We start from the raw sequence: 48,243 nt of genomic DNA on the forward strand, positions 1-48,243 counted from the left end.
TAGGCCACGTAAAAACTCAACGTTACCTGGCTATTATTTGCCACCCTGTCCAACCAACTACGCAGCACAGCTTTATCTCTCAAACCATTGGCGGCCTCCGTGGCGCTGATCAGTTCGCCCTCCATCACCAGTAGATCTTCTATACCGTCGCTGCTGAGTATCATCCACCCTAGTTGGTCTTTGTCGCTCAAAGGCCACTTATCCACTGATGCCTTGGCGTCGCCGGTAAAACTACCCAGGTTCAGCGTGCCTCCATCAATAATACTGTTGATGAGTGGCTGCGGTAAGTCCGTGGCCGGAATCGTATTGACTTTCACCGTCTGCACCTGCGACGGGCGTGGGTCAGCCACGCCCGTGCTCACCACCGAATACTTCAAGCACACGGTACTGTTCACACTATGGTGCAAGACCTTGGCCGAGGTCAGGTTGAACACTACCGTGCCTCCATCCAGCCCATTCTGGCTGGTTGAATAAGAGGTGCCGTCGGCAAAAAACCAGTAAAGCGTGATGAAATCTTGGCTACTCATACCGTCATAGCGAACCGTTGCCGTCGTATTGTGTTGAATGGGCAGCGGGTCCACTGTCACATTCGGCCCTGTATCGGTGGTGCCATTGATAAACGGGTGGGGAAGATCTCCTGATAATGCCTGAATGGTGTACGTGCGCCGACGGAAGTGCACTGCATTGGCTTTGTTGGTGCTACGATCGAAACTGGCCCAGAAATCGATGAACAGCGGCATTCCATCCTTGAGTCTGCGCAGATCCGGCGGCGTCGGTGGCATGATGCCCTGACTCTCGCCCTCAGGCGTTACCAGGTTCTCGCTGTAGGTATCCTCAATGTAATCCGCGCCATCGTCGTAGATACCTTCATATCGCATCCACATCCGCTGAAACCGGTGAATGAACGGCCAGATATTGATCAGGGTGCGCTCCCGGCCAGTAAGCTGGGAAATTACCAATACCGGGTTATCATGCCCTTCGATGGTGGGGATCGGTAGCGTGGTCAGGGGCAGTAACAGCAGATCCAGTATGGGCGACGGTATTCTCCGCGTGCCGCGCAGCACAAAGTACTGCACGGGAATCTGGCGGCCTTCGGAAAGAATGTTGGCGCCTACTACTTCGCTCGGTACGTCAAAGTGCACTGTTCTTGAGGTGTTGCCATTCTTGGTTTCTTCATAAGTGCCAATGCCCGGTACGCCGCTGAACACTGCCAGGATCCGGTCGCTGGGTGACATGTTCAGAAACGATACTTCAATCGTCGCTCCGGTCGTTGCGGACTCCGGCCTTAGTTGGTCTGGGTCTCGTGAGGCTTCAAGCACTTCCGGCCTCAACAGCTCACCTATTGCTTTACCGACCGTCACGTCAAGCGTCTCAGAGCGCAGTGTTGTGTTGCCGCGTATGAGGGAATAGCTCAAGCGAATGGAGCCGTTGTTATTCACGTCGACATAATTTCGATCTACCGGAAACGAAATCTCTCCTCCTACCACGACGTTAATCGTGTCGCCTGTGCTGCCACCCACCCCAGAGCCTACCCAGCGCCACACGACGGTGTCACCTCGTTGGAAGGTATAGGGGAGAGTGACATTGACCTGGAAGATCACATCGGCCGGATCGAGGTTGCCATTTTCATCTACGCCCTCAATGTGCGGCGCAGGCAGGTCGGCGCGACGTTCGCCTATTTCTACTATCAGGTGCTCGGATTCGCGCACCGTCAGCACATCGGCTTCCTGTATCGTGTTCACACCGTCATTGACGCGATAAAAGACGTCGATCGGCCCGAGCCCGACGAACTGTGCGAAATTTGCCGGCGTCACAATCCGAAAGCGTGTGGGTGGTGGTGGGTCGCCGGCCTGCTGGGTTTGTTCATAAAACACTAGGCCGCCGCCGGGTCGGTGCGCCTCAAAGCGCAAGGTGACGGGATAGTTCGGACTGTATGGCACGAAGGCCGGGAAGTTGACTTTGAGGTAGGGGACGGTCGGATCGATCAAGCCGCCTTCGTTTTCCTCGATTTCAACTGCAGGCATGTTGGAAACAGTACCAAAAACTGTGACAGACAGACTTTGGGAATAGCCAATCTCAGTGCCTAGCGGGAATTGCAGCGTATAGGAGATTTGCATCGAGCCGTTGATCAGGTCTTCGAGGATGCTGTTCTCGACGGTGGTATATGCCGAACGCCCGGGCCGGGCAGCAAACGCTGGCAATGGGATGGTGACTTTCGTTTTATCTTCGCGTGTACCCACGATGGTAGCTACGATCTGAGTGCCTGCTGGCGTTGGGGAGCCATTCGGGAGCCGTGTGGGCGCAACCACTTCGAGTTCGAAGTGACTCTCTGCGTACTGGTCGAAATCGACGTTATTATTGTCTGTTCCATCCACCAAAAAGTGGGGGCGCATGAGTGCGTCTGGATCCAGGTTACTGTTCAGGTTTACGACCTGAGACCACTGCTGCACTTCCCCTGAGAAGTTCAGCACCAAGTCGTAGATCCGGAACCGGATAGTCAACAGACCGCTACCGCCCAATTCGATGACCTCCCACGGGACGAACACCTCGATAGGCGTCAGTCCCTCGGCCTGATCCGCGTCCAACTGCAGCTCTACCAAACGGCCGTTCCAATACAACTCGATGGTGTCCCCTACAAATGCATCTGGGTAGTGATCAATGGTAATGAGCACACCATCACGTGCGCGCTCGGGGTCGAGTACGGCATCTGAGCCACTCAAGTCCTCTGGCAGGTGAAGGACCAGCGCCGAATGGTAGGGGAGTCCTGGGTCCTGATCCACGCCCCCTGGCCGGGTATCTTTCAGGAACCAGGTTTCTTCCTCCGATGTACTTTCAGTGCCAGACCCGTTACGCCTGACCAGGCCATAGCAGGGGTACACAATACCTAGCGGTACATGCTCGCGTAGTACCGAGAGTTGGTAGCGTCTTTGCGTTTCCTCGCCAGCAACAATTTCCCCCCAGGCGACCGGAAAACGCCGATCTCCCATATACCATTCGTAAGAATCGCCGACGTTCTTCGTGGTCCAGCTCTCGAAGGTAATCAGCAAACGGTTTTCGAGGCTGCGTATGCCAACCCCTACATCAGCCAGAAGTTCGGGAAGGGGACGTACAGTGTTGTCGTTGTAGGGCGGCGGCTCCAGGTCTGCGATGCGTGGTGGGTGCAGGATGGGTGGACTGTCTGTGCGTTTATCGGACATGGTGGTGACCCTTCAGGCTGATTTGAGAAACGTGTCAAACAGGGTCAGCAAATATGAGAGAGTGGTCACCGTCTAGCTGTGAGAAATGACAGTGGCGACGAACGGTCAGCTACTGAATAATGAGTGTCAGCGCGCTATAACGCACGCCCTTGGCCAGGGTTACCAGCAGCAAAAAACGCCACAACGGCTCTCGCATCACCCCGGCCACCAAGGTCAGCGGGTCGCCGATGATAGGTACCCAACTGAGCAACAGCGTCCAATGCCCCCAACGCAGGTAATGCCCGCGGGCTCTATCCAGCTGTTTGGCACTCACCGGAAACCAGCGCCGTTCCTTGAAGCGCTCTACCGAACGCCCCAGCAGCCAATTGACCACCGACCCCAGCACGTTGCCCAACGTGGCGATACCCAGCAGCAGCCACAGGTTGTAATGCCCGCTGATCAGCAGGCCGACCAGCACGGCTTCAGATTGCAGGGGCAATAACGTTGCGGCGCCAAACGCCGCGCCGAACAGCCCCAGGTAACCCATCAGCACCGGTCAGTGGGCCGGGTAGTCGGCCACCACCACATCCTTGCCTTCACGGGTCAGACCGATGACTTGATACGCCTCGCTACGCCCTTCCACTTCCATACCCGGCGAGCCCAAAGGCATGCCCGGTGCGGCAAGACCCAGCAGGTCATGACGCTGGCGCAAGGCCAACACCTGCTCGGCGGGTACATGGCCTTCGACGAACTTGCCGTCGATCACAGCGGTATGGCACGAACCGAGGCGCGGGGCGACGCCCAGGCGTTGCTTGACCGCGCTCATGTCTGCTTCAACGTGGTCGTTGACCTTGAAACCGTTGTTTTCCAGATGGCTGATCCATTTTTTGCAGCAACCGCAATTGGCATCGCGGTGTACATCGATGGGAATCAGCTCGGCGGCCTGGGCCAGGGGGGTGGCAAGCAGGGTGCAGAGCAAGGCCAGTCGCAATGGGTTTTTCATCAGGGGTCTCACTGAAAGCGCAGCAATAAACCGCGCATTCTCCCTGCTTTTTACACTGAGACGCGCTGGTAATGTTTCTAAATTATACGAAGCCTGGGCTTTCCAACCGCTGCTTGAGCTGGTCCAGGGCAATGGCGGAAAGTTTGATCATGCGTTTGTGCAAGGTAGCGAGTTGCAGTTCGGTTTCATACGTCAATACGCGCTTGAACCGAGTGCCACCCTGATGGGCTTGCAAAAAATAATGGATACAACCGTCCACCGCCAGTGAGGTGAACACGGTCCTGAACTCATCGGGGCAGCGGGCAATTTGCACGCGGTAGCTCATGGATACGCGAATGCCCAGCAGGTCGATGTCTTCAGTAAAGCGCGAGCCGACCGGTAATGAGCCGCGGGTGCCGGTGTCGGCGCTGAGGGAGGTGGGGTGCCATTCGTGCCAGCGGTCGGGCTGGGTAACATAGTCGTAGACAATTTCGATTGGGGCCTGGATGAAGCGTTCCTGACTGATCTGCTCCAAGCGGATCGGCTGCTCAGTCGCGTGCATGGCACACCTCCTGTGTGGCGGGTTTTTACACTGGGAGCTGTCAGAATAGTCTGGCTCCCGCGCTTCGCACGGGAGTATTCAGGCCGTTGATCAGCACGCTGAAAATTAGATATCCAACAGGGCCATCACTTCCTTGGGGTAGCGCAAACCGGCGGTTGCATCGGCCGGGAAGATTGCATCCAGCCCAGCCAGTTCGTCCTTGCTGAGGGTGATCGATACCGCCGCGACATTCTCTTGCAAGTAGGTACGCCGCTTGGTCCCGGGGATTGGGATGATGTAGTCACCTTGGGCCAATACCCAGGCCAGTGCCAGTTGCTCGGCCGTCACGGATTGGTTGGTGCACTTGCGTGCTCGGCCCGGCACGGGTTTACAAGGTTAGGCTTGTGCCCTGCGATAGGCGCCAGGTTGCTGCCCGGTGACTTTATGAAAGGCCCGGGTAAATGCGGCCACCGACTGATACCCGGCTGCCAGCGAGACCTCGGCCACGGTCTGGTCCGCCTTGAGCAGCCCACAGGCATGGCGCATACGTATCACCAGCAATACCTGCCCCGGCGACTGCCCGCATAACTCCCTGAAACGCTTGAAAAACGCCGAACGGGATAACCCCGTGCACGCCGCCATGCTTTCCAGGCTCCAGGGCTCGGCCGGGCGCGCAATCAGCTGCTCCAGCAGGCCGGCAAATGCCGGTTGCCGGCCCAGCGCTGCCAGGCCGCCCAGCTCGGTGTTGTCGATGACTTGCTGGCGCAGTACATATAAAAACAACAAGTGGCAAAGACGTTCGAGCAAGGCCGAGGAGGGCGCGGGTAGGCGCTCGCACTCCTGCAGGATCAATTCGAACAGATTGCGCGCAGCGGTCAACGATGGATCACCGGCACGCAGGATGATCCAGGCGGGCAGGCTGTCGACAATCATCGCCGACAAGCCGGATTGGAAATGGAAGAAGCCGCAAACCAGGCCCACGCCATCCATGGCACTGCTATCGAGGGGCAGCATCGGCCGGCGAGGGCACTCTTGGGCGCTTGCCGCGATACTTTCCCCGGACAACCGATAGGCCAGGTCACGCAGTAGAAACACGGCGTCACCATTGTTCAGGTGCCGGGACGTTGGATCACCGTCGATATGCAGCCAGCAATCGCCCTGCACGATCAAATGGAAGCTTGCCTGGGCCAGGCTGTGCGTGCTGGCGTGCCAGTCACCGCAGTAGCGGCCGACGTGAAACAAATTGGTATTGAGTTCAAGGCTATCTAATAACCAATCGACAAGAGTGCTGGACGAATTCATCTAATGGAAAGACTCAAGAGCAAGTAATCGCTACTTTAGCCTATTGAGCGATTTTTTTAGAACCAACAGACTGGCGCACTCGAACCCAACAGGAGACCACTCCATGTCCCGTGTACCGTTGCTCACCCCTGACACCGCCCCGGAAGCGGCGAAACCTTTCCTGGAAAATGCGCAGAAGGCCTCGGGTTTCATTCCTAATCTGCTGGCGGTGTTGGCCAATGCACCGGCGGCGCTGGAAACCTATATCACTGTCTCCGGCTTGAATGCCAAGGCCGAACTGAGCCTGGCCGACCGCGAAGTGGTGCAGTTGATTGCTGCTACTACCCACGGGTGCGATTTCTGTGTGGCCGGCCACACCGCCGTTGCGCGCAACAAGGCCAAGCTGCCCGAGAACGTGATCGAGGCCCTGCGCCGGCTGGGTGAGCTGCCTGACACTCGCTATGAGACACTCGCCGCCTTTACCCGTGAAGTGATCGCCACTCGGGGTGATGTCAGCGATGCCGGCTTTGAGGCGTTTCTCGCGGCCGGCTATACCAAGGGCCACGCGCTGGAGGTCATCCTGGGCGTAAGCCTGGCAACCCTGTGCAACTTCGCTAACGTGTTTGCCCGTACCCCGCTGAACCCGGAACTGGCGCAGTACCGCTGGGAAAAACCGGCAAGCTGAATCGGCGTTGGTCCACCTGCTGTAAAAGGAGAGACATGAATGCTTGACCCAATCTTGAGCCGTTGGCTCGATGTTCAAGCGCAGGCCCTGGACGTGGGCAGTTGCGATCCACAGGAAGTGCTGCCACGCCTGGCAGAAGCCAATATTCTGAAAATCGGTGTGCCCACCCAACTGGGCGGGCTGGGCGGTGATGTGGCGGGTGCGGTCGAGGCCATCGCCAATGTGGCCAGCCATTCCCTGGCGGCGGCATTTGTGTGCTGGGGCCAGCGCTCGTTTATCGAGTACTTGTTGCAGAGCCCCAATCAGCGCCTGCGCGAACACCTGATGCCGGACCTGCTCAGCGGCAAGTTGGCCGGAGCCACCGGGCTGTCGAATGCGATGAAGTTCATATCGGGTATCGAGTCGTTGCAGATCAGCGCCGAGCCCAACGAGCATGGCTGGACGCTCAACGGTCGTCTGCATTGGGTGACCAACCTGCGCAAGAATGGTTTTGTCGCCGCAGCTGCTATCGAACATGCGGGCGGTGGTACGCCGTTTATCCTGGCGATCCCGGATTCAGTGGCGGGCTTGCAGCGCTCCCGCGATCTGGAGCTGCTTGGGTTGCAATCGAGCAACACCGCTGCCCTTGGCCTGGAAGGCGTGGAGCTGAGCCGTGACTGGTTGCTGCACGAGGACGCGCGCAAGTTCCTGCCGGCAGTGCGCCCGGCGTTCCTTGGTTTGCAGTGCGGCATGTCGATTGGCCTGGCCCGCCGCTCCCTGGCCGAGGTGGCCAATCATCTGGGGGCCAGCCGTACGGTGTTGCGCGAAGAGCTGGAAGCCTTGCGGGCGACGCTGGACCATCTGGTCAGCGAGCTCAAGAGCGGGTTGCTGGCTGGGCGTTTTGCTGCCGAGCCGATCCCCTTGTTCAAGCTGCGCATTGCCCTGGCAGAAACCGCCGCCAGCGCCGTGCAGCTTGAACTGCAGGCCAGTGGCGGCAAAGCCTACCTCACCGCCCACGGTAGTGGCTTTGCGCGGCGCTGGCGCGAGTCGGCATTTGTGCCGATTGTGACGCCCAGCCTGGTGCAACTGCGCACTGAGTTGCAGCGCCAGGCCAACCTATGAGCCAGGCGGTCATGACGGCCCAGGGGATTTGCCTGGGGTATGCTAGCGGCCCGGTACTGCAAGGGTTTGACTTGCAGTTGCAGGCGGGCGAAGTGGTGTCGATCCTGGGGCCCAGCGGCGTGGGCAAATCCAGCCTGCTGCGTGTGCTTGCCGGCTTGCAGCTACCCCAGGCCGGTCGTGTGCACGTGTTGGGCGAACCCTTGAGCGGTCCGCACCCACGGGTGGCGGTGGCCTTTCAAGACCCCAGCCTGTTGCCCTGGTTGAACCTGGAAAAAAACGTCGCCTTCGGCCTGGACTTCGCCCGCCAGCCGCACCTGAGTGTTGAAGAGCGCCGCCGTCGTGTCGACCACGCCATCGCGGCGGTAGGCCTGGAACATGCGCGCCAGCAGTTCCCGGCGCAACTGTCCGGCGGCATGGCCCAGCGCACCGCGCTGGCCCGCTGCCTGGCCCGCCAGCCTCAAGTGCTGCTGCTGGATGAGCCCTTCGGCGCGCTGGACGAAGTGACCCGCGCCGACATGCAGCACCTGCTGCTCAAGGTCAACCGTGAGCAAGGTTCGGCGGCGGTATTGATCACCCATGACATTGACGAAGCGCTACTGCTGTCCGACCGCATCCTGCTACTGGGTAACCGCCCGGCGCGGACGTTGGGTGAATGGCATATCGACTTGCCGCAACCTCGGGACGAACAGGTCGAGGCCATCGGCGCGCTGCGTATCGATATTCTGAAAACCTTACGGCAGGCGAGCCGCCCTCAACCCAACCCCCTTGAACAACAGGAGCTTAGCCATGTGTCTGGATGACCTGACCCACTCGCGCCGTGACTTTCTCAAACTCTCGGCGGTGCTCAGTGCCGCCGGCGCCTTGCCGCTGTTGAGCAGCCTGCAGGCGCGCGCCGCCAATGAGCCCGACGCGCCGGTGCGTATCGGTTATCTGCCGATCACCGACGCTACGCCGTTGCTGGTTGCCCACAACAACGGCCTGTTCGAAGCCGAAGGCATCAAGGCCGAACGTCCGGTGCTGTTGCGCAGTTGGGCTCAGGTGATCGAGGCGTTCATCTCAGGGCAGGTCAACGTGATTCATCTGCTGTCACCGATGACCGTGTGGGCGCGCTACGGCAGCAAGGTGCCGGCCAAAGTCGTGGCCTGGAACCATGTGGGTGGCTCGGGCCTGACCGTATCGCCAGGCATAACCGATGTGAAGCAACTGGGCGGCAAGTCGGTGGCGATTCCGTTCTGGTACTCGATCCATAACGTGGTGGTGCAGCAACTGTTCCGCGACAACGGCCTCACGCCGGTGACGCGTGCGACCGGCAGTTCGATTGCCGCCAATGAAGTCAACCTGATCGTATTACCGCCGTCGGACATGCCGCCCGCACTGGCCAGCAAGCGCATCGACGGCTATATCGTCGCCGAGCCGTTCAACGCGCTGGCCGAGAACCTCAAGGTCGGCCGCGTGCAGCGCTTTACCGGTGATGTGTGGCGCAACCACGCGTGCTGCGTGGTGTTCATGCACGAGCACGACCTGACCAACCGCCCGGAGTGGTCGCAGAAGGTGGTGAACGCCATCGTCAAGGCCCAGGTGTGGACCCGCGACAACCGCGAAGAGGCGGTGAAACTCTTGTCCAAGGATGGCCCGAACCGTTACACGCCACACGCCGAGCCGGTGTTGAGCAAAGTCCTGGCCCCGGCTGCCAGCGACCGCGCCGCCTATTTGGCGGACGGGGCGATCCAGCATGCCAATTGGGACGAGCACCGCATCGATTTCCAGCCTTATCCATTTCCGAGCTATACCGAGGAACTGGTGCGGCGCTTGAAGGACACTCTGATCGAAGGCGACAAGAAATTCCTCGCTGACCTCGATCCGGCGTTTGTCGCGAAGGACCTGGTGGATGATCGCTTTGTGCGTCAGGCGATCGAAGCGGTGGGCGGCATGAAAACCTTCGGCTTGCCGGACGGCTATGAGCGGCATGAGGAGATTGGCGTTTGAACAACGGTAGAATCCTGGGCTGGTCGCTGGGGTTGAGCGGCTTGGCAGGTTTGATGTTGCTGTGGTGGCTGGGTGTGAAAGTGTTCGGCGAGGCCGATGGCCTGTCGGCGCGCTTTTCGCTGGCGGCCACCGCAAGCAGCCTGTGGGAATTGCTTGGCCGCAGTGAGCTGTACCTGCACATCGCCGTGAGCCTCAAGCGTATCTTTGTCGGGCTGTTTCTTGCGCTGTTGATCGGGGTGCCACTGGGTCTGCTGGTGGGCAGTTCGCGCAATCTGGAGGCGGCGACTACGCCGGCCTTCCAGTTTCTGCGGATGATTTCGCCGTTGTCCTGGATGCCGATCGTGGTGATGCTCATGGGGGTAGGCGACCAGCCGATCTATTTCCTGCTGGCGTTTGCCGCGGTATGGCCGATCGTGCTCAACACCGCAGCCGGCGTGCGTCAACTCGACCCGCGGTGGTTGCAGTTGAGCAAGAGCCTGAGTGCCACGCGCTGGGAGACGTTGCGTCGAGTCATCATTCCTGGTGTGGTCGGGCATGTGCTGACCGGCGTACGCCTGGCCATCGGTATCCTATGGATCGTGCTGGTGCCGTGCGAGATGCTCGGGGTCAGTGCAGGGCTGGGCTATTACATCCTCGATACCCGTGATCGCCTGGCGTATTCGGAGTTGATGGCGATGGTGGTGGTGATCGGGCTGTTGGGGTTTGCGCTGGATGCGCTGGCACGTGGGCTGCACCAGCGCTGGGTGCAGCGGGGATAAACACGCACATTCGAGCGACACACTGTCGCTCGAAGCGCAGGGCAGGGTTAAACCTGAATAACCAGGTCACCTGGCAAGTCTGTGGGGGAGAGAGGGTTTCGTACGTTGGGCGAAGGTTTGTCGAAGACCCCGATACTGATGCTGCCTGTCATCTCGGCCAAGCCCGGAACACCCTCAGTGGTATTCATGTGTGATTGACCGACCAAGGCAAGCCACTTTTCCGTTCCAGAGTTGGCCTGGATCACTTCTGACGCATAGTAATTGAACTCTTCGAGGCGTTGCCTGGAGCCGAACCCTGTCTCGGTGCGGCCTAGTTTTGCGTCTTTATGCCGGGTTAAATAATAGTGATCAAGCGGCAACACTTCGATGCCATGCAATTCGAATTTGGCTTTGAGCTCGTCAAATGTCGGTTGGGTGCGAGGGAGGTCGGGATTGGCAAGGTTGCCGATGCCGTCATCGACAATGCCCTTGGAAGGTAAGTCGATGACGCCCTCGAAATAGATCTTCTTCACCCCCTCCTGTTTGAATTTCTCAACGTTGTCGAAGAGCAACTTAAAGCTGGCCATCTCTTTATGGGACTCTCCGAACACGATGCCATTGGAAACTTTCAGTGCCTCTGTGATCACTTCGGCTGCGGGCGCGGTCTTGGAGATTTGCGGCGCCACTATGCGTGGTGGCAGGGCGCCCTCTTTGAGGGCGTCATAGGTCTCGTACATTTCCTCGATGAATTTTTTCAGGGTTTCATCTTTGCCGTCACCGCGCAGGAAGTGCCCTGGCTCCAGTTTCCCTTTCATGCTTTCTACATAGCTGCCTTTGGGCAGCTCCTTTCTTGTGACTTTGCTGCTGATCCTGGGACGTGTAGGTCGACCTATCGGGTCGAATCGATGCGCTTGCGAATGACTCGGGGCGTATGCCACAGGCATGTAAGTATGCGTCGGAACGAACGCATCGAGAGGCGGGCCGTAAGGCTCCCGGGTGCCCGCATCTACGGCGTACCATTTGCCCTCATGTAGAACGGCAGAGGCTTCCAGGTTTTTGTCACCACGCTTGAACAGGCCGATAGCGACATCATCGAAGGGCGCGCCTGCCTCGATCAGGTCGCTGCCCCTGGCCATGCCTCGCAGACGCTGTATGCCGTCACCGGCGGCGCCGGCACCTGCCAGAGCCAGCTTGCCGGCGCCCACCGCTGCATCGCCTAAACCACCCAGCGGGTTGAAAGCGCTCAAGACGTCGGCGCCGATTATTCGTGTGGCGCGCGCCAGTTTGCTGATGGCGTTGCTGGTTTTATGCGCGCCCTTCAGCAGTTTTGACGCGGTGCCCACGCCGGCAGTGAGAAAACCGAAGACGTCAAATGCCAGATCGACAGCCGCATCTTTATAGTTGCCGTTACGCCAATTGACGATGGCCGTTCTCAGCGGAATCAGGTCGAGGATAAATTCGCCGATGGTATTGAGGGTGTCACGGTTCCTCTCCGTAGACGTCCTACCTTCTGCTTGCCGCCTGACGGCGTCACTGTCGATGCCCTGCGCGTTGACTATCATCTGGGCGATGTCGTGGATGCGTGGGTTTTTGAATGTATTGACAGGGGGGCCTTCTCGGGTCTTTTCGACACCCAGATTATTCAGGTTCTTGCTGAGTGGGAGCGCTTCGATCTTGGTGACTTCATTGGCTATGTATTCATCCGCTGCGATGCGTCCCGAAGAAGCTTTTTTGATAGTCGCGGTGACCGGGTCGAATTCGTAGACGTGTTTCTCGCCCTTGAGCTCTGCTTGCATCAAAACTCTTGGGCTGGTGTGGAACAGTTTGTTTGGCCAAAACGGAATAGGCGAGCTGCGGTAGGTGTTCTCTTGATAAAAACTAAGCTTTGCGTTGTTTAAAATCTCTCGATCTGCGACAGGCAACTGGGTAATGGCATTCATCCACGTGTAATGGTGGATTTTTTTACAATGGGTCGTTACTTCGGCGAATTGTTTATCAAATTCCTGGGGGACGTTGAAGTGTGGGCTGTGGGTGAAAAGAGCGACGGCACCCAGGTTGACGCCCTTGGTGTTATTGCGGATCACCCAGTCGTTGGTGTTGATTTTCAGCCCTTGCATGGTGAGCTCGCGCAGCGAGTAGAGAGGGCCGAAGCGTTGGCCCTTGAGCCCCATCTTGTGATAATTCAGACAAAAGAGTTTGTCATCCAGAGGAAAGTCATCACCCAAGTGCTGCTGGATTCGTTCTTGTGCCATTCTTTCTCGATTCGGCAAGGGCTTGTCGAGCAAAGCGGACGCCTCTTTCAACGCTTCATGTTGAGCATTGAAAGCTGTGCGGGCGTACTCGAAATCCTCCGCGGTGTAGTGTGCGTCGTCGAAGCGGTAAATCACGTCGTTGGCCACACACCAGTCAATCAGTGCATTTTTCTTTGCCGCTTCACTGGCTGGGTATTGCGACGGGTCTGCGCACATCACTTCGGCGAAGTTCATGTTCATCGTCCTCCCGGGCGTGTGGGCTTCGATACCGGCCACCGCGATACATAAGTTTGCCCACGCCTGGCTGTGGCAACGTACTGACGCTGGAATGTCTTTGATCAAAAACTGGGGGGCGACCCGCATCAGCAGCAACCGGGCTGCCAGCGCGGCGGTAGCAGGGGAAGTACGGCCAGTGCTGCTCAGGTGATTGGCAAGGGCCTCAACCACGGAGGCGGGCGATGAGTCCCTGTGGATTTCGACGCCCAAATCAAAGCCGGCCACTATGTTTCGATTGGATTTTTGATCCAGCGCTTCAGGGTCGAGGCTCAAATGGATGGTCGCCAGCACATAGTCATTGGCGCTGCTGCTTGTGGCAATCCCGCCCACACTGGCTTGAACCGCGGCGCCTAGCGCTGCGGCTTGCGGTGAGTCGAGCAGTTTCTCCAGCGCGGCAGCAGGGTCTTGCATCAGTTGTGGAGACAGGGTGACGGCGTTGGCAAGGTAGTCCAGGGCGCCGACGCCAGGCTTGGGCAGTGGCAAGCCTGGCAGATTCGCGCTATTCGACGCGATGACATTGTAGGCCGTGCGCTGATGTTCAATGCTCAATGGCAGTGTCCAGGCCAGAGCACCACTCAAGTTGCCCAATGGGTGCTTCTGGACGTGCTCGCAGAGGTTCTGGGCAAGCTCCTGCAGCTCTACTCGGGTCTTGGGATAGTAAGGGCTTGCTGCTTTGATGAGCGATTCGAGGCTGGCGGTGCGTGGGGACGCATCGGCGGACGCAAGCGTGAGATGGGTGGACAGGAAATACGCGGCCACGGCCTCTGGTGTTGCGTCTTCGGGCAGTTTCTCCAGCGCCGTATCGAGGGCCTTGGCAAGGTTATGCAGCTCCTGGCGGTCGCTTAATTTTTTTCTCAGTGTCTGGCGTCCATCCGGCAGCGCTGGCTCAGCGGTGGCGGTGGTATCGCCCACCTGAGCGTCAACATCTGGCGGTGTTTGGGGAAGGTCGGTAGATAGCGGCGAAAATTGCAAACTACGAAGTGGGGCAGCATGTTGAATGTTCACAGTCACTCACCTTTCAGGCATGGAAACGTCAACGCTCCAAAAGGCTACATACCTGTAGCTTGAGCGCACTGATTCGTGTGCGCTCTGGGCATTACGGTTCCCACATGGCTACCTGTGGTGTGTGAGAAATCAAGTCAGCAAGACGCGAGGGGATTGCCCTCTCAACGATTAAAACCGACGGCCCGTGTGAGCGCCGAACAAGCCAAAATTTTTGATCGCCTGTAACATGAGACGCAGCCGACCCGGTTCGTCCCGATTTTCGGGTATGTGCGGCGAAACACAGCGGATACATTCTTTAAGGTTCAGGAACTTCGTCATGACCCAAAAGCAACGCTTGAAATACTCGATTCTGATCGCCTTGGCCGTGCTGGCCTCGATGTTCGGCCTGTCCTACCTGCAGAACATTGGCGTGATCAGCGAAAAGACCTTCCAGTACCTGGCCATTGCGATTGCCGTGGTGGTAGTGGTGATCAACGGCATCATGCGTCGCAAGGTCAAGCCGCACTTCTGATCAGCGCGGCGTGACTCAGGCGCGACCTTCGAGCACTTTGGCAGCCTCTTCATGGAGGCTGTAGCTTTTATCGGCATTGAGGGTGATCACGCCCTCGCTGCACAGACGCTTGAGCACCTCACGCACACTGAGAAACGACAACGGGATGCCCAGCTCCAGCAAGTGGCTGTGCACGCCCCGCACCCCCAGGGTGCGCTGATTGTCGGCGGCGTTGAGGAGGGCGTCGATGACCTTCAGCCGAATCAGGCTGGTGCGCAGACCGAAACACTTGAGCAAATGGCGAATGCGCTGGTTGCCCTGCTGTTCGGGCGCCTTGCCAAAGCCTTGTGAACCGTTGCCATAGCTGGCCTCGGCTGTCGGTGAATGTCCATCCGTGGGCACTTGCGGGTTGTACATGCAAAAACTCCTTATCAGAGCCTGATCAGGAAAATGATGGTGCTCTTATTCAATAAGACGAACGAGAGAGCAAAATCATGAAGTGCCGAATGTAGAAAATTTGTCGGTATCAGGTTTGTCACACTGTCGCCGGCCTGGATAAGCCCCGTTCGTGGCTAAATTCTTCCCGGTTAATTGCGTCCTTACGGTGGGGTAGTTGTATCTACCGAGGGTATTCAATTTGACTGCGGGGTCTGCGTGATTATTTCCAACGGGTTATTCAGGGGCTGCGTGGCAGGGGTGTTGCTGGGGCTGAGCTTTGCGGCCTCGGCGCGCGAGCATGTGGCTCAGGCGTCGGCCGATATTCGCCGTACCACTTACGGCGTGCCACATATCCGCGCCAATGACGAGCGCGGCCTGGGCTTTGGCATCGGTTACGCGTATGCCCAGGACAACCTGTGCCTGCTGGCCAATGAAGTGGTCACGGTGAACGGCGAGCGCGCGCGCTATTTCGGCCCCGAGCAGGCAACCCTGGAGGAACGCAACAACCTTGCCAGCGATGTGTTCTTTACCTGGCTCAATACACCCGGCGCGGTGCAGGCATTCTGGCGTGCGCAGACCCCGCAGATCCGCCAGCGTATCGAAGGCTACGTGGCCGGCTATAACCGCTATTTGAAGGAGCAGGGCGCGCCCGCACAATGCCAGGCGGCGTGGGTACGACCGCTGGTTAAAGAGGATCTGGTCAAACTGACGCGCCGGTTGCTGGTAGAAGGTGGCGTTGGCCAGTTCGCCGAAGCCTTGGTGGGCGCCACGCCGCCCCAAGCCATCGCCGGTGTGCAACCCGGCGCGCAGGCATTTGCACAGGCCGCCGCGCATCAGCAACGCTTCAGCCTCGACCGGGGCAGTAATGCCGTCGCGGTGGGGCGTGATCGTTCTTTCAATGGCCGTGGGATGTTGCTGGCCAACCCGCATTTCCCATGGGTGGGTGGCATGCGTTTCTACGAAATGCACCTGACCATCCCTGGCCAACTGGATGTAATGGGTGCCGCACTGCCAGGTTTACCCGTGGTGAATATCGGCTTCAACCAGCACGTGGCGTGGACGCATACCGTGGACACCTCCAAGCATTTCACCCTGTACCGACTGACCCTGGACCCCAAGGATTCCACGCGCTATATGCTTGACGGCAAGTCCGTTGCCCTGGATAAAACCACGCTGACCGTGCAGGTCAAACAGGCCGATGGCAGCCTCAAGGACGTTGCCCACACCGTCTACAGTTCGCAGTTCGGCCCCGTGGTGCAATGGCCCGGCAAGCTGGACTGGGACAACAAATACGCCTTCAGCCTGCGCGACGCGAACCTGGGCAACGACCGCGTACTGCAACAGTGGCATGCCATGAACCGTGCGGGCAGCATCACTGAGCTGCAAACTGCGGTGCACTCCCTTCAGGGCATCCCATGGGTCAACACCCTGGCTGCCGATGATCAGGGGCAGAGCCTGTACATGAACCTGTCGGTAGTACCCAACGTCAGCGCCGCCAAACTGGCGCAATGCAGCGACCCACGGGCCGGCCTGCAAATGATCATACTCGACGGCGGCCGCAGCGCCTGCGCCTGGGACATCGACCCCAAGGCTGCGCAAGCAGGGATCTTCACGGCGGCGCAGTTGCCGCAGTTGCAACGCACCGACTATGTACAGCACTCCAACGACTCTGCCTGGATGGCTAACCCCGAGGCGCCGCTGAGCGGGTTCTCGCCGGTGATCAGCCAGGACAATATTGGCCTGAGTCCACGCGCACGTTTCGCCCTGCAACGCCTGCAATCCCTGGACAAACAGCCGATCAGCGTCAGCGACCTGCAAAACATGGTCATGGACAACGAGGTGTACCTGGCGGGCCAAGTCATGCCGGACCTGCTCGATTTTTGCGCCAAGCAACTTGGCACCGACGCCGCCGCGCTCCAGCCACTGTGCACCAGCTTGAAAACCTGGGATCGGCGCGCCAACCTCGACAGCGGCATCGGCCTGCTGCACTTCATCAACCTGATGCAGCACCTGCAGCAAACTCCCGATGCCTGGCGTGTCGCCTTCGACCCGGCCCACCCCCTGACCACGCCCCGCGGCCTCGCCATCGATCGCGCGCCGGTGGCCGCCGCGCTGCGTGAAGCCATGCTGGCCTCCAGCGCAGACGTCAACCAACTCGGCCTGAGCCGTTGGGGTGAGATCCAGGTCAGCGGCCAAACCCCCATCCACGGCGGCCCGCAAGAACTGGGTGTCTACAACGCCATGCAAACCGTGCCCCGCGCCGACGGCAAACGCGAGGTCGTCAGCGGTACCAGCTACCTGCAAATCGTCACCTTCGATAACGACGGCCCCAACGCAGTCGGCGTGCTGGCGTTCTCCGAATCCAGCAACCCGGCGTCCCCTTACTCAAAGGACCAGACCCAGGCCTTCTCCGAGAAAAAACTGCGCCCGTTGCCGTTCACCGACGCTCAGATCAAGGCCGATCCGCAATACCAGCTCCACACCGTCAAGGAATAGGGCAGACCCGCAACCCCTTGATGCCAGAGCAGAATATTTTTTGAAATCAAGGGGTTGCAGGCATAGGCAAATGAGTACATAATGGCGCCCATCGAACGCAATGAAGCATTAAAAACTTCAATGTATTCAATGAGTTAGAGTAGAGGCAGGCTTCACATAGCCCACTCCAGTTTGTATGCGGTGAATGTCAGCGACAAGGGCATTGATCGTTTGAGGCCGAGTAGCAAAATGGTTATGCAGCGGATTGCAAATCCGCCTACGCCGGTTCGATTCCGACCTCGGCCTCCACTCTTGAAAACCCCGTAGATTAACGTCTACGGGGTTTTTTATTGTCTGTGATTTGGCAACGCTTCCCGTGCACTTATTCAGTGCGTATGTTGGCAAGCGCAGGACTATGTCCGTACTTATCAAAGCTGACCGAGACAACCATGAAACAGAACATTCTTCTTGCAGTCGTTTGCGCTGCACTGATCCAGGGCTGTGCCTCCACCTCCAAAAGCCATGAGGACTCGCCCTCCATGCTCACGACTACCTCGGCTGCTGTAGCCCAGCCGGCTTTACCCGCCTATTACTGGAACCTGGTTTCGGCCAATGATGCCGCGGGTAAACCCCTCATCGCTCTGAACAAAGGCATCGAGCGCAAGTTGCGCGTTTCCTTCGGTGACAAGAATCTGAATATCAGCGGTGGCTGCAACGGCCAGTTCGGCGGCTATCAGTATCAGGATGGGGTGTTGAAAGTGCAGTCACTGGGTTCAACGCTTATGGCTTGCGACAAGAGCCTGATGGACCTTGACGCAGAGGTCGCTCGACTGTTCAAGGGCGACCTGCGTGCTGTCATCACCGGCGACAACGCGGCGCCGACGCTGCAACTGACTACCGCCAACGGCTCGGTGCTCAAGCTGCAGGGCGAGGCTACGCCGCAGACGCGTTACGGGAGCAAGGGTGAGGTCAAATTCCTGGAGGTGGCCGCCAAGACCGTCAAGTGCAGTCACCCGATGATTCCTGACTATGAGTGCCTTCAAGTGCGCGAGCGACGCTATGACGACGCCGGCCTGCAACTTGCGACCCAGGATGCGTGGCATCCGCTGTATCAGTCTATCGAAGGCTTCGAGCATCATGACGGCGTGCGCACTGTACTGCGGGTCAAGCAATACGAATGGAAAAATCCGCCCGCAGACGCACCTTCAAAGGTCTACGTACTGGATATGGTGGTCGAGCAGGACGCTTCCGGGACTAGTCAGTAACCGAGACCCAAAGCCGGTGACGTTCGAGAAAATGGCCGGTTTTCGACGAGTGACATGTCTAGATCAACGGTTCCAGCTCGGTTGGGGTTGTCACGTGCGTGTTTGCCAACTACCCTGAAAATGTTTGAATTATTACAAACAATTTCGGTTTGGCTTTTTTCGGTCAAACGACTTCAGGATGAGGGACGAAAAAATGTTTTCACACGAAGGCACCGCAATAGAGCTGTTGACCCTGGTTTTCGCCGTGACGGGCGTGCTGTTGATTGCCTGGTTTATTCACCATCAATACGAGCTCAGGTCACGCAAGCGTGTAAAAAAACAACAAGGTGGTAATCAGCAGCATTCCGCTCAAAACCGCTGATTGAGCATAAATCCGGGCCAGCCATTCGCGCCGGTTTCAGTCCGATGATCCGAGGCTCGGCGTCAGCCACTGGCCTCGGATCTATTGATTCTCTGGGCCTTGACTTCACTTGCGTAGGCTTCAAGCCTTTGCTGCTGAGCTGTGAGTAGCGCGCAGACTTTCGTTAACGTCGCTACGTTATTGGATGCGCCGCCAGCTGCCAATGCCGTCAGTTGCACCACCGACCAGCCGATAACCGCGCTGGCGTCTTCAAGGTCGTAGAACAGTTCCTGTTGCGCTGTCCTGGGGCCGTCGAGGTCGTCTATCAAAAGCGTTCACTCTGTGTGGGGTAAAAAGCTTAAGCGTGTACGACAGGGTAGTCATACCGGTGCACAAGGGAAAATTACAGACAAAGAAAAGCCCGCGATGGGGGGCGGGCTAAAGGGGATGTTTTCAGGAGCTGTAGGCACAATAGGCGCTCGTCTGTGAAAGCTTTGTGAAACGCGCTCCTGAATTGAAATGCGCCTACACCGGCGAAATAGTCGCCAGCATCCCGATACCAATGGTCAGCACCAAAAAGCCGAACAGGAAAATTGCCATCTTGGTCATAAGGCCTCCGAAGGGAAGGGGGGACGACAGGAATGTCGGGATGGGGCTATTGTCCGCCTGGAGCGGCTTTCAATACAGGCGCAGATAGAAAAGAAAAAACCGTATCAGATTGCCCGTTAGCGCCTGCGCCGGGGCTTTTCAAGCCAACAGTTTTTATAAAGATCAGCGCCGCCCCTGAGACAGCCACCGCATTTGCCCCTAAGATAGCGCCCACTGCATCAACAATAAGAGTGGGTCCACCCTCGATGGAAAGACGCCAGTTCAGCGGTGGCATGCAAGGCAAGAACCTGCGCTACCTCAACGATCCCTCCCGGCAAGCAGCGTTGGTGACCCGCGTCGGTTTCCTGCTACTTGAACACTTCTCTCTGCCCGCTTTCACCCAGACCCTGGACACGCTGGTGACCGCCAATCTGTTGCGCCCCGAGCTATTTGCTTCGCGCACCTTCGGTTGGGGCGAAGGCGAAGTCATCAGCGACCTGGGCCTGGTCATCCGCCCCGATGCGAGCCTGGAACCTGCGGTCTTGCCGGACTTGGACCTGCTGGTCATCTGCGGGGGCTTTCGCACCGAACTCAAGGCCAGCGAACCCTTTATCCAGCTGTTGCGCAGCGCGGCCGAGGCGGGTGTCAGCCTGGCGGGTCTGTGGAACGGCTCGTGGTTTCTCGGTCGCGCCGGCCTGTTACAGGGCTATCGCTGCGCCATTCACCCCGAGCACCGTCCGGCGCTGGCGGAAGTATCCAAAGGCGCACAGGTCACCAGCGAGCCCTACGTGATCGACCGTGATCGCCTCACTGCGTCCAGCCCCTCCGGTGCTTTCCACATGGCGCTGGACTGGATCAAGAGCCTGCATGGCAAAGCATTGGTCGAAGGTATCGAAGATATCCTGGCGTTCGAAGAGTCGCGCTATCGCCGTATCAAACCCACCGAAAACGTCTGTGTCAGCGCACCGCTGCGTGAAGTGGTGAAGTTGATGGACGCCAACCTCGAAGAACCCCTGGAACTCGATCAACTCGCCGTCTATGCCGGTCGCTCCCGCCGCCAACTGGAGCGCCTGTTCAAGGAGCAACTGGGAACTACGCCGCAACGCTACTACATGGAACTGCGTGTGACCGAAGCGCGGCGCCTGTTGCAGCATACCGAGCTGTCCCAGGTGGATGTGCTGGTAGCGTGCGGGTTTGTCTCGCCGAGCCATTTCAGCAAGTGCTACAGCGCGTATTTCGGATATCGCCCCTCCAAGGAGAAGCGGTTGGTCAGGTAACGTGGCAGGAGTTGAAGCGCCTTCTGAAGGAATGTAAATGGTCATAACGCTTATGGATCGTTATCGCGGCAGCTTGCTTGGGCTGGCGTGCGGCGACGCAGTAGGAACCACGGTTGAATTCATGCCCCGCGGCAGCTTTTCTCCCGTCACAGATATGCTTGGAGGCGGGCCGTTCAATCTCAAGCCTGGCCAATGGACGGACGACACGTCCATGGCGCTGTGTCTGGCCGAAAGCTTGTTGCACAAGGGCGGCTTCGATGCGAACGACCAGATGGGACGTTATCTGAATTGGTGGAAGTGCGGGTATCTGAGCTCTACCGGTGAGTGTTTCGATATCGGGATGACGATTCGCGATGCGTTGGCGATGTTTCAGCAAACTGGCGACGGTTTTTCGGGCTCAACGAATCCCTATTCCGCCGGTAATGGATCAATGATGCGCCTTGCGCCTGTGGTGTTGTTCTATTTCCCAGACTTGGAGAACATCCGCCGTTTCACTGCGCAAAGCTCACGCACAACCCATGCTGCCCAGGAAGCCATCGAGTGTTGCCAACTGCTGGCAGAAGCCATCGGTAACGCACTGAGCGGTGTTTCGAAAGGTGAAGTGCTGAGCTTCTCAAACACCTCTTTGTCAGCTCCAAAGGTCACGGCTATCGCACGCGGCGAATACCGCGATAAAACGCACACCGAAATCGTCGGCTCAGGTTACGCGGTGGCTTCCCTGGAGGCCGCATTCTGGTGCTTCGATCACACTGCCAGTTTCGCTGAGGCTGTGCTTGCTGCCGCAAATCTGGGGGATGACGCTGACACCACCGCCGCAATCTTAGGTCAATTGGCAGGTGCATATTATGGTGTGCACGCTATCCCTATCGGTTGGCTGGACAAGCTATGGATGCACGATGAAATCCAAGACACCGCTGATGCCTTATACAGTGCCTCGCTCATGCAGCGACAAGGCTTAGAACCGCTCCAATCGATAGGGCCGTAACTCAGCCACCCGCTCTCCCGTCGCGAGTTGCCCAACCCTTTCGGCGGTCACCGCCGCCTGTGTCAGCCCCAAATGCTGGTGCCCGAACGCAAGCAGTACTTTGCCGTCGCACACCCGGTCGATGATCGGCAGCGAGTCGGGCAGGGACGGCCGAAACCCCATCCACGGCGTGGCGCCACGGTCGCTGAGGTCGTGACGAAACAGTCCTTTGCTCAAGCGATGCAGTTGCCAGGCCCGTTGCATATTGGCCGGGCGGTCGAGGCCGGCGAATTCGACTGTGCCGGCCAGGCGCAAACCGCCGGACAGGGGGGTCATGATGAACTTGCGCTCCAGCGAGGTGACGGCAAAGGGCAGGCGCTGATGCTCGTGGGGCAGCATCAGGTGATAACCGCGCTCGGTGTCCAGCGGCACCTGTTTGCCGGTCAGTGCGGTGGTGAGTTTGGCCGAGTGCGCACCGCAGGCGATGAGTACTTGGCGCGCTGTCAGTACACCTTGGTCGGTCATCAATGAAACGCCGTTGCCCTCCAGGCGTCCATCCAACACGCGCTGCTTCAGAAATTGCACACCCTCGGCCTTGGCCGCGTTCACCAGTTCGCCCACCACGGTGTACGGGTCGAGAAAGTGCCCGGTAGTGGGGAAGAACAATCCGCCTTGTATCGCGTCGCTCAGTTGTGGCACGGCCTTGCGCACCGCATCGCCGCTCCAGAAGTTCACCGCTACGCCTTGCTGAGTCATGCGCTGCTGCAACACATCGATGGCAGCGCGGGATTCGGCGCGCTCAAACACCAGCAGTGAACCGTCTTCACGCAACAAATGCGCTTGCCCAATGGAGTGCAGCAAGCGCTGCCACGCGCCCAGGCTGCCTTCGTTCAATGCACGCAGGCCGGCCACGGTGCGCTGGTAGCTTGCCGGTCGCAGATTCAACAATAGGCGAATAAACCAGGGCAGGGCGCGGGGCAGGTAGGTCCAGTCCAGGCGCAGTGGGCCCATGGGGTCCAGCAGCATGGCCGGCAAGCGCTTGAGGATCGACAGGTCAGCAATGGGAAATACCTGCTCTGTCGCCAGGTGACCGGCATTGCCGTAGGAGGCGCCCATGCCCGGCGCCTGCGCGTCGACCACCAGCACTTGGCGGCCCTGGCGCGCCAGCTGCAAGGCACAGGCGACGCCGATGATGCCGGCGCCCACCACCACAATGTCTGCTTGATCGGGCTGGGCCATGGCTACGCCTCTCTCTGGCCGTCAAGCAGGCGCCGCAGCCCTAGCGGGTTGTCGTGCCCGAGCGCAGCGGGCAGCAGCGCATCCGGGAAATCCTGATAGCACACCGGCCGCAGGAACCTTTGGATCGCCGCCGTGCCCACCGAGGTGCTGCGCGCATCCGAGGTCGCCGGGAACGGCCCGCCATGCACCATCGCATCGCAGACTTCCACGCCGGTCGGCCAGCCGTTGACCAACAGGCGCCCGGCCTTGCGTTCCAGTACCGGCAGCAGTGCGCGGGCCTGGGGCAAATCCGGCTCATCCAAGTGCAAGGTCGCGGTGAGTTGACCTTCCAGGTGTTCGGATACCTGGCGCACTTGCTCGACATCGCGGCATTCCACCACCAGCGAGGCGGCGCCAAAGACCTCGGCTTGCAGATGTTCGTTGTTCAGGAATGCCCGGGCCTGAGTTACGAACAGATGGGCCTGGCCTTGGTTCGGCCCAGCTCCCGCCAGGCCCTTGGCGGCGACTTGGGCGTGCCGGGCCAATGCACTCACGCCGGTTTCGTAGGCGCTGAAAATGCCCGGTGTGAGCATGGTCTGCGCCGGGCAACGTGCAAGCAGATCACTGGCGACCTTGATAAATCGGTCCAGGGCGCTGCCTTTCACGGCGATTACCAAGCCAGGGTTGGTGCAGAACTGGCCGGCACCTTGGGTCAGTGACGCGACGAAACCTTCGGCCAATGCCTCGGCCCGTGCTTCAAGCGCGGCAGGAAACAGGTACACAGGGTTGATCGAACTCATTTCCGCATACACTGGGATCGGCTCAGGGCGTGCCTGCGCGGCCTGGCATAGGGCGATACCGCCACCGCGTGACCCGGTAAAACCCACGGCCTTGATGCGCGGGTCGGTCACCAGTGCGATACCCACCTCGTTACCCGCGCCATAGAGCAGTGAAAATACCCCTTCGGGCGAACCACACTGTTTGACCGCCTGGGCAACGGCGCGGCCCACCAGTTCGCTGGTGCCGGGGTGGGCGCTGTGGGCCTTGACCACCACCGGGCAACCGGCTGCCAGTGCCGACGCGGTATCGCCGCCCGCCACGGAGAAGGCCAGGGGAAAGTTGCTTGCCCCAAACACTGCGACCGGGCCCAAGGCGATATGTCGCTGGCGCAGGTCGGCGCGGGGCAGCGGTTGGCGCTGGGGTTGCGCGGTATCGACTCGTACGTCGAGCCATTCACCCAGGCGTACAGTGCGGGCAAAGGCGCGCAGTTGCCCGCAGGTACGACCGCGTTCACCTTGAATGCGTGCGCGGGGCAGGCCGGTTTCGGCGCTGGCGCGTTCGATCAATTCATCGCCCAGGGCTTCGATGTTATCGGCAATGGTTTCAAGAAACCCGGCGCGGTCTGCCAAGGTGGTTTCGCGGTAAGTATCGAACGCGGCCCATGCCAGTGCGCAGGCCTGCTCGACCTGCTCGCCATCGCCGCCGGCATAGGCGGGTTCCAGTGGCGTGTCGGTGGCGGGGTTGATAGCGCGGATCGCATCGCGATGGCCGCAAAGGGATTGCTGACCAATCAGCATCTTGCCTGTCAGAGTCATGGGGCATCCTGAAAAACAGAGGGGTGTTGTAGGAGCGAGCAAGCTCACTCCTACAGAAAATCAAGCGACGTTCTGTTCCGCCGACCAGTTGGCATACCACTGGCGGAACAGCGCGTACTGCTGCTCGGCATAGCGGCGCTGGGCAGCGCTAAGCACATCGGTTTCGTTGAAGTGCAGGGCGTAGCCCTGATCGCCGTTGAGCACCATCAAATGCTTGTAATACAGCACTAGGTCACAGCCCTCATCGAACGACGACAGCACGGCCAGCGCAGCTTCCAGTTCGCGGGCCTGGCGCCGCGCCTTGGCATCACCCTTGGCGGCCTTTTTGCTCAGGGCCACCAGTTGCAGCACTTCCCGAGGCAAGGCGTTGCCGATGCCGGTGATGGCGCCGGTGGCGTTGCAATTGACGAAGCCGTGCACCACTTGCGTATCGACGCCAACCATCAGCGTTACGTCATCGTCCTGGGAGGTGATGTTTTCTGCGGCGTAGCGCAGGTCGGCGGCGCCGCCGAACTCCTTGAAGCCGATCAGGTTCGGGTGCTCGCGGCGCAGTTCGAAGAACAGATCGGCGCGGGTGGCGAAGCCGTAGTAGGGACTGTTGTAGATCACCGCCGGCAGGTTGGGCGCAGCGTTGAGGATCGCCGCGAAGTGGGCCTTTTGCGCGGTGACCGAAGCCCCACGGGACAGCACGCGGGGAATCACCATCAAGCCATGGGCGCCGACCTTGGCGGCATGGGCCGCGTGGGCCACCGCCTCACGGCTGTTCACCGCGCCGGTGCCGACGATGGTCGGCACGCCGGCCGCGACCAGACGCGCCACGCCTTCCTGACGCTGAGCCTCGGTGAGCAGCGGCCAATCGCCCATGGATCCGCAATACACCACCGCACTCATGCCGATATCAATCAGCTCGCGGCCTTTGGCGACCAGTGCGTCAAAGTCCGGTTGGCGCTCGGCGGTGCAGGGGGTCATCAGGGCGGGCATGCAGCCGGTGAAGATGTTGTCGCTCATGGTGCTAACTCCATTCAGGTTAATAAATAAAAGGCTCAGATGCCCCAGGCAAACGGGTCCTGCTCGTCGATCAGCAAGGTGCTGTCGGCGGTCATGAAGGCGCGGCCGGTGATGAAGGGACGCACGCGTTCGCCGTCCCATTCATAGCGGCCCTGGAACTGGCTGCCGGTGATGCTGGCTTGTACCCAGGTCTGCCCCGCAGCGAGTTTTCCATCGGCGGCCAGGCACGCGAGCTTGGCGCTGGTGCCGGTGCCGCAGGGGGAGCGGTCATAGGCTTTGCCGGGGCACATCACGAAGTTGCGGCTGTCGGCGTGGGCGTCGTCGGCGAACAGTTCGACATGGTCGATCAACGCGCCGTCTGCGCCGTGAATACCTTGGGCCTCAAGGGCCTTGAGCATCGCCCAGGTGTAGTCGGTCAAGACGTCAACGTTGCTCATCTGCAGGGCCTGGCCGTGGTCCGACACCAGAAAAAACCAATTGCCGCCCCAGGCAATGTCGCCCAGCACCACGCCATACCCAGGCACCTGCACCGGTACCTGCTGGCGGTAGCGGTAGGCGGGCACGTTGCGCAGGGTCACCGCGCCATCCTCGTGCAGCGTGGCCGCCACCGCGCCTACCGGGGTGTCGATGGTGTGGACACCTGGCGCGATAAGGCCGAGGTAATTCAGCGAAGCCACCAGGCCGATAGTGCCGTGGCCGCACATGCCGAGGTAGCCGGCATTGTTGAAGAAAATCACTCCACAGGTGGCGCCCGGCGTGACCGGCGCGCAGTACAGTGCACCGACCAGTACATCGTTGCCCCGGGGCTCCAGCAGGCAGGCGCGACGCCATTGATCGTGATGAGTGCGCAGATCTTCAAGCTGCTCGGCGACGGTTGTGCCTGCCAAGGCCGGGAAGCCGTTCATGATCAGGCGCGTGGGTTCGCCACCGGTGTGGGAATCGATTACATGCAGTCGCTTCATGGAAGTTTCCATCAGTGAGTGGCCGCCGAGAGGGGAGTGTCGTAGTGGCTGTCAGGGACCGCTTCGCTTTCATCGTCTTCGGTCTCCAGGCGCACCAGGTGGGCCGGCACACCGGTGGCGGCGCCCCAGTAGTAGATGCCCAGGGCACAGGCCGCCACGACCAGTGTGTCAAACGGGTGGCTGATCACGCCGATACCGCCAAAGCTGCCGAGCTTGGAGAGCAAAATAGTCACGGCGTAGAAGCCGATCAACCAGGCCGAGGAGCGTACTTGCTGCTTGAGATTGAGGTGCGCGGTCGGTACCCAGCGTGCACACAGCAGGTACACCACAAACATCAGGATTTGCAGGCCCAACAGCCATGACACCGTGTTCCAGCCTGACCAGTACACGATCAGCGCGGCGATGATGAATGACAGCGGGCCCAATACCGCCATGCCCTTGACCCGGAACGGCCGCGCCATGTCCGGTGCATTGCGGCGCAGAGCGGCGACGGTCACCGGGGCCACGGCGTAGCTCAGGATCAACGCGGCGGACACCACGTTGATCAGCGCTTCCCACGACGGGAACGGCAGGGTCCAGAACACCGACAGGCCAAAGGTCAGCCACAGCGCCGGACGCGGGATGCCGGACTTTTCATCGATGCGCGTGAAGATCTTGAAAAAGGTGCCGGTCTGCGCCCAGCCATACACCACGCGCGGGGTGGCATTCATGTAGATATTCCCGCATCCGCTGGGGGAGATCACCGCATCGGCCACCACCAGATAAGCCAGCCAACCTACACCCAGCGCCAGAGCGATATCGCGATACGGCAGGGCCAGCTCCTTGCTGATGCCGGCCCAGCCATTGGCGAGCATTTCGGTGGGCACACCGCCGAGGAACGCGGTTTGCAGCAGCACATAAATGGCAGTCGACAACAGTACGGAGAGAATCAGCGCGATGGGAATGGTGCGCTGCGGGTTCTTCACTTCGCTGGCCACCGAAATGATCGGCGTCAGCCCCAGGTAGGCGAAGATCACGCCGCCAGCCGACACCGCCATCTCAATGCCCGAGAGGCCGAACGGTGCAAAACCATGCATCTGGAAGTTCGCCGGTTTGAAGAAGGTGAACAGCACGCCGATCACCAGCAACGGCACGATGAACTTGAACACGCTCACCAGGTTATTGGCGATGGCGAACGTCTTGACGCTGCGGTAGTTGAGGATAAAGAACAGGCATAGCAGCGCGAACTGCACCAGCCAGCCCAGGGGGGTCGGGTCGCTGGAACCAGCCTTGGTCAACTCCGGAAACCACGCTGCGGCGTATTGGCGCGAGGCAACCACTTCAATCGCCACCAGGCTGGAAAACGCGATCAGCGTGATAAAGCCCATCAGGTAGCCCAGCAACGGGCCATGGGAGTACACCGGGTAACGCACCACGCCACCGGCGCGGGGCAGGGCGGCGCCGAGTTCGCAATAGACAATGCCCAGCAACAGCACGGCGAACCCACCCAGCAACCAGGAAAAAATCCCTGCCGGGCCGGCGATGGCCGACACATGACTGGCGGCGAATAACCAACCCGAACCGAAGATGGCTCCCAGCCCGATAAAGGTGAGGTCCATCAGTGACAACTGTTTCTTGAACTTGCCTTGGCCTGACATAGCGGCGCCTTCTTGTGAGTTATTGGATAGGCATGCAGTGGCGCTATCGTGAACTCGCCAGCCCGGCGGCGATTGATGTTTTACGTGGGGATGAATGACGAATTCAGCACAATTTCCCGCACTCGACAGCGCCCGGCACATGGCGCAATCTGCTGGCCGTCGATCAATAAAAGGGCGGTGAAAGTCATGTTGCACAGCGCGTTTGCGAGCCTTCTCCACGGCAGCCGCCCCGACAGCATCGAGCAGCTATTGAACGGGGTAGAGCAGTTATTACCGATGTTCGACGTGCTGCCCAACGCCGCGATTTTTATCAAGGACATCGACGCCCGCTACGTGCTCGCCAACCGCACCCTGGTGCAGCGCTGCGGCCTGAGGCAGTTGCAACCGCTGCTGGGCAAGACCAGCGCCGAGGTGTTCCCTGCGCAACTGGGGCCGGGCTATACCGAGCAGGATCGGCGTGTGCTCGAACGGGGGCAGGTGTTGGAAGACCAGCTTGAATTACACCTCTACGGCACCCGCGAACCCGGCTGGTGCCTCACGCACAAATGGCCGCTGTACAACCGGCTCGGTGCAATCATTGGCTTGGCCGGGATTTCGGTAGACCTGCAATCGGCCAGCGAAACCCATCCGGCTTATCAACGCCTGGCGGCGGTGGATGAACACATCCGCGCCCATTTCAACCGTCGCGTGACCCTCGGTGAACTGACCCGTATTGCCGGGATATCCGTGGCGCAACTGGAGCGCTACTGCAAGCGCGTCTTCCACCTCACGCCGCGGCAAATGATCCAGAAGGTACGCCTGGAACATGCCCGGCGGTTGTTGCATACCGAGCTGCCGATTACCGAGGTGGCGCTGCAATGCGGGTATACCGACCACAGCGCGTTTACCCGCCAGTTCAAGGCATCGACCGGGTTCACCCCCAGGCAGTATCGGCAGACAACGCCAAGAGACAAGACAGACGAAAATCCAGTGTGGGAGGGGCGGTGCGACGATTCGACTTGCTCCCGATAGCTGTGGGTCAGATAAACATATGCTGACTGACACACCGCTATCCACATTTTAGATTGCTGCCGGCCCTGGCTCTATTTCAATGCAACGAATGGCGCGCACGCCCCTCATATGCTTACGAGTAACCTTTAATGACCACAGGTACCGAGCTTATGACCGCGGCGAACAACGATCATGTGAACTGGCTGGTGCAACAATCGATGCTGCACGCGGCGCGGCAGCGGGCCAAGCTCTACTCCGGGCAAGGGCGCTTGTGGCAGCAGCCCTACGCGCATACCCGGCCGCGTGATGCGTCAGCCTTGTCGTCAGTGTGGTTCACCGCCTACCCGGCGTCGATTGTCACCCGCGAAGGCGGCACGGTGCTCGAAGCGCTGGGGGATGAAACCCTCTGGCATGCCTTGTCGAAAATCGGCATTCAAGGCATTCACAACGGCCCATTGAAAAAGTCCGGTGGCTTGGCTGGCACCGAACACACCCCGACCATCGACGGCAATTTCGACCGCATCAGCTTCGACATCGACCCGCAACTGGGCACCGAGGCGCAGTTACAGGCGTTGACGCGCATGGCCGCCGCGCACAATGCGGTGATCATCGACGATGTAATCCCATCCCACACCGGCAAGGGCGCGGATTTTCGCTTGGCGGAGATGGCCTACGAGGACTACCCCGGGCTGTACCACATGGTGGAAATCCGTGAGGAAGATTGGCCGTTGCTGCCGGACGTGGTCGAGGGCCGTGATGCACAGAACCTCAGCCCGGTGCAGGTGGACGCACTGCGCGACAAGCACTACATCGTTGGCCAGTTGCAGCGGGTGATCTTCTTCGAACCCGGGGTAAAGGAAACCGACTGGAGCGCCACGCCAGAGGTGGTCGGCGTGGATGGCAAACCACGGCGATGGGTGTACCTGCATTACTTCAAGGAAGGCCAGCCGTCGCTCAATTGGCTGGACCCCTCGTTCGCCGCGCAGCAGATGATCATCGGTGATGCGTTGCACGCCATTGATGTGATGGGCGCGAAGATCCTGCGCCTGGACGCCAACGGTTTTCTCGGCGTGGAGCGCAAGCTGGACGGTACCGCCTGGTCGGAAAGCCATCCGCTGTCGATCACCGGCAACCAGTTGCTCGGCGGCGCAATTCGCAAGGCCGGTGGTTTCAGCTTCCAGGAACTCAACCTGACTGTGGATGACATTGCCTCCATGTCCCACGGCGGCGCCGACCTGTCATACGACTTCATCACCCGGCCAGCCTACCAGCACGCGTTGCTGATGGGCGACACTGAATTCCTGCGCCTGATGCTGCGCCAGATGCACACGTTGGGCATCGACCCGGGTTCGTTGATCCACGCGCTGCAGAACCACGACGAACTGACTCTGGAGTTGGTGCACTTCTGGACGCTGCACGCCCATGACACCTTCCTGTTCCAGGGCCAGACCTTTCCCGGCAACATCCTGCGCGAGCATATCCGCGAGCAGATGTACGAACGACTGACCGGTGAACATGCGCCGTACAACCTCAAGTTCGTCACCAATGGCGTGTCCTGCACCACGGTCAGCATCATCACTGCTGCCCTGGGCATTCGTGACCTTGAGGCGATTACCGCTGCGGATATCCAGCAGATTCGCCAGATCCATTTGCTGCTGGTGATGTACAACGCCATGCAGCCTGGGGTGTTCGCGTTATCCGGCTGGGACCTGGCGGGCGCGCTGCCGTTGGCGGCCGAAGACGTGGCGCACCTGATGGCCGATGGTGATACCCGCTGGATACATCGCGGCGCTTACGATCTGGTCGACCTGAACCCCGAGGCCGAGCTGTCGGCCGGGCAGATGCCGCGTTCCAAAAGCCTGTACGGCAGCCTGAACCACCAGTTGCAGGACCCGGACTCATTCGCTTCGCAATTGCAGAAAATCCTCAGCGTACGCCGCGCCTACGACATCGCCGCGAGCCGTCAGATCCTGATACCGGATGTCGAGCATCCGGGGTTGCTGGTCATGGTTCACGAACTGCCTGCGGGCAAGGGGACGCAGATCACTGCGCTGAACTTTGGTGCCACGCCGATCACCGAATCCCTGCACCTGCCCAACATCGCACCGGGGCCGGTGGTGGATATCATCAATGAGCGTGTAGAAGGGGACCTGACAGAGGAGGGCACGTTCACGATTACGCTGGATGCCTATGAAGGGCTGGCGTTGCGGGTAGTGAGCAGCACACCGATGTAAATGGATATTGGCCCGACGTAGGAGCGAGCTTGCTCGCTCCTACACCTGGCATTATGGCAAGCCGATCAATGATGCTTATTCTTGTGCTTATGCTTGTTGCCTTTGTGCTTGGCGCCGCCTGAGCGATGATTGCTTTCGTCGTCGGCCAGGTTATTGCCCAGCGCGCCTCCGGCTGCACCACCGACGCCTGCGCCGATGGTCGAACCGGTGGTGCCGCCCAGGCGATTGCCAATCACCGACCCGCCGGCCGAACCCAAACCGCCGCCAATCGCCGCTTCGGTTTTATTGCCCTTTTGCGCGCCAACTGCGCCACCGGCGGCGCCGCCCACGCCTGCACCGATAGCCGCGCCGGTCGAACCGCCGAGCTGTTGGCCTACCACATTGCCCAACGCGCCGCCGACACCGCCGCCCAGTGCGGCAGTGCCATCTCCGGCGGCCAGGGCCCCTTGGGAAATCAAGATGCCCAATGCCAGGGCAGGGAATGTCATTTTCATTTTTTTGTACCTCAAGGGCTGTCTCAGGCGCTCACGGGTTAAAGCACGCCTGGCATTCAGATTAGAGCACATGCGGTATCACTGCGGTTTTTGCGATAGTCATTGGCGCAAGAAAAAATTTCTTGCAGCCCTCTTGAATTCCGTTTCCTCGTCCATAAATTTTTGATCACGCGATGCCGAATGCGGGTCGCGTACTAAATCACTTGGAGAAACTCAGGAGATTTTAAAATGGCTACTACCCTTTCGTTGGCCCCACTGTTCCGTCAATCGGTGGGCTTTGACCGCTTCAATGACCTGTTCGAGTCGGCGCTGCGTAGCGAGGCTCCGAATTCCTATCCACCTCACAACGTGGAAAAGCACGGTGATGACGCCTATCGGATTGTCATCGCGGTTGCCGGCCTGACCGAGGAGGATCTGGATATCCAGGTCGAAAGGGGCGTCTTGACGGTTTCCGGCGGTAAACGCGAAACCGACGATAAGGTCGCTTACCTGCACCAAGGCATTGCTCAACGTGCCTTCCGGTTGTCGTTCCGCCTGGCGGACCACATCGAAGTGCGCGGTGCAGCCCTGACCAACGGGTTGCTGAGCATCGACCTGCAGCGCGAGGTGCCTGAAGAGGCCAAGCCCAAACGCATCACGATTGGTGGCGAAACCAAGCCTGAACTGCGTCAGGTAAGTGTGCAGTAACGCAAACGGCGGTAAAAAGGCGCTCTACGGAGCGCCTTTTTTGTGCGCGTTAACCCTCGCCCTTGATCGCAAACAACTTCCTGGCTTCGGCAAAACACTTCTCGGCAATGGCCGAGCGTGGTTCGGTCTTGCGCATCACCATGCCCAAGGGCGCGAGGACGCTGGCGTCCGGCAGGTTGATGAACGCCAGGTTCTCGATCGGGCTTTCCAGGCCGCTGTCCAACGGCATGATCGCGCAGCAGAAGCCTTCGTGGATCGCCTGGAACAGTTGATAGGTGGAATCGCTTTCGAGGATGGGCTGCGGATCCAGGCCACGGCTGCGGAAACTCAGGTCGATGGATTTGCGGTAGTGCATGCCGTTGCTGATCATCCCCAATGGCAGTTCGGCGGCGTCTTCCCAGCTCATTTGGGTGCCTTCGAAGTGGAAGTGGCGGGTGTCGTAGAGCAGCCCGACACGGGTCTCGCCCATTTCGAAAAAATCCAGATAGTTGGGATTGACGTGGTCCAGGTAGCACACACCCAGGTCCAGCTGGTTGGTGCCCAGCGCTTCGATGATCCTGTCCGAACTCATGGATGTGAGGCTGAACTTCAGTTCCGGGAAGGTGTGGGACAAGTCCTGAATGAAACGGATCGGGTTGAAACCGCTCAGGGGCACCAGGCCCAGGCGCAGGTTACCGACCAGTTGACCACGGCATGCGGCGGCTTCGGCAAACAGGCCGTCATGGGCGGCGAGCAGCGTCCTCGCCCAGGCCAGCACACGCTCGCCGGCCTCGGTGAAACCTTCGAAGCGCTGGCCGCGGGTGACCAGCTCCAGGCCAAGCTCATCTTCCAGGTTGCGCAGGCGCATCGACAGGGTCGGCTGGGTGATATGGCAGCGTGCAGCAGCCTGGCCGAAGTGCCGGGTCTGCTCCAGCGCGATCAGGAATTTGAGTTGCTTTATGTCCATTAATGCACCTGCCTGGGAATAAGTGAAAAGCCGTTCATGGCGCAAGGTGCTGGAACCCCGCGCAACCCGGCGAATGAATGAGCAAACGATCTCATTGTAACGGCAGGCACGTCCAATCACCTGTATTGACAGAGTGATTGATGCACTCGATAGCAGTCCAGGGCCGGCAGTAAAAGCCGTGATAGAAACGCTCGATAACCCGGTCAGTCGTAACGATTAGACAGCCATCGTTTCAGCGCTTTAGCCTCAGGCCATTGTTTTGATAATTGCCTGCCGGAGAATCACATGAGCGTCACGTCGGATGCATTGTTTGTACCCCTGAATATTGCCGTGTTGACGGTCAGCGATACCCGCGAATATGCCAATGACACCTCCGGGCAATTGCTGGTCAGTCGCCTGCTGGAAGCTGGGCACAGCCTGTTGGAGCGCAACCTGCTCAAGGATGACCTGTACAAAATTCGCGCCCAGGTGGCGGCCTGGATCGCCGATGAGCGCGTGCAGGTAGTGTTGATTACCGGCGGCACGGGGTTTACCGGCCGCGACAGCACCCCCGAGGCGGTGGGCTGTTTGCTGGATAAGCACATTGATGGTTTTGGTGAGCTGTTCCGTGCGATCTCGATTCTTGATATTGGTACGTCCACGGTGCAGAGCCGCGCCTTGGCCGGGCTGGCCAACGGCACGCTGGTGTGCTGCCTGCCGGGCTCGACGGGTGCTTGTCGTACTGCCTGGGAAGGTATTCTGGCCGAGCAGCTCGATGCGCGCCACCGACCATGTAACTTCGTGCCGCACCTCAAGCCGGTGGCTCTGTGCGGCACGCGAGGATGAGGCGCGCCGCGCTGATGTCGGTGGAGGAGGCCATTGCTGCGTTGTTGGCCCTGGCCGAGGAGCATCGCCTGCACGACAGCGAGCTGGTGCTGCTCAGCGATGCCCGGCAACGGGTGCTGGCCAATGACCTGGTGGCGAGCCTGGACCTGCCGCCCTGGCCCAACAGTGCCATGGACGGCTACGCCCTGAACCTCACAGACTGGCACGGCCAGCCACTGCCGGTGTCGCAGCAGATCTTCGCCGGTCAAGCGCCTGAACCGCTGCAGCCCGGTACCTGTGCGCGCATCTTCACCGGCGCACCGGTGCCGGACGGGGCCAACTGCATCGAAATGCAGGAGAACGCCGAGGTGCTGGACGATGCGCGTGTGCGCTTTACCCAGCCGCTGCGCGAGGGCCAGAATATCCGCACCCAAGGCCAGGAAAACCGCGCCGGTGAGGTATTACTGCAGGCCGGCAAGCGACTCGGCCCTTTCGAGCTGGCCATTGCGGCGGCCCAGGGCTGTACCCATGTGTCGGTGGTACGCCGGCCACGGGTGGCGCTGCTGTCCACCGGCGATGAACTGGCCGAGCCGGGCACACCGCTCAAGCCTGGCTGCATCTACAACAGCAATCGCACTTTGCTCAGCCATTGGCTGGGGGCACTGGGTTGTGAGGTCATCGACGGCGGCATTCTGCCCGACCAGTCGCAACTGACTCGGCTCAAGCTGGAGCAGCTGCAACAGGCGGCCGACCTGATTCTGACCACCGGCGGCGTGTCGGCCGGCGATGCCGATTGCCTCGGCCAGGTACTGCGTGAATGCGGCAAGCCATTGTTCTGGAAACTTGCGATCAAACCGGGCAAACCCCTGACCGTCGGTTCGTTTGGCCGAGTACCGGTGATTGGCCTGCCCGGCAACCCGGCCTCGGCACTGGTGACCTTCGGCTTGCTGGCCCGGGCTTATCTACTGCGTATCCAGGGCGTCGATGATGTCACGCCGATGAGCTTTGAGGTGAATGTGGGGTTTGACTGGCCCAAGGCCGGCAGTCGCCGCGAGTACCTGCGAGCCAGGATCGAGGCGGGCAGGGCGGTGCTGTATCCGAACCAGAGTTCCGGAGTGATGCTGGGGGCGTCGTGGGCGGATGGGTTGGTTGAAATTTGCGAGGGCAGCAGGTTGCAGATGGGTGATACGGCGCGGTTTATACCGTTCTCTGAGTTGTTCTGATTCGGGCACGCTAATGCCAGTTGTAGGAGCGAGCAAGCTCGCTCCTACACAGGGCGATGTACGCTTCCACATTCAGATCTAAAGCGCCCACCGCTCCTGCGCCAGTCGATCACTTTCCCGTCCTTCTACCCAACGCTCTCCAGCTGGCGTTTGCTCCCGCTTCCAGAACGGCGCCCGAGTCTTGAGGTAGTCCATCAGGAACGCGCAGGCCTCAAAGGCCGCCTGGCGATGTTGACTGGCGACGCCGACGAAGACGATGGCCTCACCCACTTGCAACGCGCCCACACGATGAACGATGCTTACCCGCTGCAACGGCCAGCGTTCGTGGGCTTGATCAACGATCAACTGCAGTGAGCGCTCGGTCATGCCCGGGTAGTGCTCAAGGAACAACGCGCTGACCTGATCGCCCTGGTTGATATCGCGTACATAACCGACGAACGTGGCCACGGCGCCAACGCCGGGGTCTTCGGCGTGTACGCTGCGGGTCAGTTCACCCAGGTCGAACAACTCGGTCTGCACCTGAACCGGCATGGGTCAGCCTCCGGTCACTTGGGGGAAGAACGCAATTTCGTCGAAGTCTTCGATCAGCGCTTGCGGTGTGCAGAGTTCCTGGTTCAGCGCGCACATCAGGCTGGTTTCACCCAGCACCTGCTGCCAGGTCTCACCGCGGGCGCATAGCAATTGCCTGACGTCTGCAATGGTGCGCAGGGACTCATCCAATACGAGCTTTTCACCGCCAACGCCCAGTTGTTCACGGTAGCGCGCAAAGTAGTTGATCAGAATCATTGGGCGTCTCCTGCAATGAAGGTGCCTGACTTGCCGCCGTGTTTTTTCAGCAGCTGGATTCGGTCGATGACCATGCCCCGATCCACGGCCTTGCACATGTCATAGATCGTCAAGGCTGCCACGCTGGCGGCGGTCAGGGCTTCGAGTTCGACGCCGGTCTGGCCGTTGAGCCGGCAGGTGCTGAGGATCTGCACTCTGTCAGGCTCGATGGCGCGCAGTTCGAGGTGGATCGAACTGAGCATCAGCGGATGGCACAGCGGAATAAGCTCATGGGTTTTCTTCGCGGCCATGATCCCGGCGATACGTGCCACGGCAAACACGTCGCCCTTGGGATGGCCGTTGGCCTGGATCAGTTGCAAGGTGGCCGGCAACATGTGCACCCAAGCCTGGGCCTGGGCTTCGCGGGTGGTGGCGGCTTTGTCGGTGACGTCGACCATGCTGGCTCGGCCTGCGGCGTCCAGATGGGTCAGGGTAGGCGAGTGTTTGTGCATGGGGTACCTCGGGTCAACTGAGTACAAAGAAAGAGAAGCCGGCCAGCTAGCCGCCGGTCATGTTCATGAAACGCACCACCTGCACGTCATCGTTGAGCTCGAAGTTGTGTCGGTACGGCTTGATCTTCATCGACTCGAGAATGGCGTGCTCCAGCCGTTGCGGTTCACCCGGGTAACGGCGCAGCACCTCCTTGAGGTCGACCGAATGCTCGTTGCCCAGGCACAGCAGCAAGCGGCCTTCAACGGTCAGCCGCACGCGGTTGCAGGTGCCGCAGAAGTTGTGGCTGTGGGGGGAAATAAAGCCCAGGCGAATATGCGGTGCTTCGGCCAGGCGCCAGTAGCGTGAAGGGCCCTGGGTCGATTCGGCCGAGTCGATCAGGGTGTAGCGTTCGGCGATGCGCTCGCGCACTTGCGCGCTGGAATAGAAAGCCTCGGCACGGCTGTGTTCGCTGATCACGCCCAGGGGCATTTCCTCGATAAAGCTGATATCCACGCCGCGCTCGATGGCGAACGCTACCAGGTCGTTGATCTCGTGATCGTTGCGGCCTTTCATCACCACGCAATTGAGTTTGGTGTGTTGAAAACCCGCAGCATTCGCAGCGTCAATACCGGCGATGACTTTGGCTAGGTCGCCGGTGCGCGTCAGTTCGCGAAAGCGCTGGGGATCAAGGCTGTCGAGGCTGATATTCAGGCGCTTGAGGCCGGCGTCGAACAAGGGGGCTGCGAGCTTGCCCAACTGCGAGCCGTTGGTGGTCATGCACAGCTCGCGCAGGCCGGGGAGGGCGGCGATGCGCTGGCACAGGTCAACCACACCTGGGCGAATCAGCGGCTCGCCGCCGGTCAGGCGAATTTTGCGAGTGCCCAGGGTGACGAAGCTTTCAGCCAGTTGATACAGCTCTTCCAGTGTGAGGATGCGTTGGCGCGGCAGGAACTGCATGTCCTCGGCCATGCAATACACACAACGGAAATCGCAGCGGTCGGTCACCGACATTCTGAGATAGTCGACCCGGCGAGAAAAACTATCCATCAGGATTTTATCGGTCATGGAAACCTCCGGCTGCGACTCAATAAGAGCGTAGCCATGGCGTTGTTTTTGAGCGCTCGACAGAGATGGGAGCCTTATTTGATTCAAGCCTAAAGTTGTTTTTCAAGGGCGTCTAATCACTATTAACAACTGAGTGATCGATGAAATCTATAACGATTTTATTGGGGCTTTCAAGGTTCGTATCACTATGAAAAATAAAGATTTTAATCTTGATAGATGGTGTCGATGGCGTGGTCGTTATTTGTGATTAGACAGATGTTTTTGCAGGGCCTAGCCTGAATATGTAAACCGATTTCTAGACCGTGGAAAGATCGGTGCAAACACTGTTTGCGTTCTGCAATGCCTGAAAATAACCATCAATAAAGGCTTTAAGTTAGGCGCTGCCTATGCGTGAAGTCCTGGAGAAACATCATGAGCGAAGTTGAACGTTATAAACCGTACAAGGGGGCCGCCGCCGGTTGGGGCGCGCTGATCGCGGTGACGAAAAACTGGCTGGGCAGTGAAAACGCGCTCAAGAACATTCGTGCGATGCTCAAGACCAACCAGAACGGCGGTTTCGACTGCCCCGGTTGCGCCTGGGGCGAGTCGCCGGAAAGCGGCATGGTCAAGTTCTGCGAGAACGGCGCCAAGGCGGTCAACTGGGAAGCCACCGGGCGCCTGGTCAATCCGGCGTTCTTCAACAAATACACGGTGTCGTCGCTGGCAGCGCAAAGTGACTATTGGCTCGAATACCAGGGCCGCCTGACACACCCGATGCGCTATGACGACTCCCTGGACCGTTATGTCGAAATCACTTGGGATGATGCCTTTGCCCTGATCGCCAAGCACCTAAACGAACTGGAGTCGCCGGACCAGGCCGAGTTCTATACCTCGGGCCGCGCCAGTAACGAGGCGGCTTATTTGTATCAGCTGTTCGTTCGCGCCTACGGCACCAACAACTTTCCCGACTGTTCGAACATGTGCCACGAAGCCAGCGGCCTGGGCATGGACGACAGTGTTGGCGTGGGCAAAGGCACGGTGACCTTCGATGACCTGGAAGAAGCCGACGCGATTTTCGTCATCGGCCAGAACCCCGGCACCAACCACCCACGTATGCTCGAACCGCTGCGCGAGGCGGTAAAGCGCGGAGCCCAGGTGATCTGTTTCAACCCGCTCAAGGAGCGTGGGCTGGAGCGTTTCCAACACCCGCAGCATCCCCTGGAGATGCTCACCAACGGTTCCGAACCTACCTCGTCGGCGTACTTTCGCCCGGCCTTGGGCGGCGACATGGCGGCCTTTCGTGGTATCGCCAAGTTCCTGCTCAAATGGGAACGTGAAGCCCTGGAGAACGATGGCGAGGCAGTCTTCGACCGCGCTTTCATTGCCCAGCACACCTCGGGCCTGGAGCACTATCTGGCGCAAGTGGACGCCACCTCATGGGAGCATATCGTCGCGCAATCGGGCCTGAGCCTTGAGGATATCGAGCTGGCCGCACGCATGTACCGACGCGCCAAGCGGGTGATCATGTGCTGGGCGATGGGCGTGACCCAGCACACACACTCGGTGCTGACCGTGCAGGAAATCATCAACGTGCAACTGTTGCGCGGCAATATCGGCCGGCCAGGGGCGGGGCTATCGCCCGTGCGTGGCCACAGCAACGTGCAGGGCGACCGCACCATGGGCATCAACGAACTGGCGCCGCCGGAATTGATCAACGCATTGGAAGCACGCTTTGACTTCAAGGTCCCGCGCCGCCATGGTCACAACACGGTCATGGCGATTGCGGCCATGGAAGAAGGGCGCGCCAAGGTCTTCATCGGCCTGGGCGGCAATTTTGCCCAAGCCACGCCGGACACCCCGCGCACCCACGCGGCACTGCGCAAGTGCGACCTCACCGTGCATATCGCCACCAAGCTCAACCGCAGCCATCTGGTGACGGGCCGCGAAGCCTTGATCCTGCCGTGCCTGGGCCGCACCGATATCGACATCCAGGAACAAGGCCCGCAAGGCGTGACCGTTGAAGACACCTTCAGCATGGTGCACATCTCCCACGGCCAGCTGAAACCCAAATCGCCGCTGATGCGTTCGGAACCGGCAATCATTGCCGGGATCGCCAATGCGACCCTGGGCAACCACCCGATTGACTGGCTGTGGACGGTGGCCGACTACGGTCGTATCCGCGACTTGATTGCCGACACCATTCCCGGCTTCAAGGACTTCAACACCAAACTGTTGCACCCGGGCGGTTTCCACCTGGGCAATGACGCAGCGCGCCGCATCTGGAAAACCGACAGCGGCAAAGCCCAGTTTGTCTCCAGCGTGTTGCCGGCGCACCTGGTCAGCGAAGGCGTGCGCAACCTGGACGTCAAGCCGGAGCTGATCCTGCAGACCATGCGTTCCCACGACCAGTACAACACCACCCTGTACGGGCTCGATGACCGTTATCGCGGCGTCTATGGCATGCGCGATGTGGTGTTCGTCAATGAACAGGACATCCGCAAGCTGGGCTACGAGCCGGGGCAGAAAGTCGACATGGTCTCGCTGTGGGGCGATGGCCGTGAGCGTCGGGTCAGCGGCTTCACCTTGATCGCCTATGACATTCCCGCCGGGCAGGCCGCCGCCTATTACCCCGAAACCAACCCGTTGGTGCCGCTGGAAAGCTATGGCGACCGCACCTTTACCCCGACGTCGAAGTTCATCGCCATCCGGCTTGAACCCGCGCCGGTCAGCAATCTGATCCAGTCCCACGGCGCTTGAGTCGTACCGGGGTGGCCAGTATGGCGCCCTGGGTTTCCCTGATCACTGCACATCCGTTTGCCCCAGGCCACGAGGCCTGAGGCACGCCGATCTGGGTGCGCGTGCGCATCAAGTTTCCATAAGGGTATTGCCATGTTAAATCTCGAGGCGCTGGACCTTGCGCGAATTCAATTCGCCTTCACGGTCTCGTTTCACATTATTTTCCCCGCTATCACCATCGGCCTGGCCAGTTTCCTGGCGGTGCTCGAAGGCTTGTGGCTGAAAACCAACAACGCGGTCTACAAGGACCTGTATCACTTCTGGTCGAAGATCTTCGCCGTCAACTTCGGCATGGGCGTGGTCTCGGGCCTGGTCATGGCCTACGAGTTCGGCACCAATTGGAGTCGCTTCTCGGACTTTGCCGGCAGCATCACCGGGCCGTTGCTCACCTATGAGGTGCTGACGGCGTTCTTCCTGGAAGCGGGTTTCCTCGGGGTCATGCTGTTTGGCTGGAACCGGGTGGGGCGGGGTTTGCACTTCTTTTCCACCGTAATGGTCGCCATCGGTACGTTGATCTCGACGTTCTGGATCCTGGCGTCCAACAGCTGGATGCAAACGCCCCAGGGCTTCTCCATCGTCGATGGTCGGGTGATGCCGCTGGACTGGTTCGCCATCGTCTTCAACCCGTCGTTCCCGTTCCGCCTGGCGCATATGGCAATCGCTGCCTTTGTTGCCACGGCGTTCTTCGTCGGCTCATCGGCGGCCTGGCACTTGCTGCGTAAAAACGACACCCCGGCAGTGCGTAAAATGCTCTCGATGGCGTTGTGGATGGCGTTGATCGTCGCACCGATCCAGGCGGTCGTCGGTGATGCCCATGGTTTGAACACCCTGGAGCACCAGCCGGCGAAAATCGCTGCGATTGAAGGGCATTGGGAAAACGTCGGTAACGGCGCTACGCCGCTGGTGCTGTTCGGTATCCCTGACATGGAGGCCGAAAAGACCCGCTACGCGATAGAAGTCCCGTACCTGGGCAGCCTGATCCTCACCCACAGCCTGGACAAACAGATCCCGGCGCTCAAGAGCTTCCCCAAGGAAGATCGGCCGAACTCAACCATCATTTTCTTCAGTTTCCGGATCATGGCCGGGCTGGGGATGTTGATGATCCTCACTGGGATACTGGGCTTGGCGTTGCGCCGTAACGGCGCGCTGTATCGCAATCGGTTATTCCTGCGCCTGGTGCTGTTCATGGGGCCGACCGGGCTGATCGCCATGCTGGCCGGCTGGATCACCACTGAAGTAGGGCGCCAGCCGTGGGTGGTTTACGGGCTGATGCGTACCGCAGACGCGGCGTCCAATCACAGCGTCACGCAACTGAGCATCTCCCTGGCGTTGTTTGTGCTGATCTACTTCTCGGTATTTGCCGTGGGTATCGGCTACATGATGAAGCTGGTGCGCAAGGGCCCGCAGCCCCATCACGACCATCCGCCACAGGGCGGCCCCGGCCAGGAACGCACACCGCGCCGTCCTCTGTCCGCTGTCACCGAGACGCTCGCGTCCGGCGACCACACCAACTGATCAAAGGGATTGCACATGGGCATTGTAGGTATAGACCTGTCGTTGATCTGGGGCGTGATCATTGCCTTCGGGGTGATGATGTACGTGATCATGGATGGCTTCGATTTGGGCCTGGGCATCCTGTTTCCGCTGATCCCGGACGAGCAGGAGCGCGACGTGATGATGAACACCGTGGCGCCGGTATGGGACGGTAACGAGACGTGGTTGGTACTCGGCGGCGCGGCGTTGTATGGGGCGTTTCCGCTGGCGTACTCGGTGATCCTGGAGGCGTTGTACCTACCGCTGATTTTCATGCTGGCCGGGCTGATCTTTCGTGGCGTGGCGTTTGAATTCCGCTTCAAGGCCAGCCCGCAGAAGCGGCATATCTGGGACATGGCGTTTATCGGCGGCTCGTTCCTGGCGACCTTTTGCCAGGGCGTGGTGATCGGCACCTACATCGCCGGCATTGCGGTGGTCAATCGCCAGTTTGCCGGGGGCAGCCTCGACTGGCTCTCGCCGTTCCCGCTGTTCTGCGGGGTTGGGTTGGTGGTGGCCTACGCGTTGCTGGGCAGCACCTGGTTGCTGGTCAAGACCGAAGGCATGCTCGAATCGCGCATGCGCCTGTTCAGCCGCTACTTGGCCTTCGCGCTGATGGCGGTGGTGGCGGTGCTGTGCGTGTGGACGCCGTGGCTGCACCCGGAAATCGCCCTGCGCTGGTTTGCCCAGGCGCACATTGTGGTGTTTGGCGGCCTGATGCTGCTGGGCGTACTGGCACTGGTGGGGCTGTTGAAAACGTTGCGCCAACACCACTCGCACTGGCCGTTCGTATTCACCCTGATGCTGGTGTTCCTGGGGTATATCGGGCTGGCCTTCAGCATCTGGCCGAACATTGTGCCGCCATCCATCAGCTTGTGGGACGCTGCATCGCCGCCTTCGAGCCAGTTGTTCATCCTGATCGGCACGCTGTTCATCCTGCCGATCATCCTGATGTACACCTGCTGGAGCTACTACGTATTCCGCGGCAAAGTGAGGATTGGCGATGGCTACCACTAAGGGTGAAAAGCCGCGGCCTGCTGGCCGTTGGTACCAGCGGGTGTTCTGGCTGATCGCTATCTGGTTCGCCAGCGTGCTCGCCCTCGGCATCCTTGCGAGTGGCTTGCGCTGGATGATGCACATGGCTGGCATGACCAGCCATTGAGGCGAGCCTGATCCAATGTGGAAGGGGCGGCACATCGTTCCATTTTTGAGATGCAGCGGCCCGGTTCAGCCACTACCTAACCCTGAACCTGATGATTAAGGTGGCTCCATTGTTTTTTCGCAGGTGTCCTACAGGCGCAAGTCGTGGATACCGGTCGGAGCGTGTCTATACAGGAAGTGCAGACACTGCCGGGCACTGTTCCGGCACACCATTCCAGGGAGGTTTATCCAAGCAAAGAGGAAATGCAAATGACTGCATCAGGTAACGCTGCAAACTTCAATGGTCAAAAGCCGACGATTGATCCCGCCGACACGGCCATGTTGCTGATCGACCACCAGAGTGGTCTGTTCCAGATCGTCAAGGACATTGATGTTCCTCAACTGCGCGCTAACGCTATCGCGTTGGCCAAGGCCGCGACCCTGTTGAAAATCCCGGTCATCACTACCGCTTCGGTTCCACAAGGCCCCAATGGCCCGCTGATCCCGGAAATCCACGAGGCCGCGCCCCACGCCAAGTACGTCGCCCGTCGCGGCGAAATCAACGCCTGGGATAACCCTGAGTTTCACGCCGCCGTCAAAGCCACCGGCAAGAAGACCCTGGTGATTGCCGGCACCCTGACCAGCGTATGCCTGGCCTTTCCGTCTATCGCAGCGGTGCACGAAGGCTACAAGGTGTTCGCAGTGGTCGATGCTTCGGGCAACCACTCCAGGCTGGCCACCGACCTGACCATCGCGCGCCTGGCCCAAGCCGGCGCGGTGCCGATCGACATCATGGGCACGCTCTCGGAGTTGCAAGGTTCGTGGAACCGTCCGGATGCCCAGGAGTGGGCGAACGTCTACACCCAGGCGATGCCGCACTACCAACTGCTGATCGAGAGCTACATCAAGGCTCAGGAAGTGGCAAACAATCACGAAGAACTAGACTCACAGCGCAAGTAAACACGCTGGGTTCTTTACCGGGCGCCCACTCGGGGCGTCACCTTCTTTATCAGGAGTATCACGATGTCTACACCTTACGTTCGCTTGGACAAAGATAACGCCGCTGTGTTGTTGGTCGACCATCAGGCTGGCCTGCTGTCATTGGTCCGCGACATCGACCCGGACAAATTCAAGAACAACGTGCTGGCCCTGGCTGACCTGGCCAAGTACTTCAAGCTGCCGACCATCCTGACCACCAGTTTCGAAACCGGCCCGAACGGCCCGCTGGTTCCCGAGCTCAAGGCGCTGTTCCCGGACGCCCCGTATATCGCCCGTCCCGGCCAGATCAATGCCTGGGACAACGAAGACTTCGTCAAGGCCATCAAGGCCACCGGCAAGAAGCAACTGATCATTGCCGGCGTGGTGACCGAAGTGTGCGTGGCGTTCCCGGCGCTGTCGGCGCTGGCGGAAGGCTTCGAGGTGTTTGTGGTTACCGACGCCTCCGGCACCTTCAATGAGCTGACCCAGCAATCGGCCTGGGCCCGCATGTCGGCCAACGGCGCGCAACTGATGACCTGGTTTGGCCTGGCCTGTGAGCTGCACCGCGACTGGCGCAACGATATCGAAGGCTTGGGGACGTTGTTCTCCAACCACATCCCTGACTACCGCAACCTGTTCACCAGCTACAACGCGTTGACTGAAGGCAAGTAAGCCTGGAATGCAGGCTGCCGATGTATTGGCAGCTTGCACTTGCTCCTGGGATAGGGCCGCTTGCGCGCGGGCACTACGGCGACCGTGACGGTGATTGAACAACCACAGGAGCAACGCTGATGCCTATTTTCAAGCGGATCGTGCGTGTCTCCATATCGCTCACGGTGTCACTCTCGGCGGCGGGCGTGCAGGCCGATAACTCCTTGGGCCAACGGGATAACCTCAGCACCGGTATCAATGAACGACAGAAAGCCGAACTGGCGGTGACGCCGGGATTTGTCGGCGGCTCGTCCCTCAACGGGCTGCTGCGCAATTACTACCTGGGCCGCGATAACCACAACACGCCGTCGCGCCTGGATCAGCGTGAATGGGTGCAAGGTGTGTACCTGTCGTTTCGCTCGGGTTACACCGACACGCCGATTGGTGTGGGGGTCGATGTGCATGGGTTCTATGGTCTCAAGCTCGATGGCGGTGGAGGCAGTGGCGGGGCGGGTTTGCTGCCGCTGGATTCGAAAAAGGCCCCGGAGTCAGACTTCTCTGCAGCGGGCGCGGCACTCAAGCTGCGCGGTTTTGGCAGCCTGGTGCAGGCCGGTGACCAGTACCTGGATAACCCACTGGTGGCCAGCGGAGTGAGCCGTGTGGTCCCGCAGACTTTTCGCGGTGTGACACTGAAGAACTACAGCTTGCAAAACCTGACCCTCGATACCGGCTGGGTCGATTCCACACGCTTGCGCAACCAGAGCGGCCAGAGCCACCTGACCACCAGTTACGGCACTGGCAACAAGGCCGGTGTGGCGGCCGAGCGCGAGAGTTCGCACATGAGCTGGCTGGGCGGCGTTTACAGTGCGCCGGGCGGGGTTACGCTGACGCTGTATGGCGGCCAGCTCAGCGATATCTGGAGCCAGTATTACGCTGGGGTCAGCTACCCCTTCACGTTGAACCATGGGGTCACGCTGACGCCGTATGTGCATTACTTCAAGACCCGTGACCAGGGCCAAAGCCACTTGGGGCGCATCGACAACAATACTTACACCGGCGGCCTGACCCTGTCCGGCGCAGGCCAGAGCCTGACCCTCGGTGTGCAGAAGGTCGACGGCGACACGCCGTTCGACTACGTCGTGCAGGACGACCGCACGTTCATGTACCTGAACAATTCCCAGCAATACGCCGACTTCAATGCCCCGGGTGAAAGGTCCTGGAAGATCCAATATCAGACCAGCCTGGCCTTCATCAACGCACCGGACTTCCAGCTCAGCACCTCCTACACCCAGGGTGAAGCGGACCTGACGCGAGTCGACCCCAACAGCACCGGCTACGGCTACATCTATAACGCTGCGGGCAAGGATGCGCACCACTGGGAACGCGACGTCGCCCTGCGTTATGCGGTGCCGGGCGGCAAGGCCAAGGGCTTGAACGTTACATTGCGCTGGGCCGCGCATCGATCCGGCCAAGGCTATACCGCGCCGGGCAATACCCGTGGCAACTCGAATGCCGATGAGTACCGGGTGATCGTGGATTACCCATTCAACGTTTTTTAATCGGCAGTCAATGAAGGTGCTGTATGCGTCAAACACAATGGATTCGGGTTCTGGGCATCAGCTCGGCATTGGCCTGCGCCACCAGCGAGGCGGACAGTGTCAGCCTGCCGCCCCTGGCCTTGGGCAATGCCAGTTTCATGGACGGGGTCGCCGGCCCCGGCGCGCTGTTCGAGTTGCCAGTGCAGTACTACCGCAGTCACTCGGCCTACGATGCCCACGGCCATTCGCTGCCCGGGCGCCAGCAGGTGCACAGCACCACGGTGCTGCCGCACTTGGCCTACTTCAGTGACAAGACGCTGTTGGGGGCCAATTACGGCGCTGAGGTATTGTTGCCGCTGGTGAACCTGGAACTGGATATAGATCATGGCCCCGAGGGCCGCCGCACCCGCCAGGGCGACATGGTCGTCAGCCCGTTTCTGTTGCAGTGGGCGCCTGTTTCGTTCTTCGGTCGGCCTTACTGGCAGCGCCTGAACTTCGTGTTTTCATTGCCCACCGGCTCTTACGACAAGAATTCAAGCATCAATACCGGCAGCAATGTCTGGGTATTCAACCCTCATTACGTATTTACCTGGGAGTTGACCGATCGCCTGGAGGTGAGCGGCCGTTTCAACTACGCATGGTCCAGTCGTAATCACGACCCGGCCTCGGTCCTGAACGCCAGCAGTATCCAGCCGGGCCAAGCGATCCACAGTAACCTCGCGGTGTCCTACGCCGTTGCCGAACGCTGGCGGGTCGGCGTGGCGGGGTATCAACTCAAGCAGATCAGCGATGACCGTATCGATGGCCATCGGCAACAGGACTCCAGGGAGCAAGTGGTAGGCATAGGACCCGGCGTGATGTATCAGCAAGGCAAGCGAACATTCTTTGCGAACCTGTATTTTGAAAGTGGTGCTGAAAACCGCGCCCAAGGAACGCAACTGACGCTACGTTACCTCCAGGCGTTTTAGCGCTTAATACTTAGAGGCAGTCATGCTATGCACAATCTTTTTCCGGTAACGCTGGCATTTGCGGCGGTAAGCGTATTGCCTGCGTGTTCCACCCAACTGACCGAGCGCGGTTTTAACGTCAACCTGGTCACTGCCTCGTCTTCGAACCAGTGTCGACTGATTGAAATGTTCACCGTGCAGGGGGCTGGGCCGGATGACACCTTGCGACGGGCGCTCAACCAGGCGGCGGTTCTTGGGGCAGACAGCATGGCTGTGGCAGATGGCAAGGAAACGGCCGATGGCGCCGAGATCAGGGGGGCCGCCTTGATTTGTCGCCAGCCATGAGCCCTGCGGGGGCGGGGGTGCTGCGTAGCTCAGCAGGAACAAGCGCCCTCGCCATAGGCATGGGTATCTACACAACTTCAGTTTGCAGCCCCCTATGGTAACCACGATGCGAAGCGAGCTGCTCTTGATCTTGATCTGCTTTTGATCTTAGGCGCCCCGTTAAACCACGCTGGCCGGAATTCGACAGGGGTTTGGGGGGTAAACCGGCAGGGATGCCGGTTTAGCCGCCCCGCGCCATGGATGGCGCGTGGCGGCGGCCCCCCAAATCCCTGTCGGATTACGGGCACACCGAGCCTGAGCGAGGTGCCGAGTGGTGGGGCAAGAGCGTTTTGCTCACTTTTGCGCTTTTCAAAAGTGAGC

44 protein-coding genes, 1 tRNA gene and 1 pseudogene are annotated in these 48,243 nt (G+C 59.8%); 26 read left to right on the plus strand and 20 right to left on the minus strand.

Features of this window, described 5'->3' with window-relative positions; genetic code table 11:
* The 6 genes and pseudogenes from TK42_RS13380 to TK42_RS13405 all read right to left on the minus strand — a co-directional run.
* The coding region (locus tag TK42_RS13380; RefSeq protein ID WP_103734420.1) for a hypothetical protein at positions 1-3,197 on the minus strand (3,197 nt) is incomplete at its 3' end.
* A gap of 109 nt (positions 3,198-3,306) precedes the next feature.
* Complete coding sequence (locus TK42_RS13385; protein WP_078821285.1) at positions 3,307-3,729, minus strand: YqaA family protein; 423 nt, start codon at positions 3,727-3,729, stop codon at positions 3,307-3,309.
* A 3-nt stretch (positions 3,730-3,732) separates the two neighbouring features.
* Positions 3,733-4,179, minus strand: a complete 447-nt coding sequence (locus tag TK42_RS13390; RefSeq protein ID WP_032875638.1) for a DUF411 domain-containing protein — start codon at positions 4,177-4,179, stop codon at positions 3,733-3,735.
* Between the two features lie 82 nt (positions 4,180-4,261).
* Positions 4,262-4,720, minus strand: coding sequence for an SRPBCC family protein (locus tag TK42_RS13395; RefSeq protein WP_032875636.1), 459 nt, complete (start codon positions 4,718-4,720; stop codon positions 4,262-4,264).
* Positions 4,721-4,825: 105 nt separating this feature from the next.
* Positions 4,826-5,056 (minus strand): annotated as a pseudogene (locus tag TK42_RS13400) (aldo/keto reductase); the annotation flags it as partial.
* Between the two features lie 39 nt (positions 5,057-5,095).
* Positions 5,096-6,001, minus strand: a complete 906-nt coding sequence (locus TK42_RS13405; protein WP_032875630.1) for an AraC family transcriptional regulator — start codon at positions 5,999-6,001, stop codon at positions 5,096-5,098.
* Positions 6,002-6,104: 103 nt separating this feature from the next.
* Between TK42_RS13405 and TK42_RS13410 the strand changes: the two genes are divergently transcribed.
* The 5 genes from TK42_RS13410 to TK42_RS13430 are packed head-to-tail and all read left to right on the plus strand — an operon-like array spanning position 6,105 to position 10,510.
* A complete protein-coding gene (locus TK42_RS13410; RefSeq protein ID WP_032875627.1) occupies positions 6,105-6,665 on the plus strand; it encodes a carboxymuconolactone decarboxylase family protein in 561 nt (186 codons plus the stop codon).
* Positions 6,666-6,704: 39 nt separating this feature from the next.
* Positions 6,705-7,766, plus strand: a complete 1,062-nt coding sequence (locus TK42_RS13415) for an acyl-CoA dehydrogenase family protein (RefSeq protein ID WP_032875625.1) — start codon at positions 6,705-6,707, stop codon at positions 7,764-7,766.
* Positions 7,763-8,566: an ABC transporter ATP-binding protein gene (locus TK42_RS13420; protein WP_005788050.1), complete on the plus strand. Its 804-nt coding sequence runs from the start codon at positions 7,763-7,765 to the stop codon at positions 8,564-8,566. Before TK42_RS13415 ends, TK42_RS13420 begins: the two co-directional genes overlap by 4 nt.
* Positions 8,553-9,752 (plus strand): ABC transporter substrate-binding protein, encoded by a 1,200-nt coding sequence (locus TK42_RS13425; protein ID WP_032875622.1) that lies wholly within the window; start codon positions 8,553-8,555, stop codon positions 9,750-9,752. The genes TK42_RS13420 and TK42_RS13425 overlap by 14 nt, the downstream gene beginning before the upstream one ends.
* A 53-nt stretch (positions 9,753-9,805) precedes the next feature.
* Positions 9,806-10,510 carry an ABC transporter permease gene (locus TK42_RS13430; RefSeq protein ID WP_177464484.1) on the plus strand — a complete coding sequence of 235 codons (705 nt, stop codon included), beginning with the start codon at positions 9,806-9,808 and terminating at the stop codon, positions 10,508-10,510.
* A 47-nt stretch (positions 10,511-10,557) separates the two neighbouring features.
* On the opposite strand, the gene TK42_RS13435 is transcribed toward TK42_RS13430, so the two are convergent.
* Entirely contained in the window at positions 10,558-14,022 is a 3,465-nt protein-coding gene (locus tag TK42_RS13435; RefSeq protein ID WP_146097877.1) for a membrane-targeted effector domain-containing toxin, read from the minus strand.
* A 316-nt stretch (positions 14,023-14,338) separates the two neighbouring features.
* On the opposite strand from TK42_RS13435, the gene TK42_RS13440 reads away from it, so the two are divergent.
* Positions 14,339-14,533, plus strand: a complete 195-nt coding sequence (locus TK42_RS13440; protein WP_005788056.1) for a hypothetical protein — start codon at positions 14,339-14,341, stop codon at positions 14,531-14,533.
* 15 nt (positions 14,534-14,548) lie between these two features.
* Here TK42_RS13440 and TK42_RS13445 read toward each other — a convergent pair whose 3' ends face one another.
* Positions 14,549-14,929, minus strand: coding sequence for a fe2+ zn2+ uptake regulation protein (locus tag TK42_RS13445; RefSeq protein ID WP_103734422.1), 381 nt, complete (start codon positions 14,927-14,929; stop codon positions 14,549-14,551).
* Positions 14,930-15,166: 237 nt separating this feature from the next.
* Here TK42_RS13445 and TK42_RS13450 point away from each other — a divergent pair, with 237 nt between their 5' ends.
* The 4 genes from TK42_RS13450 to TK42_RS26980 all read left to right on the plus strand — a co-directional run bounded on the left by TK42_RS13450 (position 15,167) and on the right by TK42_RS26980 (position 19,051).
* The gene (locus TK42_RS13450) at positions 15,167-17,446 is read left to right on the plus strand and encodes an acylase (RefSeq protein WP_103734423.1); all 2,280 of its coding nucleotides are present in this window, start codon (positions 15,167-15,169) and stop codon (positions 17,444-17,446) included.
* A gap of 214 nt (positions 17,447-17,660) precedes the next feature.
* Positions 17,661-17,734: transfer RNA gene (locus TK42_RS13455), tRNA-Cys, on the plus strand.
* Positions 17,735-17,964: 230 nt separating this feature from the next.
* Complete coding sequence (locus TK42_RS13460; protein WP_256584582.1) at positions 17,965-18,690, plus strand: META and DUF4377 domain-containing protein; 726 nt, start codon at positions 17,965-17,967, stop codon at positions 18,688-18,690.
* Between the two features lie 193 nt (positions 18,691-18,883).
* Complete coding sequence (locus TK42_RS26980; RefSeq protein ID WP_164699483.1) at positions 18,884-19,051, plus strand: hypothetical protein; 168 nt, start codon at positions 18,884-18,886, stop codon at positions 19,049-19,051.
* 62 nt (positions 19,052-19,113) lie between these two features.
* Here the strand turns inward: TK42_RS26980 and TK42_RS13465 are convergent, their stop codons facing one another.
* Positions 19,114-19,359, minus strand: a complete 246-nt coding sequence (locus tag TK42_RS13465) for a hypothetical protein (RefSeq protein ID WP_032875609.1) — start codon at positions 19,357-19,359, stop codon at positions 19,114-19,116.
* A gap of 552 nt (positions 19,360-19,911) precedes the next feature.
* Between TK42_RS13465 and TK42_RS13470 the strand changes: the two genes are divergently transcribed.
* Together TK42_RS13470 and TK42_RS13475 are read left to right on the plus strand one after the other, a co-directional pair.
* Positions 19,912-20,895, plus strand: a complete 984-nt coding sequence (locus TK42_RS13470; RefSeq protein ID WP_050549421.1) for a GlxA family transcriptional regulator — start codon at positions 19,912-19,914, stop codon at positions 20,893-20,895.
* 37 nt (positions 20,896-20,932) lie between these two features.
* The gene (locus tag TK42_RS13475) at positions 20,933-21,880 is read left to right on the plus strand and encodes an ADP-ribosylglycohydrolase family protein (RefSeq protein WP_103734425.1); all 948 of its coding nucleotides are present in this window, start codon (positions 20,933-20,935) and stop codon (positions 21,878-21,880) included.
* Here the strand turns inward: TK42_RS13475 and TK42_RS13480 are convergent.
* Genes TK42_RS13480 through TK42_RS13500 form a run of 5 tightly spaced genes read right to left on the minus strand, consistent with a single transcriptional unit; the run spans position 21,851 to position 28,279 of the window.
* Positions 21,851-23,098, minus strand: coding sequence for an FAD-binding oxidoreductase (locus TK42_RS13480; RefSeq protein ID WP_103734426.1), 1,248 nt, complete (start codon positions 23,096-23,098; stop codon positions 21,851-21,853). The two genes, TK42_RS13475 and TK42_RS13480, sit on opposite strands and share 30 nt — an antisense overlap.
* 2 nt (positions 23,099-23,100) lie before the next feature.
* Positions 23,101-24,672, minus strand: coding sequence for an aldehyde dehydrogenase (NADP(+)) (locus TK42_RS13485; RefSeq protein ID WP_103734427.1), 1,572 nt, complete (start codon positions 24,670-24,672; stop codon positions 23,101-23,103).
* Between the two features lie 60 nt (positions 24,673-24,732).
* Positions 24,733-25,680 (minus strand): dihydrodipicolinate synthase family protein, encoded by a 948-nt coding sequence (locus tag TK42_RS13490; protein WP_057012563.1) that lies wholly within the window; start codon positions 25,678-25,680, stop codon positions 24,733-24,735.
* Positions 25,681-25,715: 35 nt separating this feature from the next.
* On the minus strand, positions 25,716-26,642 hold the full coding sequence (locus tag TK42_RS13495) for a 4-hydroxyproline epimerase (RefSeq protein WP_103734428.1): 927 nt from the start codon (positions 26,640-26,642) through the stop codon (positions 25,716-25,718).
* An 11-nt stretch (positions 26,643-26,653) separates the two neighbouring features.
* On the minus strand, positions 26,654-28,279 hold the full coding sequence (locus TK42_RS13500; RefSeq protein ID WP_103734429.1) for an APC family permease: 1,626 nt from the start codon (positions 28,277-28,279) through the stop codon (positions 26,654-26,656).
* Between the two features lie 186 nt (positions 28,280-28,465).
* Between TK42_RS13500 and TK42_RS13505 the strand changes: the two genes are divergently transcribed.
* Together TK42_RS13505 and treS are read left to right on the plus strand one after the other, a co-directional pair.
* Complete coding sequence (locus TK42_RS13505; RefSeq protein WP_103734600.1) at positions 28,466-29,290, plus strand: AraC family transcriptional regulator; 825 nt, start codon at positions 28,466-28,468, stop codon at positions 29,288-29,290.
* A gap of 149 nt (positions 29,291-29,439) precedes the next feature.
* Positions 29,440-31,503 (plus strand): maltose alpha-D-glucosyltransferase, encoded by a 2,064-nt coding sequence (gene treS / locus TK42_RS13510; protein ID WP_032875589.1) that lies wholly within the window; start codon positions 29,440-29,442, stop codon positions 31,501-31,503.
* A 65-nt stretch (positions 31,504-31,568) separates the two neighbouring features.
* On the opposite strand, the gene TK42_RS13515 is transcribed toward treS, so the two are convergent.
* Positions 31,569-31,997 carry a glycine zipper domain-containing protein gene (locus tag TK42_RS13515; protein ID WP_043047676.1) on the minus strand — a complete coding sequence of 143 codons (429 nt, stop codon included), beginning with the start codon at positions 31,995-31,997 and terminating at the stop codon, positions 31,569-31,571.
* A 228-nt stretch (positions 31,998-32,225) separates the two neighbouring features.
* Here TK42_RS13515 and TK42_RS13520 point away from each other — a divergent pair, with 228 nt between their 5' ends.
* Entirely contained in the window at positions 32,226-32,684 is a 459-nt protein-coding gene (locus TK42_RS13520; protein ID WP_103734430.1) for an Hsp20 family protein, read from the plus strand.
* 49 nt (positions 32,685-32,733) lie between these two features.
* On the opposite strand, the gene TK42_RS13525 is transcribed toward TK42_RS13520, so the two are convergent.
* Complete coding sequence (locus tag TK42_RS13525; protein ID WP_005788099.1) at positions 32,734-33,630, minus strand: LysR family transcriptional regulator; 897 nt, start codon at positions 33,628-33,630, stop codon at positions 32,734-32,736.
* Positions 33,631-33,915: 285 nt separating this feature from the next.
* Between TK42_RS13525 and moaB the strand changes: the two genes are divergently transcribed.
* Together moaB and glp are read left to right on the plus strand one after the other, a co-directional pair.
* Positions 33,916-34,455: a molybdenum cofactor biosynthesis protein B gene (moaB, locus tag TK42_RS13530; protein WP_005788101.1), complete on the plus strand. Its 540-nt coding sequence runs from the start codon at positions 33,916-33,918 to the stop codon at positions 34,453-34,455.
* Complete coding sequence (gene glp / locus TK42_RS13535) at positions 34,452-35,657, plus strand: gephyrin-like molybdotransferase Glp (protein ID WP_103734431.1); 1,206 nt, start codon at positions 34,452-34,454, stop codon at positions 35,655-35,657. Before moaB ends, glp begins: the two co-directional genes overlap by 4 nt.
* Before the next feature lie 78 nt (positions 35,658-35,735).
* On the opposite strand, the gene moaE is transcribed toward glp, so the two are convergent.
* The 4 genes from moaE to moaA are packed head-to-tail and all read right to left on the minus strand — an operon-like array spanning position 35,736 to position 37,979.
* The gene (gene moaE, locus TK42_RS13540) at positions 35,736-36,188 is read right to left on the minus strand and encodes a molybdopterin synthase catalytic subunit MoaE (protein WP_103734432.1); all 453 of its coding nucleotides are present in this window, start codon (positions 36,186-36,188) and stop codon (positions 35,736-35,738) included.
* Positions 36,189-36,191: 3 nt separating this feature from the next.
* Positions 36,192-36,443: a molybdopterin converting factor subunit 1 gene (gene moaD / locus TK42_RS13545; protein WP_078821301.1), complete on the minus strand. Its 252-nt coding sequence runs from the start codon at positions 36,441-36,443 to the stop codon at positions 36,192-36,194.
* Entirely contained in the window at positions 36,440-36,934 is a 495-nt protein-coding gene (gene moaC, locus TK42_RS13550) for a cyclic pyranopterin monophosphate synthase MoaC (protein WP_103734433.1), read from the minus strand. The genes moaD and moaC overlap by 4 nt, the downstream gene beginning before the upstream one ends.
* A gap of 46 nt (positions 36,935-36,980) precedes the next feature.
* Positions 36,981-37,979, minus strand: coding sequence for a GTP 3',8-cyclase MoaA (moaA, locus tag TK42_RS13555; protein ID WP_078821303.1), 999 nt, complete (start codon positions 37,977-37,979; stop codon positions 36,981-36,983).
* A 411-nt stretch (positions 37,980-38,390) separates the two neighbouring features.
* On the opposite strand from moaA, the gene TK42_RS13560 reads away from it, so the two are divergent.
* The 9 genes from TK42_RS13560 (at position 38,391) to TK42_RS13600 (ending at position 47,883) form a co-directional block, all read left to right on the plus strand.
* Positions 38,391-40,715 (plus strand): FdhF/YdeP family oxidoreductase, encoded by a 2,325-nt coding sequence (locus TK42_RS13560; protein WP_103734434.1) that lies wholly within the window; start codon positions 38,391-38,393, stop codon positions 40,713-40,715.
* Positions 40,716-40,847: 132 nt separating this feature from the next.
* On the plus strand, positions 40,848-42,269 hold the full coding sequence (locus tag TK42_RS13565) for a cytochrome ubiquinol oxidase subunit I (RefSeq protein WP_103734435.1): 1,422 nt from the start codon (positions 40,848-40,850) through the stop codon (positions 42,267-42,269).
* Positions 42,270-42,284: 15 nt separating this feature from the next.
* The gene (gene cydB, locus TK42_RS13570; RefSeq protein ID WP_032875558.1) at positions 42,285-43,301 is read left to right on the plus strand and encodes a cytochrome d ubiquinol oxidase subunit II; all 1,017 of its coding nucleotides are present in this window, start codon (positions 42,285-42,287) and stop codon (positions 43,299-43,301) included.
* Positions 43,288-43,446: a DUF2474 domain-containing protein gene (locus TK42_RS13575; RefSeq protein ID WP_103734436.1), complete on the plus strand. Its 159-nt coding sequence runs from the start codon at positions 43,288-43,290 to the stop codon at positions 43,444-43,446. The genes cydB and TK42_RS13575 overlap by 14 nt, the downstream gene beginning before the upstream one ends.
* A gap of 248 nt (positions 43,447-43,694) precedes the next feature.
* Positions 43,695-44,384 carry an isochorismatase family protein gene (locus TK42_RS13580; protein WP_005788122.1) on the plus strand — a complete coding sequence of 230 codons (690 nt, stop codon included), beginning with the start codon at positions 43,695-43,697 and terminating at the stop codon, positions 44,382-44,384.
* A 63-nt stretch (positions 44,385-44,447) separates the two neighbouring features.
* Positions 44,448-45,074 carry an isochorismate family cysteine hydrolase YcaC gene (ycaC, locus tag TK42_RS13585; RefSeq protein WP_003191542.1) on the plus strand — a complete coding sequence of 209 codons (627 nt, stop codon included), beginning with the start codon at positions 44,448-44,450 and terminating at the stop codon, positions 45,072-45,074.
* A 119-nt stretch (positions 45,075-45,193) separates the two neighbouring features.
* Positions 45,194-46,612, plus strand: coding sequence for an OprD family outer membrane porin (locus TK42_RS13590; RefSeq protein WP_103734437.1), 1,419 nt, complete (start codon positions 45,194-45,196; stop codon positions 46,610-46,612).
* 23 nt (positions 46,613-46,635) lie between these two features.
* A complete protein-coding gene (locus TK42_RS13595; RefSeq protein WP_103734438.1) occupies positions 46,636-47,559 on the plus strand; it encodes a transporter in 924 nt (307 codons plus the stop codon).
* A gap of 27 nt (positions 47,560-47,586) precedes the next feature.
* Positions 47,587-47,883: a hypothetical protein gene (locus TK42_RS13600; RefSeq protein ID WP_103734439.1), complete on the plus strand. Its 297-nt coding sequence runs from the start codon at positions 47,587-47,589 to the stop codon at positions 47,881-47,883.
* Positions 47,884-48,243 lie beyond the last annotated feature (360 nt).

The organism is Pseudomonas sp. GZJR-8 (assembly GCF_002916705.1).
In the GTDB taxonomy this organism is placed as follows: Bacteria; Pseudomonadota; Gammaproteobacteria; order Pseudomonadales; family Pseudomonadaceae; genus Aquipseudomonas; species Aquipseudomonas synxantha_A.

Excerpts from the sequence above, each read along its gene's own strand:
- TK42_RS13390 (WP_032875638.1), bottom strand. The coding sequence starts at position 4,179 with ATGAAAAACCCATTGCGACTGGCCTTGCTCTGCACCCTGCTTGCCACC.
- TK42_RS13395 (WP_032875636.1), bottom strand. The coding sequence starts at position 4,720 with ATGCACGCGACTGAGCAGCCGATCCGCTTGGAGCAGATCAGTCAGGAA.
- TK42_RS13405 (WP_032875630.1), bottom strand. The coding sequence starts at position 6,001 with ATGAATTCGTCCAGCACTCTTGTCGATTGGTTATTAGATAGCCTTGAA.
- TK42_RS13410 (WP_032875627.1), top strand. The coding sequence starts at position 6,105 with ATGTCCCGTGTACCGTTGCTCACCCCTGACACCGCCCCGGAAGCGGCG.
- TK42_RS13415 (WP_032875625.1), top strand. The coding sequence starts at position 6,705 with ATGCTTGACCCAATCTTGAGCCGTTGGCTCGATGTTCAAGCGCAGGCC.
- TK42_RS13420 (WP_005788050.1), top strand. The coding sequence starts at position 7,763 with ATGAGCCAGGCGGTCATGACGGCCCAGGGGATTTGCCTGGGGTATGCT.
- TK42_RS13425 (WP_032875622.1), top strand. The coding sequence starts at position 8,553 with ATGTGTCTGGATGACCTGACCCACTCGCGCCGTGACTTTCTCAAACTC.
- TK42_RS13430 (WP_177464484.1), top strand. The coding sequence starts at position 9,806 with ATGTTGCTGTGGTGGCTGGGTGTGAAAGTGTTCGGCGAGGCCGATGGC.
- TK42_RS13440 (WP_005788056.1), top strand. The coding sequence starts at position 14,339 with ATGACCCAAAAGCAACGCTTGAAATACTCGATTCTGATCGCCTTGGCC.
- TK42_RS13445 (WP_103734422.1), bottom strand. The coding sequence starts at position 14,929 with ATGTACAACCCGCAAGTGCCCACGGATGGACATTCACCGACAGCCGAG.
- TK42_RS13460 (WP_256584582.1), top strand. The coding sequence starts at position 17,965 with ATGCTCACGACTACCTCGGCTGCTGTAGCCCAGCCGGCTTTACCCGCC.
- TK42_RS26980 (WP_164699483.1), top strand. The coding sequence starts at position 18,884 with ATGTTTTCACACGAAGGCACCGCAATAGAGCTGTTGACCCTGGTTTTC.
- TK42_RS13470 (WP_050549421.1), top strand. The coding sequence starts at position 19,912 with ATGCAAGGCAAGAACCTGCGCTACCTCAACGATCCCTCCCGGCAAGCA.
- TK42_RS13475 (WP_103734425.1), top strand. The coding sequence starts at position 20,933 with ATGGTCATAACGCTTATGGATCGTTATCGCGGCAGCTTGCTTGGGCTG.
- TK42_RS13480 (WP_103734426.1), bottom strand. The coding sequence starts at position 23,098 with ATGGCCCAGCCCGATCAAGCAGACATTGTGGTGGTGGGCGCCGGCATC.
- TK42_RS13485 (WP_103734427.1), bottom strand. The coding sequence starts at position 24,672 with ATGACTCTGACAGGCAAGATGCTGATTGGTCAGCAATCCCTTTGCGGC.
- TK42_RS13490 (WP_057012563.1), bottom strand. The coding sequence starts at position 25,680 with ATGAGCGACAACATCTTCACCGGCTGCATGCCCGCCCTGATGACCCCC.
- TK42_RS13495 (WP_103734428.1), bottom strand. The coding sequence starts at position 26,642 with ATGAAGCGACTGCATGTAATCGATTCCCACACCGGTGGCGAACCCACG.
- TK42_RS13500 (WP_103734429.1), bottom strand. The coding sequence starts at position 28,279 with ATGTCAGGCCAAGGCAAGTTCAAGAAACAGTTGTCACTGATGGACCTC.
- TK42_RS13505 (WP_103734600.1), top strand. The coding sequence starts at position 28,466 with ATGTTGCACAGCGCGTTTGCGAGCCTTCTCCACGGCAGCCGCCCCGAC.
- treS (WP_032875589.1), top strand. The coding sequence starts at position 29,440 with ATGACCGCGGCGAACAACGATCATGTGAACTGGCTGGTGCAACAATCG.
- TK42_RS13515 (WP_043047676.1), bottom strand. The coding sequence starts at position 31,997 with ATGAAAATGACATTCCCTGCCCTGGCATTGGGCATCTTGATTTCCCAA.
- TK42_RS13520 (WP_103734430.1), top strand. The coding sequence starts at position 32,226 with ATGGCTACTACCCTTTCGTTGGCCCCACTGTTCCGTCAATCGGTGGGC.
- TK42_RS13525 (WP_005788099.1), bottom strand. The coding sequence starts at position 33,630 with ATGGACATAAAGCAACTCAAATTCCTGATCGCGCTGGAGCAGACCCGG.
- moaB (WP_005788101.1), top strand. The coding sequence starts at position 33,916 with ATGAGCGTCACGTCGGATGCATTGTTTGTACCCCTGAATATTGCCGTG.
- glp (WP_103734431.1), top strand. The coding sequence starts at position 34,452 with ATGAGGCGCGCCGCGCTGATGTCGGTGGAGGAGGCCATTGCTGCGTTG.
- moaE (WP_103734432.1), bottom strand. The coding sequence starts at position 36,188 with ATGCCGGTTCAGGTGCAGACCGAGTTGTTCGACCTGGGTGAACTGACC.
- moaD (WP_078821301.1), bottom strand. The coding sequence starts at position 36,443 with ATGATTCTGATCAACTACTTTGCGCGCTACCGTGAACAACTGGGCGTT.
- moaC (WP_103734433.1), bottom strand. The coding sequence starts at position 36,934 with ATGCACAAACACTCGCCTACCCTGACCCATCTGGACGCCGCAGGCCGA.
- moaA (WP_078821303.1), bottom strand. The coding sequence starts at position 37,979 with ATGACCGATAAAATCCTGATGGATAGTTTTTCTCGCCGGGTCGACTAT.
- TK42_RS13560 (WP_103734434.1), top strand. The coding sequence starts at position 38,391 with ATGAGCGAAGTTGAACGTTATAAACCGTACAAGGGGGCCGCCGCCGGT.
- TK42_RS13565 (WP_103734435.1), top strand. The coding sequence starts at position 40,848 with ATGTTAAATCTCGAGGCGCTGGACCTTGCGCGAATTCAATTCGCCTTC.
- cydB (WP_032875558.1), top strand. The coding sequence starts at position 42,285 with ATGGGCATTGTAGGTATAGACCTGTCGTTGATCTGGGGCGTGATCATT.
- TK42_RS13575 (WP_103734436.1), top strand. The coding sequence starts at position 43,288 with ATGGCTACCACTAAGGGTGAAAAGCCGCGGCCTGCTGGCCGTTGGTAC.
- TK42_RS13580 (WP_005788122.1), top strand. The coding sequence starts at position 43,695 with ATGACTGCATCAGGTAACGCTGCAAACTTCAATGGTCAAAAGCCGACG.
- ycaC (WP_003191542.1), top strand. The coding sequence starts at position 44,448 with ATGTCTACACCTTACGTTCGCTTGGACAAAGATAACGCCGCTGTGTTG.
- TK42_RS13590 (WP_103734437.1), top strand. The coding sequence starts at position 45,194 with ATGCCTATTTTCAAGCGGATCGTGCGTGTCTCCATATCGCTCACGGTG.
- TK42_RS13595 (WP_103734438.1), top strand. The coding sequence starts at position 46,636 with ATGCGTCAAACACAATGGATTCGGGTTCTGGGCATCAGCTCGGCATTG.
- TK42_RS13600 (WP_103734439.1), top strand. The coding sequence starts at position 47,587 with ATGCACAATCTTTTTCCGGTAACGCTGGCATTTGCGGCGGTAAGCGTA.